This is a genomic window from Microvirga sp. 2TAF3 (assembly GCF_052114965.1).
In the GTDB taxonomy this organism is placed as follows: Bacteria; Pseudomonadota; Alphaproteobacteria; order Rhizobiales; family Beijerinckiaceae; genus Microvirga.
In genome coordinates this window covers 1-57,671 of the sequence record NZ_JBFRFT010000023.1, presented here as the reverse complement: position 1 = coordinate 57,671, position 57,671 = coordinate 1, and the positions used below count along the sequence as shown (strand labels likewise).

Genomic DNA, 57,671 nt, shown 5'->3' with positions numbered 1-57,671 from the left:
GACGTTTCGCGCGCCATTGAGCTAATCCAGGCAGGGCGAGGCAAGGATGTCGTTCAGGCGGAGACCCGCTGCAACATCGGAGTCAACAACGCCAGCTTCAGCATTCGAGAGGGTGAGATCTTTGTTGTCATGGGACTCTCGGGCTCCGGCAAGTCCACCTTGTTGCGCCTGCTCAACCGGCTGATTGAATCAACGCTCGGATCCATCTCGATTGACGGTCAGGACGTGACGCGCATGAGCAAGCGCGAGCTGATCGAACTTCGCCGGCGCGACATGAGCATGGTATTCCAGAACTTCGCGCTCCTGCCCAACCGAACCGTTCTCGATAATACCGCCTTTGGCTTGGAGGTTGCAGGGATTCCCGAGGCGGAGCGCAACCGGAAAGCGCTGCGGGCGCTCGAAGCCGTCGGGCTCGAGCGTTATGCGACAAGCCGCCCGGACGAGCTTTCTGGAGGCATGAAGCAGCGTGTCGGTCTCGCCCGTGCGCTTGCCAACCAGCCGACAATCCTCCTCATGGACGAAGCCTTCTCGGCTCTCGATCCGCTGATCCGCACCGAAATGCAGGACGAACTTATACGTCTGCAAGCCGAACAAAGCCGCACGATTGTCTTCGTCAGCCACGATCTTGATGAGGCCATGCGCATCGGCGACCGGATCGCCATTATGCAGGACGGAGTCGTAGTGCAGGTGGGCACGCCGGAAGAAATCGTGATGAACCCGGCAAACGAGTACGTCCGTTCCTTCTTCCGGAATGTGGATGTCACCCATGTCTTCCGTGCGGGCGATATCGCCCGCCTCAGCCAAATCACCCTGATCGACCGGGCGGGGCTCAGCATCAATGCCGCACTCGAACGTATGCAGGCCCACGACCGCGATATTGCCATCGTAGTGGCCCGCGACAAGCGCTACCAGGGCATGGTCAGCGCAGAGTCGCTCAAGGAGGCCGTCCGTGCCGGCGGCCAGGATCCTTATCGGCAGGCTTTTCTGGCCGATATGACGCCCATCGAGGCTGAAGCGCCGTTGGCACAGGTCATGGGCCGCGTCGCCGAAAGCCGGTGGCCTGTACCGGTCGTGGATACGCGGGGCCACTATGTCGGCACTATTTCCAAATCGTCCCTCCTCATGACGCTCGACCGCGCCGCCTGAACATTATCAGCGCCGGAAGGATACACTCATGAACTTCGATTTCAGCATCGGCGCTGGTGCCAGCGCCGTTGTCGAGTACATGCTCGACAACTTCTCCCCTGCCCTCGATGCCCTTGCGGACGTCATTGGTTTCTTCGCCAACGGCATCGAGAATACGCTGCTCTGGCTTCCGTCGTGGGCCTTCATCGGCATGGTCGCACTCTTCGCCCTTTGGCGCGTTGGGTGGACCTTCGCCTTTCTCTGCGTGGCGGCACTTCTTCTCATCGTCAGCATGGGATTGTGGAAGGAGACCATCGAGACGCTTTCTCTTGTCATCGCGGCGACGGCAATTGCCATCACAATTGGCGTCCCTCTCGGCATTCTCATGGCACGCAGCCCAATGACGGCTGCAGGCACGCGGCCCTTGCTCGATCTGATGCAGACGATGCCTGCCTTCGTCTACCTCATCCCGGCTGCCATGTTCTTCGGCCTCGGCGCCGTGCCCGGCATCATCGCGACGGTCATCTTCTCGATGCCGCCCGTCGTGAGGCTTACGGCACTCGGTCTGACGCAGGTCAACCGTGAGTTCGTCGAGGCCGGGCTCGCCTTCGGCTGCACCGACCGTCAACTCCTGTTCAAGGTACAGTTCCCGCTGGCCCTGCCGTCTATCATGGCCGGCGTGAACCAGACGATCATGCTCGGTCTCTCGATGGTGGTGATCGCCTCGATGATCGGCGCGGGAGGCCTGGGCAATACGGTGCTGACCGGCATTCAGCGCCTTGATGTCGGCCTCGGATTCGAGGGTGGTCTCGCCGTGGTCATCCTCGCCGTCATCCTTGATCGCCTGACGCAAAGCCTCACACGACCGGCAGCCCTGCGGCTCCCGCGCCTGGCGCCCCGGCGTGCCGGAGCGAGCCATCGTGCTGCCGAGATGGAGATTGCGCCCGCCAAGGCGGGCGCCTGACGCCGGGACTGAGCCAGAATTCTGGCTCGGCCCCGACACCCTAGAGCTGAAAGGAGAACCCTATGCTCAAGACCTTTGCCCGGATCGCCCTTGCGGCAGCCCTGACCACAGGCCTTGCGGGCACGCTGCAGGCACAGGAGGAAAAGAAACCGGTCAAGATCGGCTGGACCGCCTGGGCCGACGCCGAGTTCGTCACCAAGCTCGCGAAGAAGCTCATTGAGGATCACTATGCCCAGAAGGTCGAGCTTCTGCAGACCGATATCGCACCACAATATCAGGGCGTCGCCAAGGGCGACATCGACGCCATGATGATGGCTTGGCTGCCCCAAACCCATAAAGACTACTGGAAGCGTATGGGCGACAAGGCCGTCACCCTCGGCGTCCTCTACACAGACGCCAAACTCGGATGGGTCGTCCCGAGTTACGTCCCGGAAGATCAGGTCGCATCCATTGCCGACCTCGCCAAGCCGGAGGTCAAGGAGAAGCTGAACGGCAAGGTGCAGGGAATCGATCCCGGCGCTGGGCTGACGCGCCTGTCGAAGGAAGCGATCAAGGCCTACGACCTGAGCGGCTATGGCCTCACCACGGCCAGCGATGCCGCCATGATGTCCGCTCTCGATCGGGCGATCCGCCGGAAGGAGTGGATCGTGGTAACGGGCTGGAGCCCGCACTGGATGTTCGGTAAGTACGAGTTGCGCTACCTAAATGACCCGAAGAAGGCGCTCGGTGGCGTCGAGCGGGTTTATGCAATCGCCCGCCAAGGCTTCCAGGGCGACTATCCGGAAGTCGCCCAGTTCCTGATGCGCATGCACCTCCCGCTGAATGAACTCGAAGCCGCAATGTCCGACGCGAACGAGACTTCTGTCGCCAAGGCGGTCGAGAATTACATCAGCGAGCATCCGGCCCGGGTGAAGTACTGGCTGACTGGTCAGATGACTTCTGCATCCTGACGGCACTGTAATCCGCAGCAGACCCTCTTGGGGTTCTGAATTCGATGACAAGCCGCCGAGACCTCCCGGCGGCTTGTCATCTCTAAATGGTCGCCCCCAGAATTGGCGTGGAGCCACTGGCTGCGCAGCGAGAAGGCCAGCATCGATGAGGCTTATATCAAAAAGTACGCCTGCAATTCTCACTCGTCCCTCGCTGAGCAGTTCGAGCCGCTCGTCGCATAGGCTTTGCGAGCCGCCCCTGAATTTTTCTGCCCATAGCCATAATTTGCGACGAACCCCAATCAGAAGCGCCAGATGAAGTTGCCCTTCAGCGCGTGCTCCTGAGCGAGCGATCCGATCCGGCCGAAATAGGACACTCCCAGCGTCGCGTCATTGTTAATCTGCCAGTCGAGACCAGCCTCAGCGACGAGGGTATTGTTGTCGATCGGCGTGCCGGAAACAGTGAAGGCCGACGCACCGCCTGAGAATGCCAGCAAGGCGGTCGGATTCACGTCACCGAAAGCGTGCTGCCATCCGACCATGCCGCGTAGGGTGAGCGGAAAATCGACGCTCAAGCGAGCCTCAGTTCGAATACCCAGCGTGGTGGTTCCGAGATCGTAGGTGCGGCTATAGCCGGTCAGGGCAGCGGGACCGCCCTCCTCCTGGAAACCGTTCGTGTGCAGACGCATCACGGAAGCCCCGACGAACGGCTCCGCCTTGAACCGGTCGAGATCGAATTCGTAGCCGACCTCGCCGAAGATCATCAGGGTCGAGCCATCGTAAGATGCACGCGCTCGGTCACTGAAGCCTGGGAAGCTGATGGTGCGGCTCATGTCCACGTCATGGGAAGCGAAGACCGTCCCGAGGCGGATATGGAGCGCATCCCACTTGGCCGCGCCGTAGATGCTGCCGAAGACCGTCCCGGTCGTGCTCTCCGATAAACGCCCGTTCACGTCGAAGCTGGCGCTGACGAAGCCGCCGGCCACGCCGAAGCGGTAATTACTGTCGACCTTCGCCTCGGCTCCGAGGATGAAGCCGCCCGTAGAAGCCTCCAGGCCTGCCGCATTGCCGTTGCCGCCGACCCTGCCCCAGGAGCCGAAACCCTCTCCCCAGAGCGCGAAGCGGTGCGGATCGAAGCTGCGCACCGGAACCGCCTCCAGTTGCGGTGCGCCCGGCCTGTCGGCGGCATAGGCCGCCGTATAGGTGCCCTGGCCCAGCGTGAAGGAAGGCGAGGAGGGCGAGGTGCGCAGGCGACTGATGAGGGTGTTCTGCACCATCCCCGCTCCTGCATAAGCCGTCGCGACAGAGGAGGCATGCGCCTCGCCCGACAGTGCATTGAAGGCTTGGCGGGCTCCATTCACACTCTGGCCGATCACAGCATCGAAGACCGGATTGCCGTTGCCCAGTGCCTCGACTGCATCGGCCACTTGGGTCTGATTGGAAGTCGCCGAGACCGAGTTGAACGCCACAGGAGTGGGTTTTGTCGGTTCCGGCTTTCGCTCCAAGATCAGGTTGACTCTGTTAGCGTCATAGCTGAGCGACGGCATGAGGAAGGCGAAGTTCGATGTCACCCTCTCGAACTTGCCCGTTACGCCGCCGTTGGCACCAAGAATGAGATAATCGGTCGAGGGCCTGTAGCTGCCGTTCTCCGCCAGCACCTGCACCGTGCCGCCCTCCAACGTCGCCTTACCTGACAGCTCGATGCGGTCCGATCGTCCCGCCGCGTCGACCTCGACTTGGTACACCGATCCCACCGCGAAGGTGACGTTGCCGTCGACCGAAAGAATGCCAATGGAATTGCCTGGCGCCACGGTGGCGCCGGCCTGCGCCATGAGCCTGTCGATCTTGCCTGCACCACCGAGGACCGCACCGGAGGCGACCGTCACCGAGGACTCGAGCGACCCGTTGACGGTGAGCTTACCCGCCCGGACGACGGTCGGCCCTGTGTAGGTGCTGTCACCCGTCAGCGTGAGCGTCCCCGTTCCAACCTTTGTCAGCGAACCGCCGCCCCCGCCGGCATGGCCGCCGTCGTAGAACCCACCCGAGACAGTGCTGTTCTTGCCGCTGCCGCCCAGGAGCAGATCGTTGCCTCCGAGGAACACATCGCCACCCCCCTCCAACATGCCGATGGTAAGTGGGATGGAACGGTCACTTAGGTCGATAGACGCGCCAGCCTTGTTGTCGATGGTCGCGCCATCGGCTGTCGAGACATCGCTGAAGTAGATCGCCCCGCCCGCGTTGTTGGTGAAGCGTGCGGTTCCCGCCGAACTGTTTTCGGTGAAGGTCACGCTGCCAAAGGCATGGTTGACGAGGCTCCCCTGCCCGGCACTGCTCTGCCCGCGGAAGGTCACGGAGGACCGCGAGGATGCGTCGTTGCCCGCCGTATCAAACGTGGCCTTGCCCGCGGTGGCGCGGTTGTCGAACAGGATGGAGCCGCCATTGCGGGTCGTGAGACGGGCGCTGCCCGCCGTCGCGCCGTCCAGGAAGAAGATCCGGCCTTCGTTCTGAATGCCGGCGGAGTCGGCAGAGGAATTCGGCAGGAACCACAGCGTACCGCCGTCGTTCGCGATCTGGAGTGAGCCTGCGCCTATGCCGGAGGCGAAATCCAGCTCCGCCGTCGCGCCGTCGACGAGCACCGGACCCGTGCCGAGGGCGTTGTTGGCACCCACGATCAGGGTGCCGTCGCTGACCTGCGTGCCGCCCTTGTAGCTGTTGACCTGTATCAGCCGCAGCGTGCCGGCCCCCTTCTTCTCGACCCCCCCGTTGCCGGAGACCGCCCCGTTCAGAGTGAGCGTGGTGCCATCCTTCACGTCGATGACGCCGTTGCCGGCATTGAGAGTGACGTCGCGGGATGTAACGAAGCTGCCGGTGGTGTGCAGGGTGCCGCCGTCGAAAGTCAGCCTGCCCGTGCTCATGCCGAGGTTTTCGTCGCGTGAGACGGACAGCATGCCGCCCCTGATCGTCGTTCCGCCCGTATAGCTGTTCGCGCCTGTAAGCGCGAGCGCAGCCGCGCCAGTTTTGATCAAGGTGGCACTACCCGAGATGTCCCCAGCCAAGGTCGAGTCGGCCTGCGTATCAATCTCGAACTGCCCGCTGCCGACGGCGATGTCACCGACGATCAACGATCCGGACTTCAGAACAAGCGTATGGTTACCGTTGCCCAGATCGATAGCCTTGGCGTCCGTGCCGGTCGCGTTGATGGTGCCCGAATTCTCGATGGCCGTGTTGCCGGTGAGGCTGCGGATGCCGATCGGCCCGTTGATCGTGCCGGAATTGACGATGGCGGTGGCGCCGCTCGCCGTCTCCGCCAAAATTCCGACGCCGTTTGCAGTCACCGTTCCCGCATTGACGATTCCGATATCTCCAGCCGATCCCGCACTTCCAAAAATGCCAATGGAGTTGGCCGGATCGACATTCGTCTCGTTGACCTGAGCATCAGCATCGATAGTGATCCTGATATCGCCATTCTCTCCCGTCACTGAGACAGCGCGTCCATTGGAAGAAGTAATGGTCGACGCGCCCTTTACCAAGAGAACCTTGTCGATCGTACTCGTGTCGGAGCCCGCGCTGAAAGCCACACCGCCATTCAATACGGCAACTGAATCAATCGTGAGACTCGAGAGGGATGGCGATCCATTCGGGGTTGCACCGATTGAGCTCACAGAAGTGGAGGTGGTGTAACAATTACTAATGATAACATTTCCACCCGTGCATCCCGCCTGGGCAGATGTGGAAGCCCCAAAGAGACTCACGAGCGTAATGAGCGCAGGAAGCGCGGTTGTCGATGTTAAATAAACTTTATAACATCTGCAACGATCAGTCGCTTCACTAGCGTACAATGCCGCCCCCCTGGACTTCCGAAGTTTTCCTTACGTATCACCCTTCCACGAAGCAAGGCGCAGCACGGTTTTTCTTAGGAAGAAAATGGGATGTCGCGCCCGCGCCACATGCGACTTGGCCGCAACTCGAACGGCCCGGACAAGAACGGTTCAGATATCATTGGAGAAAAGGGGCGCTTTCCGTGCCGCGTCAAAGTTCATTATTCAGACAATCATTCAATCCCGATGGGATGATGAACACCGGCTCGTGACCGATGAAACCGGCACGCGGAGTCGGGTCGTCTTGCACGACGTCGTTTTCTGTGGAGGACCTATGTCCCGAAGCTCGATCCCTCTGCCGGGCTTGCCGATACCGTCAGTTGTCGTAGGAGCTTATTGACTTCACCCGCCATTTCCATCGCCGCGGCCAGCGGAGCCTTGCGGCGATGTCTCTGTTCGGCACGGAATTGCCGGCATCGTTTCACGGCCTGCGCTCGTCCTTTCACCGGATCGCTTGCGAGAGGAAGCGAGAAGCCCGCGAGACAGGAGGCAAGGGCCTGGAAAATGCCCTCATCCATCGGCTGCTCAGAGAGCACGGTCTCGCTGGGCCTGAAGACTTCCGCGACCGTCAGCATGGACATGTAGCTCGATGGCTCGAGCCGTAAGGAATCGCCGGGAATGGCTGTGAACACCGGAAAATATGGCGCCAGGGACGGTAAAATATGGTTGGGAAAGATTCGTGCGTTCCAGTATCTCGACGCGATGCGGGCGAAATGGTGATAATCCCCGACCGGGAAGAAGCGCGCCTCCGCGTAGGGCAGGATTTCGACCGGCGGCTTGGTCGCAAGGACGGTGTCGTTTGCGCCATCGACGTAAAGAGTGCCGATCAGAAAGGCGTTCTGGAAGTATTCACCGCGCAGATCGCCCCAGACGAGCCGTGCGCTGCCCCCATGCGCCAGGAACGCACTCAGCGCAGCATATCCCTCCGCGGCTGCCGGTGCGAGGGTTGTGGAATCGAGCTGCCGAAGTTCGGTCTGCAGGGCCAGCGCGATTTCCATGCACTGGCCGATAGGATAGAGCTTTCCCAGCTTGACCGGCTGCGTCACTCGCAGAACAGGATCGAGGCGACGCCGTATCGACAGGAACAACGCCATCAGGCCACCCTGTGCCGGCAGGAGGAAACGCTCGGTCAGAGCCTGCTCCCGCTCTACATCGATTATGCGTGGCTCGAACGGAAGCAGCGGCCGGGCGCCGGACGCGCGCTTTCCCTCCTTCGCGCCCCCAGACTGCTGGCGCGCGGAAACGATTGTCTCCATTGGTTGCGTCAATCCGGGCCTCTTCTCTGCAGGCTGGCCCCGCCAGCGGGCGGGGTATTACGGACAAGCCTATGCCACTGATATCCGTGCTCCTCAAGCCACGGCACGAGGCTACGCGCCGTATACAACATGACCTCTCTTCTTACCCGGCGGAGCCCGGTATGATCTCAGGCAAGATATCACCGACGATTGATGCTCAAGCTCCTCTTATTGCCGATCCGCCTTGATTTCACTTGTGAGTAAGATTGAGGGATCATAAACGGCACGCATTCCGAACCAAAGGGAAATGCCTTTGCTAGCACGATTTTACCCCAGGCTTGCCGCTACTGTTCTCACCTACGTCCTGAGCAACCTGTCCAACGCATTTAGCGCGGGCCCCGACCAGGGCGCCAAGGTGCGGCAGGTTGTCGATGAAGCGATGAAGCCGCTCATCGAACAATACGAAATCCCCGACTGGCCGTCGCCGTGACGATCAATGGAACGCGCCACTTTATCGAATATGGCCTGGCCTCGAAGGACCCTCAGGTTTCCGTCACGCGCGATACGCTCTTTGAACTGGGATCGATCAGCAAAACGTTTACCGCGACCCTGGTGACCTACGCCGAGGTCGAAGGCAAGCTGTCGCTGAACGACAAGGTCAGCAAGCACATGCCCGAGTTGAAGGGGAGCGCCCTGGACAATGTGCGACTGCTGGATCTCGGTACGCATACGGCAGGCGGTTTCCCACTTCAGGTGCCCAGTCACGTGAAGAATCAGAAGCAGCTCATCGTCTATTATCGCACATGGAAGCCCCAATTCACTCCCGGCACGTATCGCAGCTACGCCAATCCAAGTATTGGGCTTCTCGGTATGATCACTGCAAAGGCCATGGGAGTGAGTTTCGAGACACTAACGGAACGTCTGTTCCGCGAACTCAGGCTGCGGCGGACCTATATCAACGTTCCTGCAGCAGAGATGAAGTCATACGCCTGGGGATACAATCGCAACGATAAATCCACCCGGGTCGCCCCAGGCATGCTCGCGACCGAAGCGTATGGCATAAAATCGAACGCCGTCGACATGATCCGCTTCCTGGAAGTCAACATGGGTATTGGCACGGTATCGGGGAAGGTCGCTCGCGCCGTTAATGCGACGCATACCGGGTATTTCCAATCGGGCGAGCTGATCCAGGATCTCATCTGGGAGCAATATCCCTATCCGGTTACGCTGGAAAGAATTGTCGCGGGCAACTCGGCCAAAATGGCCCTGAACGCGATTCCCGCAACCCCAATTAATCCGCCTATGGCGCCGCGCGGGAACGTGATCCTCAACAAGACCGGATCGACCAATGGTTTCGGCGCCTATGTCGCCTACGCTCCCGAAAAGGAGGTCGGAATCGTCATGCTAGCTAACAAGAACTATCCAAATGATGCACGGGTAAAGGCTGCCTACAAGGTGCTTTCGCTTCTCGCGGAATAACTTGGCTCCGGCCAGCGGAGAAACCATGGCTCGAACGGTCGTCGCATCGTTCGATGAACTTGAGTAAAAACCTTTTGCAGAACACGACCCCTCGCATGGTGTAAGTCATGCGCTCGCAATGTCGGCATCCTTCCCAAAATCGAGATAAGTCATCGGGTGCTGAGGGCGGCGCAAGCGGAACTTCATACGGCCGCGCTGTATTCCTTATTTTGAGCCGGAGCAGACATTCAATAGAATAAGATCGTAATCTCACGCCCTCCCGCAACCCATCGCAGGCACTCTCGATCATGATAGGACGGGCCATCAACTCCGACCGAGCATGTAGAATTCCTCATTCGGGCGCATATTGGTGACATTTGCGAGGCGGTTTGACATGCCGAAAAAGGCCGCAATCGCACAGATGTCCCAGATGTCCTCTTCATTGAAGCCGTGGGCGTTCAAAGTCTCAATGTCCGCATCGTCAACGGTATAGGCCTCGAGGGCCACCTTCATGGCGAAATCCAGCATTGCCTTCTGCCTGTCCGTGACATCAGCTTTTCGATAGTTGATGGCGATCTGGTCGGCGATCAGGGAGTTCTTGGCGCGGATGCGCAGGATCGCCCCATGCGCGATGACGCAATACTGGCATTGATTTGCACTGCTCGTCGCAACCACGATCATCTCACGCTCTGCCTTGGTGAGATTCCCGGGCTTGTCCATGAGCGCATCGTGATAGGCAAAGAAGGCCCGGAATTCGTCCGGCCGCCGGGCGAGCACCAGAAACACGTTTGGAACGAAGCCCGACTTTTCCTGTACCTTGAGAATGCGAGTGCGGATATCGTCCGGCATGTCGGCGATATCGGGAACCGTGAAACGACTGATGGGTTGCTGGCTCACAATGGTACCTCAGCTTGGAACGTCCTGACGATGGACCTAGCGTCCGTTGGGGGCGACCATCGCCGAGATTATCACATTCGGTTTGGGCCTTGCGAAAAACGTGCTTTGGATTTGCCCATCGGAAAACGCCGATGTCTGCAATACGCTGCTTTCGACGAGAATATTATGTTGCGTGAGGACCTGGACGGGGTGGTCACCCTGACACTTAATCGGCCATTCCATTTCAATACGCTCTTGCAAGAGGTGCATGCAGCGCTGCAAGCGGCCTCCGATGACATTGCCGATGACGAGGATATCCGCTGCAGGTTTGGAATATCGCCGTTGTTCAGCCCCGCGAGCGAGCGATTTTGATCCTGCTCTTGACCCGAGCTTCGGCGTCATCAGGCTCTAATACCATGGCCGTCGAATCGCGAATGATGAGACGACAGGCGAGTTCCGTTCGGCGAATGAGCCGCTGCCCTTGCATCGCCAGCTCGACAAGCGTTTCCACGGCGGCTTCGCCCAGCTCGCGAGCAGGAATATGGATCGTCGTGAGGCGCGGCTTGAGCAGATCCGAGATCGGGAGATCGTCGATGCCGAGAACCGACATGCCCTGCGGGCACGCGATGTTGCGTGCCGACAAGGCTGAAAGGGCTCCGAGAGCGAGGCTATCGGCAGCGCAAAGCAGGGCCGTCACATCCAGCGCTCCGCGATCAAGGCGTTCGCCGACCGCCCGTTCAGCGCAATCTGGCGTCCAATCCTCCACCCTGATCACGTGGTCGGGTAAGGGAGCAAGGCCGTGCTCCTGGAGCGCATCGGCCCAGCCCTCAAGACGCCGTTGAATGGTCACGCGTCCAGGCTTCATGACGAAGGCGATGCGCCGATGCCCCAACCCGATGAGGTAGTCGCAGGCGAGTCGTGCGGCCGAGCGATTGCATGGGCTGACGCTTGAAATGCGCATCGACGGATCGTCGCTATTGATGAGAACAGCGGGCTTTCCACTGGCCCGCACACGCTCAAGGATCTGCGTGTCATCGACCGTCAGAAGAAGCACACCACGGATGTTCTTATCCGTCAGGACCTCATCCAAGGATGAATATTGGTCGTCACCCTCCTGAAGAGGAATCAGCGATATCTCGCTTTCATGCGCTGCGGCAGCCGATTTCAACCCTTCCAGCACATGCCAGGTGAATTGCGACCGGCTGTAATCGGTCATCGCGGCAGGACTGGCGAAGACGGCAATGCGACTGCCCGAAAACGAAGTCGGCATTGGATAGCGCGCCATCTTGGCCGCATCGACGATGCGCTGCCGGACATCGTCTCGAACTCCCTTCTGCCCCGAGAGAGCACGGGAAACGGTACTGATCGAGACATCGCAAGCGCGCGCAATGTCATGCAGCCGGCTTCGTCCCAGGGAGGATCTTCGTGTCTTCGGCGAATTCGAACTCATACCCCAACATGCAAAAAATTTTCATGTTGCGCAAGTTTTGCAGATCGGGAAAATATTACGCAAGAAGAAAAATTCTGCCGGGGAGGCAACGCGTATGCTCGAGCGGGGAAGTCTCGTCCGCCAACTCGACCGGCTGGTCGAGGGAATGGTCGCTTTGCGCCATGACGGGACCTTTCATGAGCCCAATCTGGATGGCAGCCCGGGCGACTATATCAGCTTCGCCGGGTGGGAATGGCCGCAGGGCGTTGGGCTCTATGGCCTTGTTCGGTATTGGGAATTTACCGGCGCCGATCATCATCGGGCCCTCGTCGAGGCGTGGTACGAACGCCAGCTCGCGCGTAAACCGCCTTCGCCGAATGTGAATACGACAGCCCCCATGCTGGCCTTGTCGATCCTTTGGGCACGCACCCGCGACGAGCGCTGGCGGCAGCCCCTGGAGGGTTGGGCCGATCTCGTGTTGAATGGCCTGCCGCGCACGGACGAGCAGGGCTTTCAGCACATCGTTTCCGACAGCATCAATCCGGGCGAGCTGTGGGACGACACTCTGTTCATGGTCGCCTTGTTTCTCGCGAATTACGGACGCGCAGCCGGCAGGCCCGAACTCGTCGAGGAATCGATCAGGCAGTTCCTGCTACATGCCCATTACCTGACGGACACCGAAACCGGCCTTTGGTTCCATGGTTGGACCTTCGAGGGACGACACAACTTCGCGCGGGCCCGCTGGGCACGCGGCAATGCCTGGATCACTGCGGGTTTGCTCGATTTCATCGAGCTCGGCGGCATCGAAGGCGGAGTCAAGGATTTCCTGCTCGGATGTCTGTGCAGTCAGGTAAGCGCGCTTCTGCGCTATCAGCATGAGAGCGGCGGCTGGCATACGCTGGTCGACGATCCTACATCCTATCTCGAGACGTCTGCTACGGCGGGCTTCGGCTATGGTCTTTTGAAGGGCGCGAGGCTCGGTATCCTGGGTGATGATGCTCGCGTGGCGGGCCTGAAGGCATTGAGCTTCGTGCTCTCGAATATCGACGAGCGCGGCACCGTACAGAATGTCTCCTACGGCACGCGCATGGGCCGCGACCTTCAATTCTACCGCGATATCCCCATCCAACCGACGGCTTATGGCCAAGCGCTCGCGATTCTCCTCCTGGCGGAGGCCGTGCGCCATACGGATGAAATTCAAGTGGAGGCAGCTCAATGATCGAAGTTCTTTACGGCGCTGGACCGGAAAAGATTTCCGGGATGTCGACGGAGGAGCTTCGTTCGACGTTCCTGATCGAGAAGATCTTCATGGAAGATGACGTGCGCCTCGTCTACACCCATGTCGACCGCATGATTCTCGGCGGCTGCTGCCCCGTGAAGAAGGCCGTTTCCTTCGGAGACGGTGCGGCGATCGGAACACCTTACCTTCTATCCTACCGCGAAATGGGCATCGCCAATCTCGGCGGCCCTGGACATGTGGAGGTGGACGGCCAATTCTTCAATCTGGCAAACCGCGACGTTCTCTATGCGGGACGCGGTGCGCAGAGGTTGAAACTGTCGAGTGCGGACGCGGCGAACCCGGCGCGTTTCTACATGAACTCGGTTCCGTCGCAGGTCGACTATCCACACCGGCTGATCACGCGCGCGGAGTCGAAACTGCTCGAGCTCGGAGCTGAGAAGAACTCGAACAAGCGCTCCCTACGCATGTATATCCATCCTGAGGTCGCGCCCTCCGCGCTCCTCCTGATGGGCATCACGGACCTCGCCCATGGCAGCGCCTGGAACACCATGCCACCCCATCTCCATGAGCGCCGCATGGAAGCCTATGTCTATTTCGATCTGTCCCCTGAGGATCGTGTGATCCATCTCATGGGGCGGCCGGATGAGACCCGTCATCTTGTCGTTGCAGACGGCGATGCAGTTCTTTCCCCTGCATGGTCGATCCATATGGGCGCAGGCACCGGCCCCTATGCCTTTGTCTGGGGCATGACCGGCGAAAACCAGGAATACACGGACGTGGATCCCGTTCCCGTCAAGACTTTGCGCTAACGAGGGCCGATTCATCATGGGCACGGATATGTATCTGACAGTCCCTCTAAAGCCCGGTGACGCTGTCGGTCACTGGCAGCTCGGCGATGTGCATGAGGAGCGTTATGACGTTCCCGACCGCACGATGGAAGGGAAGATGGACGCCTTCTTCTTCCTCACGAAAGATCGGAACTTCATTCCTCACCAATATCCCTGCCGCACCGATTTCATTGCGGCTTATCGCGGAAAGACGCCCAAGCCCGTCACCACGTTCGAAGCAACGCGCGTGTGGTTTCCCTTCGGCAGCCCGCGCGTCGATCTCTCCGGGTTCTGGTTTCGCGCAACCCGGGTCGAGAGCTGGGCGCGAACCACCCTTGAAAGCGTGCAGGAACGGGTTGCCCGCTTTCGCTTCTCCACGTGCGGCGGCGCGTTTATCGAAGTAAACGGCAAACGCATTGCCGAACTGACGCGGTATCAGCGCAATTTCGAAGAAACCGCGATCATTGACGTTCCCCTGCAGGCCGGCCGCAATGAAGTACGTGTCTGGTTCGCCGATCTGTGCGAGCGGGATGCCCGCTATTACTTCGGCCTCGAACTGGTGGAAGGCAACAATCTCTCCGTCGCGCTGCCGACGCCCATCGAGGGTGCTCGTGCCGCAGCCGTCGAGCGAATGCTGGAAGGCATGCGTTTCGAGAAGCCGTTCTACGGCGGCGGTGAAGTCGCCATCATATTTGACGAGCCTGCAAGTCATGCCCTCGATGTGCATGTGGAGGTGCGTGGAGACTTCATGTCGACCGAGGGCAACGTGGAGCTGGTCAAGCACTTGCCGCCTGGGAAGACGCGCATCTCGCTCGCAGATACCAAGGATTTACCTGCGGACTTCCGGCACTTCGATATGGCACTGAGCGACGGCCCGTTTGTAGCGACGCGTGTTCTCGGCGTCGAGATCTGCCAACTAAACGAAGCTCCCGAACGGACATCCGATCTGAAAACCCGCGCACGCATCGTTCTGGACCATGTAGCCGAGAAGGGTGAGCGCGATATGGTCGCCGCCTTGGCGCGGCTCGCCGTCGGCCGTGGCGGACCGGAGACGGACCACATCATCGATTCCTGTCTGCCGATCGTCGGCGATTGTCACGATTGCGCCGATTTTTTGCTGGTCCCGCTTCTCTGGTGCCGCATGGCTTGGCCCGATGGCATCTCCGCCGAGACGCGGGCAAGCATGGATGATGTCATCCTGCGCTTTCGCTACTGGATGGACGAGCCCGGTAACGACGTGATGTGGTATTTCAGCGAAAACCACGCGCTGCTTTTCCATACCGCGTGCCACCTTGCCGGCACGTTGTTTCCCGACGCGACTTTCAAGCGCTCCGGCCGCAAGGGCCGTGAACAGGCCGAGATTGGCCGTCAACGTCTGCTTGAATGGCTGACACATTTCGAAGCCTGCGAAATGGCCGAGTGGAACTCGGCTCCCTATTTCCCCATCGACCTGAAAGGTCTGTGCGCGCTCTATGCGCTCTCGCCGGATGCTGAGATCCGCGAGCGTTCTGCAGCTGCCATCCGTCGTCTTCTCGAGATCATGGCCCTGTCGAGCCATCATGGAATGATGACGGCCTCGCAGGGACGCAGCTACGAGCATACCTTGCGCCCTGGACGCACGCTTGAATTGTCCGGCTTCTCATATCTCGCATTCGGCAAGGGTTGGCTCGGCCGCCGCTTCCATGCGCTGCCACAGCTCGCTTTGTGCTTCGGCGAAAAGGGGCTTGAAATAGATCCGCGTCTTTCCGCCCTCGCCGATCACAAGGGCGATGAGGCTTATGAATGGCGCTACAAGCAGGGTGAGAACGGAATCGCTTCGCTCTATCATTTCAAGACGAAGGACTACGCTCTCGGCACCATTGCCGCCTACCGCTCCGGCGAGTGGGGTTATCAAGAGACTATGATCCACCTGCGTCTCGGAGAGAAACCCGAATCGCAAATCTGGATCAATCATCCGGGTGAGGTGATCCATAGCGGTTACGGCCGCCCGTCCTACTGGGGCGGCTGCGGTACCGTTCCGCGCGTTCAGCAATATCGCTCGCTGGCAGTGGTCGATTTCGAGGCTCATCCGTCGCAGCCGAATTTCACCCATGCCTGGCTGCCGGAGGTCGAAATGGATGAGGTCGTCTATGACGGAAACCGGATTCTCGTCCGCTCCGGCAATGGCCTTTGCCTGCTGGTTGCCAGCGGTCCTGTCGAGCGTGTCACGACGGGCCCTACAGCCGGATGTGAAGTGCGCCTTGCTGGGCATCGTGGCCGGTGGGTCGTGCGCCTCTCCGACATGGCGACCGAGGGAGACTTGAAGGCATTCGGCAAGCGCTTTTCCGGCCTGTCGATTGCCGAAGGCGATGGCGGAATGCTCACTCTGGACGATCCCGATTTCGGCACCGTCATTTGCAATGCCGATGCGACGATTCGGGTCGGCAGCGAGACGCTCGACCCGAAGCGCTGGACCTTGTCCGGCGAGCTGCGTTCTTTCCCGGAGGGAGTGCCTGTGACACTCCCCTCCCAAAACCAACGGCGGCAACAATAATTTAAAACCGCCTGAAACCAGAGTTCATCATGGGAGGAAAATGATGAAAGGCTTCAAGTCACTCACACTCGGCGCCCTGGCCTTGACGCTCAGCGCCTCGGCATCCTTCGCCGCTACCGAAGTCCGAATCATGTGGTACTCGGACGGCAACGAAGGCGAGGTCCTGCAGGATATCGTGAAACGCTTCGAGGCGCAGAACCCCGACATCAAGGTCGTCGTCGACAATGTGGCCTTCGGTGTCATCAAGGATCAACTGCCCGTGCAGCTGGAGGCCGGCCGTGGTCCGGATATCGTGCGTGTCGTCGAACTGAAATCTCAGGCAAAGCACTGGCTCGATCTGCGCGCGCATTTTAAGGATGCCGGAACCTTCGAAAAAAACTTCAGCAGCACGCTCGATTGGATGCGTGACGATGGCAGCAACGCGCTTCCGGGCTTCATGACTCAGCTCACAATCACAGGTCCGCTCGTCAATACGACCCTGTTCGAGCAAGCCGGCGTGCCGGTTCCCGGCGAAAAGGCGACCTGGGACGAGTGGGCGGCTGCAGCCCGCAAAGTGGCGCAGAACCAGAAGGTTCCGATCGCGCTCGCCTTCGACCGCTCCGGCCACCGCTTCATGGGCCCAGCCATCTCGATGGGCGCCAAGGTCATCGCCGCGGACGGTAAGCCGGCTGTAGTCGATGATGGCTTCAAAGCCATGGCGCAGCGCATCGCCGACTGGCATAAGGACGGCACCATGCCCCGCGAGATCTGGGGCGGCGTTGCGGGCACCACCTACAAGGGCGCGAACGACGAGTTCGTGAACGGCCAGGTCGCGGTCTACTTCTCGGGCTCCTGGCAGGTGGCGCAGTTCTCCCAGAAGATCGGCGACAAGTTCGATTGGTCGGCAGGATCCGAGCCCTGCGGCCCGGCTGCCTGCACCGGCATGCCCGGCGGCGCGGGATTGGTCGCCGTGAAGTATACGCAGCATCCAAAGGAGGTTGCGCGCGTTGTTGAGTATCTGGCAAGCGAGCCGGTGGTGCGCGAATTCTCCGAGCGCACGCTCTTCCTGCCGGCGCATCAGGGCGTAGCCGCCAAGGGGGTCGACTTCAAGTCGAAGGACCCGAACGTCAAGAGGTCGCTCGACATCTTCCTGAAGGCCACGCAGACCGCCTCGCCCTTGGCACTCAAGATGCAGAGCTACAAATGGTCGGGTGCGATCTATGCTTCCGTCATCAGCCGCCTCGGACAGGTTGTGGCTGGCGAAGCACAGCTCAACGATGCCTATGCCCGCATCGAAGACGACATCAAGCAGAAGGTCGCCGAGGCCTCCCGCTAGAGAATCCGCCGGCAGCCGGAAACGGGTTGCCGGCACGATCATGCGCTCCAATGAGGGTGCCGAAAGATGAGCATTGTGAATGAAACGCGGGGACAGGCGCCAAGCCTGTCCGCCGCCATTGCTGTTCCCTTGCATCTCGTGATGACGGCGCTGAACGCGCCGATGAGCTTCATTCAGAAGCGGTTCGGCCTTGGCGGCATGGGCGCCGTTTTTCTTGCTCCCAACATGCTGATCTTCGGCATCTTCGTTCTCATTCCCGTAGCGATCAATCTGGCTTACTCCTTCACCGGCGGCACGGCGATCTTCTTCGGAGAACGTCATATGGCCGGCTTCGATCAATATCGGGCCCTGCTCAGCTGCGGCGACTATACACAACCCGCGACATGCCGTGAGGATGCCTTCTGGCAGAGTATTCACAACACCGTCTTCTTCGTCTTGGTTCAGGTCACGGTTCTAGTACTGGTGGCGCTCGGTACCGCGCTCGTCCTGAACCGGGAAATGCGCAGCCGCGGATTCTGGCGCGCCGTCTTCTTCTTTCCCGTTCTACTGTCACCGGTTGTCGTCGGCCTGATCTGGAAATGGATCCTGCAACGTGACGGGCTCCTGAACGCCGTTCTTGTCGAGTACGGGTATGAACGGACTCTGTGGCTGGCCGATCGGAGCTGGGCAATGTTCTGGGCCATTTTCGTATCGGTATGGGCCCATCTCGGCTTCTACGCATTGATCCTCCTGGCCGGCTTGCAGGCCATCCCGCGCGATCTCTATGAAGCGGCGATGATGGATGGTACACGCCCGCTCCGCACCTTCTGGCGGATCACGTTGCCGTTGCTATGGCCGAATCTTTTGGTCGTCATCACCCTGGCGCTGATCCGCGCCGTTCAAATTTTTGACGAGGCTTATGTGCTGACGGGCGGCGGCCCGGGTACGAGCACGCTTTTCATCACGCAATATATCTACGAAACGGGGTTCGCTCACGTCTTGCGCAATCTCGGCCTTGCCTCCGCAGCCTCCATCCTTATGGGGCTGGTTCTGATCGGTCTTACGGTTCTGCAGCTGATGGCGTCCAACCGTCGCAATCGAGGGGCACGTGCATGAGTGGGATCGCGACCTTTCTTCTCCGACGCCGCGGCGGCAAAGGTTGGCACTGGACCGACATTCTGTCCTACATCTGGCTTGGCATCGGTCTTTTTCTGATGTTCGGGCCCATCGTCTGGCTCGCCCTTTCATCGTTCAAGACGCCGGCGAATCTGGTGGAGTTCCCACCGACGCTGCTGCCGCTCGACACCCGCACGGCGAACGTGCAGGGCTACGACAAGCCGCTGCCGCTCTACCGGGTAAAACAGGATGACGGCACCGAGCGCGTTCTCGCCCAGGTGCGTCGTATAGGCCTCATGGCTCAGATGGTCGACCCGGCCGATCCACAACAGATCATTCGCGTGCCCATCGACAAGCGGATTCCAGAACGGGAGGTGAAACTGGCAACCTCCAACTATACGGAGCCGCTGGAACAATTCAATTTCCTTCGTTACTTTCAGAATTCGATTTTCGTCACTCTCACGGCGACGGCCATCACGTTGATCGTGAACTCCATGGCGGCCTTCGCACTGTCGAAATATGAGTTCAAGGGCCGTGCCGCGGTTCTGGGCATTATCCTTGCGACCTTGATGGTGCCTCTCTCGGTAATCGTGGTGCCGCTCTATCTTGTCGTGAACGGACTACGCCTGTTCGACACACTCTGGGGCGTCATCCTTCCCACCGTGGCGACGCCGACAGGTGTCTTCCTGTTGCGCCAATATATGCTGACCATTCCCGATGAGCTGATCGACGCCGCGCGAATGGACAAGGCCTCGGAGTGGCAAATCTATTGGCGAATCATACTGCCTCTCGCAGCACCCGCCCTTGCGGTGCTGGCGATCTTCTCCATCATGTGGCGCTGGAACGACTTCCTGTGGCCTCTCATCGTGCTCTCGCGCAAGGAGCAGTATACCCTACAGGTGGGGCTGAATGCGTTCTCAGGGGAATTGAATGTGCAATGGCATTATGTGTTGGCGATGACGGTTCTATCGATCCTGCCCGTCGCGGCCATATTCTTATTCCTTCAGCGCTATATTACCAGTGGCATCGCCAATACAGGCCTGAAGTGATGTCGATTCCAACCGGAGAGAATTCGCCGTGAGCAATCTCGCCTTACATCAGATTACCAAACGGTTCGGCGCCGTAAACGTCTTGCACGGCATCGACCTTGAAGTGCGCGACGGCGAGTTCGTCGTGTTCGTAGGTCCCTCCGGCTGCGGGAAGTCGACGCTCCTCCGGATCATCGCGGGATTGGAGGCGGCAAGTTCAGGCGAGATCCGCCTTGATGATCGTCTCGTCAACAGCGTTTCCGCCGCTGATCGAGGCTTGGCGATGGTGTTTCAGTCCTATGCCCTCTACCCGCATATGAGTGTACGCCAGAATCTGGCCTTTGGTCTTGAGAATATCCGGATGCCGAAGGCGGAAATCGAAGCCCGCGTCATGGAGGCGGCGCGAATGCTTCTGATTGAGCCCCTGCTGAACCGCAGGCCCGGTCAGCTTTCCGGTGGTCAACGCCAACGCGTCGCCATCGGCCGCGCCATCGTGCGGCGCCCTGGAATTTTCCTTCTCGACGAACCTCTGTCGAACCTCGATGCGGAGCTGCGGGTTGTGATGCGGGCCGAGCTTGCGGCACTTCACGAGCGCCTCGACGCCACGATGATCTACGTGACGCACGATCAAACCGAGGCCATGACGCTCGCTGACCGCATCGTCGTTCTACGCGATGGCCGCGTGGAACAGGTCGGCACCCCGCTCGAGCTGTACAACAAGCCGGCAAATCGCTTCGTCGCCGGTTTCATCGGCTCGCCGCGTATGAATTTCATCGAGGCGTTGGTCGACCGGGCTAGTCTCGATGTGGGCGGGAGGCGTCACGGCATGACGGGAATCGAACTTGCGCCAGGGACCCCGGTCACGCTTGGTGTCCGACCGCATGAGGTCGATATTACTGATGTCGAAGATGGAACGCTGGCACTCGAAATTACGCTCGTGGAGCAACTTGGCGCGGAGACTGTTCTCCATGGCAAGACCCACCTTGGAGGCAACTTCACCCTGACTTCCCCCGGTCAGGGGCGCTTTGCCGCTGGCGACCGGGTCGGTCTCGCGCTTCCGTCGGAACTTCATGTCTTTGACGCTCAAGGAATCGCTATTACCCCACGCTGAGCCATCAAGTGCGAGTGCGAATTTCCCCCTAACGTTCGACCCACTGATGGCGTTCGGCACCTGATCCAACGAGCAAGCCAGCCTCCATCGACTGGAAGGACAATGCCGTGAATGTAATTCGCGGCTTGAGGCGATAGAAAACGGCAGCGCCTCCGATATTCCCGGCATGCCCCAGCGTCCGGCTGGGCTACGGCCCGCCTAGCTGGCCTCCATGTGCCGAAATTCGACGACGTTGAAAAGAGCTTCGCCGACTTGCAGCAGCGGCTTGCCCTGGTGACTGAGTTCGTAAAAAGCGTCGATCCGACCCGGATCGACGGCTCGGAAGGACGGGAGATCATGCTCCAGATCGGCGGACAGCCCATGACGTTCAAAGGGCAGACTTACCTTCTCCATTTCGCATTGCCGGATTTTTATTTCCATCTCACGACGGCGTACGCCATCCTACGGCACAACGGCATCGCTACCGCCAAACACGATTTTATCGGCACCATATCGTAATTTTATAAAAATAACCGAAATGGAGAGTCCATCTAAGACTGCCTGTGCGATTGCTGAGGTGAAGAAAATGTCGCATCGCTGAAGCGGTCGTGATGGATCGGATTATCTCTACCCTGATCTATATCATCTCTGCACCGGCGAAGACCGGCAATAATATCGCCTCGGTTTGAGCGTCTCAAGGAAGCTTGAGCATGCACCACATTTCCGCAGCCTTGGTCATAGGTGTCATTCTATCCTTCATACAATCCTCCCTCGCCCAGGCGAGTTGCGCTGAGGATCTGACCCGCATCCAATTGGCACTTCCCAAGGCCCCGCCTGATGTTCAACCCCGCGCTGGTACACTCGTGACCGAGGCTGAGCGTAAAGCCAAGGCGAGAGACGCGGCAGGATGCGAGGCGGCGACGAAACAGGCTCTCCAGCTGCTCCAGCTTCCTGTTCTGGCACCTCTGCAACTCTCGACTCCGATGGTAGCTTCTCAAGAGCCAGCCTCATCTCCGGCCTTGCCCGGCTCGACGGGTGGCGCTGGGTCGAGCAGTACAGGGCATCCATCGTCATCCCCCAGCCAAACCGCACAACCACCGCCTCCTGGGCAGCCTCCGGCCGCGGCTCCCGGCGAGGGGCAAGCGGGAGCCACGAAATGAGCACCTCTTCCGACAACGAACCCACACCTCCATCGCGGCGCCATTTCCTGATAGCTCTTTCAGCCGCAACGGCACTCGTGGCCGATAAGGCTGGTGCCCAAACACCTCCTCCAGCTGCAAATCCGCAACCCGAACCAGCCGTGCCTCAAAGCGCAGCTCCGCATCCCGAATTGGTTCCGCCCACTGGCCCTCAGGGCTACCGGTTCCTCTCCAGCACCGAAGTCGAGACTCTCACCGCCATGGTCGATCGCCTCATTCCGGCAGACGACGTCGGGCCCGGGGGCGTAGAAGCGGGCGTCGTAACCTTCATCGACCAGGAGCTTAGCGGTCAATTCGGAATCGCCGCGCGCTGGTATATGCAAGGACCCTGGGCCGACGGCACACCTTCGCAAGGGTGGCAGGTCGCGCTCACACCGGCGCAAATTTATCGCATCGGCTTCCTTGCGCTCGACCGATGGTGCCAGGGAAGCAAGGGCAAGCGCTTTGCTGAGCTTGAACCGGCCGACCAGGATGACGTTCTGGCACAGATGGAAGGGGGCAAGATCGATTTTGATGGGATCTCGTCGGCCGTCTTCTTTCAGATTCTCTGGCAGAACACAGCCGAAGGCTATCTTAGCGACCCGCTTTATGGCGGCAACCGCAACATGGCCGCTTGGCGCATGATAAATTTCCCTGGCGCCAATCCTGTCCTGACCGATGCAGTCGGGCTCAACGGCGAGGTTTACAAAATCGACCCAATCGCGATCGCCGGTTAGCGCGGGAGGCCGTCATGCCAAGGATGATGCCACACGTCGATGTCGTCATTGTCGGAATGGGATGGACCGGCAGCATTGCCGCACGCGAACTTGCTGATACGGGTCTGCGGATCGTGGGCCTGGAACGCGGGCGCTTTCGCGATACCACTCCCGACTTCACGGCTCCCAACGCACTGGATGAGTTGCGTTGGAATTCCCGTGGCGAGATGTTCCAGGACCTGTCGCTCGATACGATCACCTTCCGCAATGAGCCAAGCGAGACGGCCCTTCCCATGCGCCGGCTGGGCGCTTTTCTGCTCGGCGAGGGTCTCGGTGGCGCAGGCGTCCATTGGAATGGGCAGCATTGGCGCTTTATGCCGTCCGACTTCCAGATGAGGAGCCATAACGAAGCGCGTTACGGCAAGGCTTTCATCGATCCGGAACTCACAATCCAAGATTGGGATATCACCTACGACGAACTCGAGCCCTATTATGACAAGTTCGAGTATGTTTGCGGAACGTCTGGAAAGGCTGGCAATCTGAAAGGTACGATCCAAGAAGGCGGCAATCCTTTCGAAGGTCCGCGCACTCGCGAATATCCACTGCCACCTTTACGTCAGGGCTACGGCCCAAGACTCTTTGGCGATACGGTCAAGAAGCTGGGCTACAAGCCTTTCCCACAACCCGCCTCCAATGTGAGCCAGGATTCGTATACAACTCCCGACGGCGTTCAGATGGGACCCTGCACCTATTGCGGCTTCTGCGAACGCTACGGCTGCTACAACTGGTCCAAGGCAAGCCCTTTCAATACCGTCCTGCCTGTGGCTCTGAAGAGTCCGAACTTCGAGCTGCGTTGCGACTGCCGCGTGACGCGGGTCGAACTTACTCCCGATCGCAAGGCGGCACGCGGCGTGACCTATTTTGACGTCGCCGGCCGTGAGACGTTCCAACCGGCCGATATCGTCCTGCTCTGTGCGTTCCAGGTACACAACGTCCGTCTCATGCTCATGTCGGGCATCGGTCCCGCTTACGATGCGAGGACGGGACAAGGCACTGTAGGACGAAACTTCGCCTATCAGACCATGGCATACATCTACCCCTTCTTCGCCGACAAGCGGATGAACGCCTATGCCGGTGCCGGTGCCATGGGGATGACCATCGACGATTTTAACGGTGACAATTTCGACCACCGGCCACATGGGTTTATTGGTGGTGGATACATCCTGGGACAAACCACAGGCGCACGCCCGATCCAGCAGACAGTCTTACCGGACGATGCTCCGCGATGGGGCGCCGGCTGGAAGAAAGCACTCCACGACTGGTATGATCGCTCCTTCACCATCCAAACGCATGGCGCCAGCATGGCGCGGCGTACGAACTACATCGATCTCGATCCGACCTATCGGGACGTATACGGAATGCCGCTCGCACGCGTTACGTTCGATTTTCCACAGAACGACCTCAAGATGCGTCGGTTCCTGGCAGACAAGGCAACGGAAATCGCCCGCGCGATGAATCCAACCTATGTAAAAGTGTCTTTGCCGCCGGTACCGTTCAGCATCGTCCCGTATCAGACGACACATACGACCGGAGGAGCCGTTCTCGGCGCAAATCGCAGGAGCTCAGCCGTTACGACCTATCTCCAGAGCTGGGATGTGCTCAACGTATTCGTCCATGGATCGTGCAGCTTTCCCCAGAATGCAGGCTACAACCCGACAAACACGGTCGCGGCGCTGAGCTATCGCTCCCTGGATGCCATGAAGTCGAAATATCTCAACAATCCAGGGCGCCTTATATGACCGCAAAGGTCGGCTTTCGGAATAGGTATGCCTCACGCAATAGGCTTCTCAGTCCGAGCAACAGCGTTCACTTGGCATTAAATTTTCATAGATCTTGGCTTGAAGAATGAGCTGCCTCAAAGAGGAAATATTCTTCCGTGCATGATTTTAAGGAAGGCCGCCTCAGCAGGGCCGAGCCTCAAGCCGGCGGGAACATCGACCTCAATCGTCTCTCCTGTTGACGCGACCCTGATTTCCGCTCGATGCCCCAAGGCCGAGCGTCTCATTGCGGTGATCGATCCAGCAAGGGCTGCAGGATCACCTCCATCGACGAAACGGATGTCCCACGGACGAATGTAAAGGTCGGCTAGACCATCGGGTCTGTCTTCAGGGGCGATGGGTAAGCAAATCTCTCCGTGCCAGACCGCCTGCTGCCTCACCTCTACGCGCAGGCTTGATGTGTCGCCGATGAAGCTCATGACGAAGGGCGTGGCAGGCTCCTCATGGACCTCATCAGGGGTCCCGACCTGCTCGATGCGGCCATCCTTCAGGATCGCGACCCGGTCCGCCAATTCCAGAGCTTCATCCTGATCATGAGTGACGAAAACGGTCGTTTGCCCCGTATGGCGGTGAATTTCTCGCAGCCATCGGCGCAAGTCTTTCCGCACCTTGGCATCAAGCGCCCCGAAAGGTTCGTCGAGCAAGAGCACGCGAGGCTCGACGGCCAAGGCGCGCGCCAGAGCCACGCGCTGGCGTTGACCACCCGAGAGCTGCGCAGGATAGCGGTTTTCCAACCCCTCCAGCTGAACAAGCGCGAGGAGCCTGCGGACCCGCGCCTGTATTTCTGTCTTTGGCGGACGAATTGTCCGGGGCCGGACACGAAGGCCATAAGCTATGTTTTCCATCACCGTCATATGCCGGAACAAGGCATAATGCTGGAAGACGAAGCCAACGCCTCTTTTCTGCACGGGAACATGCGTCGCATCTTCCTGCCCGAAAAAAATGCGCCCCTCATTCGGCATCTCAAGTCCCGCGATGACGCGCAGCAATGTCGTCTTGCCGGAACCGGAGGGACCAAGCAAGGCCATCAGTTCTCCCGTATGGACTGTCAGGTTGACGTCTCGTAGAGCCGACGTCTCGGCGAACTCCTTGGACAGGTGATCAACCCGGATCTCCATCGGCCCTCCTAATGCGCCCCTCGCGCAGCGATCGATTCACCATAGCGCCATTCTAGGAAAGACTTAGCCGCGAGCGTCACGAGAGCCAGAAGCGCTAGAAGCGAGGCAACGGCAAAAGCAGCAACGAAATTATACTCGTTGTAGAGAATTTCCACATGCAGCGGCATGGTATTGGTTTCTCCACGAATATGCCCTGAAACAACCGCTACGGCACCAAATTCACCCATCGCACGGGCATTGCAAAGCAACACGCCATAGAGGAGCGCCCAGCGCACATTCGGAAGCGTTACGGTCAGAAAGGTCATAAACCCACTGGCACCAAGCGTGAGCGCGGCCTCCTCGTCCGTCGTTCCCTGATCCTGCATGAGAGGAATGAGTTCGCGCGCCACGAAAGGAAAAGTAACGAAGACAGTAGCCAGGACAATTCCAGGCAGCGCGAAGATGACCTGAACACCATACATCTTGAGCCATGATCCAAAATACCCCTGCGCACCGAACAGGAGCACGAACACAAGACCTGACACGACCGGCGAGACGGAAAACGGCAGGTCAATGAACGTGATCAAGAGACTCTTGCCACGGAACTCAAACTTCGCCACGGCCCAGGAAGCCGCGATGCCGAAGACCAGATTGAGCGGAACAGCGATGGCCGCGACAGTCAATGTTAGCCTGATGGCTGCCTGCGCGTCAGGCTCCTGAAAAGAGGTAAAATAGGCCCCCGCTCCATTGCGGAAAGCTTCTACGAAGACAACGACCAGGGGCAGAACCAAGAACAGTCCGAGAAATACTAGGGCCGCGAGGGTCAGCAGGAATCGCGTTGAGAAGGCTTCCGTCGTTGCCCGCCGGCGGCTGGATCTGTCAAGCATAACCGAACCTCTTGCGGCTCCATGCCTGGATAAGATTGACGGTGAGGAGTGTCACGAAGGATATCGCGAGCATGATTACCGCAATGCCTGTCGCCCCTGCATAATTGAATTCCTCGAGCCGGATGACGATCAGGATGGGCGCAATTTCTGAGACATAGGGAATATTCCCTGCGATAAAGATGACCGAACCATACTCGCCGACGGCACGAGCGAAAGCGAGCGTGAAGCCAGTAAGGACAGCTGGAAGCAAAGGCGGGAGGATGACGCGCCATATTGTCTGGGTGCGTGTCGCACCGAGCGTGGCCGAGGCCTCTTCGACCTCGCGGTCCAGCTCTTCGATCAGCGGCTCGACTGTTCGGACTGCAAAGGGCAACCCTACGAAGACAAGCGCAATGAAAATGCCCAGCGGAGTATATGCTACCTTGATCCCCAATTCGGCGAGCGGCTCGCCGAGCCATCCATTGGGCGCGTAAAGCGCGGCAAGAGATATGCCGGCAACGGCTGTCGGCAATGCGAAGGGCAAATCGACGGCGGCATGAATGAGCTTGCGACCTGGAAAAGAATAACGCACGAGCACCCAGGCTATGAGCGCCCCGAAGACGGCGTCAAGGACAGCGGCCGCGAATGAGAGGCCGAAGCTGATCCGCAGGGCCGACAAGACGCGCTCGTCGGACAAGATCTGCCACAATCCCTCGATGCCAAGCGAGGACGCTCGCACGATTAGTGCCGCAAGCGGGATGAGGACGATCAAACCGAGATAGGTCAGTGTATAGCCGAATGCGAGCTGAAAACCGGGGATCGCACTCGGCTGACGGAATCTGCGATGCGAGGAGAGACTCGCAGATCGAGGCATGATGACAGCCCCGGTCATGTTCAGCGGTTAGCCTTCAAAATGGCGTCGAAGATACCGCCATCAGAGAAGTGCTTCTTCTGTACGCCTGCCCAACCACCAAAGACTTGATCGACAGTGACCAGTTTTACGTTCGGAAAGCGGGCTATATCCTCCTTTGCGGCAAATTCGGGCTTGGCCGGCCGGTAGTAACGCCTTGCAATCGTCGCCTGAGCTTCCGGGGTATAGAGAAATTCAAGATAAGCCTGCGCCGCTTTACGCGTGCCTTTTCTATCGACATTGCCGTCGACGAGCGATACTGGCGGCTCCGCGAGGATCGACATGGACGGGACGACAATATCGAATTTGTCGGCCCCGAGTTCATCCTTGGCGAGGAATGCCTCGTTTTCCCAGGCTAGCAGCACATCGCCGATGCCCCGGCGCGCAAAGGTATTAGTCGCCCCCCTCGCACCCGTGTCGAGAACCGGCGTGTTCTTGAAAATTTGAGCAAGAAATTCCTGAGCCTTCTGATCATTGCCGAATTTTTCCAGCGCATAGGCATATGCCGCGAGATAATTCCAGCGCGCACCACCGGATGTTTTCGGATTCGGCGTTACGATCTGAATACCGGGCTTCACCAGATCATCCCAGTCCTTGACGCTTTTCGGGTTCCCCTTCCGCACGAGGAAAACGATGGTCGAGGTATAGGGAGATGAATTACTCGGCAGGCGCTTTTGCCAATCGGCCGGGATCTTCTTCGTGCGCTGGGCGATCTCGTCGATATCGGCTGCAAGCGCCAACGTAACCACGTCGGCATCCAAACCATCAATCACGGCGCGGGCCTGACTGCCCGATCCGCCATGAGACATGCGGATATTGACCGTCTCCCCAGTCTTTGCCTTCCAGTCTGCAGAAAACAATCGGTTGATATCGCGATACAGCTCGCGGGTTGGATCATAGGAGACATTCAGAAGCGCTTGGGCATAGGCAGGCCCGCCAAGCAACAGGCTTGGCAACAGCGCGAGGAAAACCGCTTTCCATCGTGGGAGCTTGCCAAAGTTACCTCTGCACATACTCGCCTCCTTCATGAGGAAATCCGCAAGATGGCCCAGGATAATCGAGTCAATTACTGGAGAAGAATAGCGCCGAGGCTAGATCATTTCGTTATGTGAACCTGAAACCTGACCGTATCCCTTTCCACGACAAAGCCGATGCGGCAGAGAAAGGAGCCCATTTCGCATTGACGTAAGACCGTCGCTAATTAGAATAAAATTTCTCTGGCGAGACAAGTCGGAATTACAAAGAAAATATTTCTCTAAATTTGCCAATTTTAGGGAATTATAATCTATATTCTCTGGAATATCCAACATGGATGCCATTGACGTTAAGATTCTCGCTCTTTTGCAGGAGGATACCAGCATCTCTATTGCCGAGCTTGCTCAAAGGGTCGGGCTATCGCAAACGCCGTGCTGGAAGAGAATTCAACGCCTGGAAACAAGTGGCGTCATCGAAAAGCGCGTTGCTCTAGTCAACCCCGAGAAAATCGGATTGAGCCTGACGGTTTTCGTCTCGATTGAAACATCCGACCATTCTGGAACATGGCTTCAGCGCTTTGCAGAATTCGTTTCAGATATGCCCGAGGTGATGGAATTTTACCGCATGGCCGGCGATGTCGATTACATGCTTCGTGTCGTCGTTGCGGATATGGCAGCCTATGATCGCTTCTATAAGCGGTTGATCGAGGCAATTCCCCTCAAGAACGTGACGTCCCGCTTCGCGATGCAGCGCATCAAATCGACGACTGCCTATGCCCTCAACTCAATCGAGTGATGGCGCATCATTTCCGGCATGCGCCATCCCAGCAGATTTTTTTGGATCACCCTTAAGCTGGAGACGACATGACCCAATAGTATTCATGTTGTCATCAAGAGCAGTCTAGATTTTTACTATTCCGGGTCTGCTTTCGTTGGCCCGTTTACACAAATATGTTTACGAACCATTGTCTTTTGACAAACTTGCCCTGGCAGCAAAGAGCCGCCCGAAAAGCGCTGCGGGTCAATGGGTTCGAATAAACCCAAAACCTCCGGTGTTCTCCATGGTCCCTCAACCCTGCTGGAAGCTGCGATGCACAGCCGAAGCGAAGCAGTTCACAAAACAGGTCCGATAGCGAAAGCCGTCATTCTCTCCTTTGGCGCAGCGTTGGCCATCGCATCGGCTTTTGCCTTTAAGGCATGTAGCAGCGGAAGTGCCGGCAGGAACGTGGGCGGCAACTGCAGTGGAAATGCGCGCCCCATAGACATGACTACCAGCACGAGCGGAGGAACCTATGACTGGCGCGTGCATCGATACGGGAAGACGCGCAGCAAAATCCTACCGGGTGAGGCCTTGACCCAAGTTGTCGCTTTTACCTTGGCAGGTTTCTGCCTTCTGGCTGCCTTCCTCTTTCATAAGGATTTCACGGGTGCGGAGCAGCTCACCCATATCTACAAGAATATTGCCATTGTGGGAGGTTCCCTGGCCTTTGTTGCCTTCGGCCCCGGGGCTTGGTCCCTTGATGTCCTAATAGGTTGGCGAGCCACATCTCATGCATTTGCTCCCCATACACCGGAATACTCAAGATGACCGGAGCCTTTCATGCCGAGAGAAGTACGTCGCATTGTGCGGAACCTGCATTCCTGTTACCCAGAAGCCGGTTCTCATACAGCCCATCTCCGCAAAGCATGATCAGGAACGGTCAGGAAGAGGTGAGAGCAGCTCTGGCCGGCCAGCTGATACGGCTGTGGCGATACGGCCTCGTCCTGGCCGGGCGCCGCGACGTGGCGGAGGACCTGGTGCAGGCCACCTGCCTACGTGCTCTTGAGCGTGCTCATCAGTTCGAGCCGGGAACGCGCGTCGACCGATGGCTTTTCTCGATTCTGCATTCGATCTGGCTCAACGAACTACGCTCACGCCGCGTTCGGCAGGGAGAGGGGCTCGTCGACGCGGAAACCGCCCTCATCTTTAATGGTGCGGAACAGGTCGAATCGAACGTTCTGAAAACCCAAGTTCTAAAGGAGGTTCAGGCCCTACCCGAGCCGCAACGCGCTGCCGTTTTCCTCGTTTATGTGGAAGGTCTAGCCTATCGTGAAGCTGCAGAGATTCTCGACGTGCCCATTGGAACGGTCATGAGCCGCTTGGCGGCTGCACGCGCAGCCCTTGGAAAACTCGGCGCGGAAAGGCGGGACGAAAGCGCACCGGAAGCGAGGTTTCCATGACAGACGCCGATCACATGGACCATCCTGCAGATGCGGAGCTCGTTTCATATCTCGATGGCGAACTCACATCGACCGAACGCAGCAATCTTGCACACCGCCTCGCCTCTAGTCAGGACCTGCAACGGCGATTGCTGATCCTGGCCGGCGGGAACCGACCTTTCCAAAAAGCATTCGACTCTCTTCTTGCCCAAGCCCCGAAGGAACGGCTGGAAGCGATGTTGAGCAATCTTCTTTCAACTCCGGAAACTTCGCTAAGCCGTCCTGCGCGCCTGCATCGGTGGATGGGCATGGGTGCATTGGCCGCCGGGATATTGCTATTCTTCGCAGGAGTCGGCGCTGATCGAGTATTGCCTATCTTGAGCAGGGACGTTCACGACCTGATTTCGATTGAGAGCCAATCCAGCGATGACGACTGGCGACAGGCGGTGGCGGAGTATCTGACTCTCTATACGTCGGAAACTCTCGCCAGCATTCCGGACGATGCAAGCATGCGAGAACGGGAACTTGCAGCGATCGGGAGTAAGCTGAAACTACCCCTTTCATCGCAAAAGGTCATGCTGTCCGGCCTATCGTTCAAACGCGCTCAACTCCTCGAATACGACGGCAAGCCGCTCGGCCAGATTTCCTACCTTGATCCTGATAGCGGTCCCATGGCCCTGTGCATCTATCCGGACAATGGCAGAGATGCCACTCATCATGTGGAGCAGCGCTTTGGCTTCAATGTCGTCTACTGGTCGAAGGACGGCCGGCACTTCATGTTGATCGGCCGGGCGCCGGCAAACCGTCTTCAGGAACTCGCAGACGATCTTTCAAATCGGCTCGCCGGATAGCGAGCGCCTTGCGGCTGACAAGGCGATATTCTCGGCCCGAATGCGGATGGTAAGAATAAGCCCGTTCAGAAACGTGAAGATCAGCGCATACCATGCCAGCCCGAAGACAAGAGGAAGAACGGCGATTTCCCCGATGACGACCGCATAATTAGGGTGCGACATCAGGCGGTAGGGTCCTTTGCGCACGAGCGCCTCGCCGGGCATGACAATGATGCGCGTGGTCCACCGGCGCCCGAGGGTCAGAAGTATCCAAACTCTTAAGATCTGCAGAATGACAAATACGGCCAGCCACACGGGACTGACAGGCCGATCCCAGGCAAGGAACCACAAGCCGCCAAGCCATGCCGCATGGAGCGTAACGATCAAAGGATAATGCCCCGGCGCAGTCTCGAGGGCACCGTACTTGAGAAGACGTTTTGTATTGCGATGGGCAAACCAAAGCTCCGACAACCGCTCCATCGTGACGAAAGCCAGGATGAGAAACGCCAACATCACGCAGCCTTTTTCAGGGAGACGCAACTCGCAGTAAATCCGGGACCGAGGGCACTGATTACAGAACGATGAGGCAAACCGGCCTGGACCACTCTCTCCAGCACGAACAAAACCGTCGGCGCCGACATGTTGCCATAATCTGAGAGGACCGCCCGTTCATGATCGAGCGAGCCCTGATCAAGAGAAAGTGCCCGCTCGAGCGCGGTGATGACTTTCTTACCACCCGGATGGCAGACGAAACGATCGACATCGGACATGCCCAGGCCAGCCCGCTCCAGAATGCCTGAGACTGCTGGCCCGATATGAGCCTCAGCGAAGGGCGGGATGGCCCGAGCGAAGATCACTCCAAACCCTTGCGGATCCACACTCCAGCCCATGATATCGAGCGTGTTCGGCCAAGTATGTTCACCAGAGGCTTCAACCTCGGCGATTCCCTTCTCACCGGCGCGGAGAATGCAGGCTGCTGCCCCGTCTCCAAACAATGCTGTGGCGACGATATTCGCTTTGGTCAACTCATCGAGGCGGAACGCCAGGGAGCAAAGTTCAACCGCGACGAAGAGAACGTTGGTTCCAGGTCGTGCCTGCGCAAGCTTGGCCGCAACGGACAGCCCTGTCGCGCCACCGGCACATCCCAGGCCAAAAACTGGGACCCGATGAACGTCTTCACGAAAGCCCATCGGTCCATGTGCATGCGCTTCCAGGCTGGGGGTCGCGATTCCCGTTGATGAAACAGTGACGATCGTGTCGATCTCGCGCGCATTGAGCCCAGCTTTTTCAAGCGCCACAGTCGCCGCCCTGATGAACAATTGAAGAGCGCCATCGAGATAAGCCGCTGTTCTCTCTGGCCAACCATGCGGCTCGAAGAACCATTCCAACGGGCGGACCACATGACGTTTGTGAATACCTGCCGTTTGAAAAACGCGAGATACACGCTCGTAATCACTGTACCGTTCGGAAAACAAGGTTCCGGCAGCGGCAGCGGCCTCCGTCTGCAGGAGAACATGCTCCGGAACCGCCGTCGCGATGGAGATGAGGCTAGGGAATTGAATCACAGGGTTTCCTTCCCGCAAACTAGAGGCCGCTATTTCGCAAACCTGTTGCCTTGCGAAATGGACCGCTGGAGAAAACACTCCAGCCACCCGCGCCAATGATGTGATCACAAATTGTTGATAACGGCGAGGAACATGCCGGATGGTGTGTCTCGACCAAGCAAGAGGCGACAAAGCCCAACCGGAAGCGTATAATTATAGAAGTATCGGTCGCGATTGTGCGTGGTCCGTTGTTTATGCAAGGCGCCATTGCGGCCTGAATCTTGTCGAACCGGTTCAGGAGGAACGGTTATGGCGAATTTTCACGTAATTGCCGGAGCAGAGGCAACTCCCGCCCACCCGGTTGTGCGTAAAATCGGACTCGCCGATATCAAAGATGCTTTGGTTAAAGGCCTCGACGACTTTCTTGCGATGCCGTCTCATCTCGCCTTTCTCGGACTGATCTACCCGATTTTCGGTATCTGCCTAGCGGCACTCAGCTTCAGCAATAACGCCCTGCCCCTGCTTTACCCCCTCGTGACGGGTTTCGCCCTCGTCGGTCCGTTCGCAGCGATAGGTCTCTATGAAATCAGCCGTCGACGGGAACTCGGTCTCGACACCTCCTGGCATCATGCCTTCGATGTGCTGCGCTCGCCCTCGATTCCATCCATCGTCGCTCTGGGCATCCTTCTCCTGATAATCTTTCTCGCGTGGCTAGCCGTAGCGAGATCGCTTTACGAGGCGCTCTTTGGTCCAATAGCGCCTACGTCCTATTCAAGCTTCTTCCATCAGGTACTGACCTCCTCCGAAGGCTGGACATTGATCATCCTCGGCAACGCCATAGGCTTCATCTTCGCGGCAGTGGTCTTAAGCATCAGCGTCATTTCCTTTCCGCTGCTGCTTGACCGTGATGTGGGTGCGGCCGTCGCGCTCCAAACGTCTATCAGGGCTGCGCTGACGAATCCCTTCATGATAGCTTTATGGGGTTTGATCGTTGCCACTGCCCTTGTGATAGGCTCCATACCGCTTCTCGTCGGTCTCGCCATCGTGATGCCGGTTCTGGGCCATGCGACTTGGCACCTCTACCGCAAGCTCGTCGAGCCATCGTCAGCAGCGGTCGCCGCGTGACGTAAGTACCCGCTACAGCACTAGGAGCCCGCCCGGAAGAACGCAATACGTGTAAGAAACGTGTAATTGGATTCGAAAACCATGATGGCGACGAAGACAAGCACAGCCGAAAGCGGAACCAGAATAGCGTAGATCAGCGTCAACCTCTCCCAAGCCAAGTGCATGAAAATCGCGACAATCAAGCCTGCCTTCAGCACCATGAACAACAGGATCAGGGAATATCTGAGTGAACCTTGCAAGTCGAAGTAGTCGACGAGATAAGAGAACGTGCTCAGAACGAACAGCCATGCCCAGACCACCAGATAGAGCTTGATCGGGTGATGCTGTCCTTCAACCTGCGCCATTGCTCGTGCCATATCCGTCACTCCTACCAGAGATAGAAAAGAGCAAAGATGAAGACCCATACCAAGTCGACGAAGTGCCAGTAGAGGCCCATGATCTCGACATTCTCATAATGCCCCCTTCGACTGGTGAAGAACCCTCGTCTCTCGTTGTCGAAATCTCCACGCCAGACCTTGCGCGCAGTGATGATTAGAAAGATCACACCAATGGTGACATGCGTGCCATGGAAGCCCGTGATCATGAAGAAATTTGAGCCGAACTGGGCGGCGCCCCAGGGATTTCCCCACGGCCGAACGCCTTCACCGATCAGCTTGGTCCACTCAAAAGCCTGCATCCCAACGAAGGTGGCGCCGAACGCCGCCGTCACAAGCATCAGAAGAGCCGTTCTGACCCGGTCGCGGCGGTAACCGTAATTGACTGCCATCGCCATCGTCCCGCTGCTGCTGATCAGCACGAAGGTCATGATGGCAATCAGAATGAGAGGCAGCGCCCTTCCGCCGATGGTCAGCGCGAAGACCTCGCTTGGATTGGGCCAAGGCACGGTCGTGGACATGCGCGTTGTCATATAAGAAATCAGAAAGCAGCTGAAAATGAAGGTGTCGCTAAGGAGAAAGATCCACATCATGGCCTTTCCCCAGGAAACGTTTTTGAACGCCCGCCGGTCCGAGGATAAGTCGGCAGTCACGCTTTGCCAGCCGGTAGGCTGCGTAAGAGACTGCCCGATATTCGGCGCTGCAGTTTCTACCATCGAACTTATCCTCTCTAAGAAAGGAAACCGCGACAGACAGCGATAAAGTCACCCGCCCAACCTGTAAGCAAGCTCAGCAGGATGAGCCAAATGAACAACAGGAAGTGCCAGTAGACGGCGCACAACTCCACACTCAGGCGAATCCGTCGGATATCGGTGCCTCGCCACACCTTGTCAGCCGTTCGTCCCAAAGCTGCCAAACCGCCTAACACGTGCAAACCGTGCAAGCCGGTGATCAGGTAGAAGAAGGTGTTGGCGGGATTGGTGGAGAGGAAATAGCCGCCGACGACCAATTGACGCCATGCCGCAATCTGGCCAATCAAGAAAATAACCGTGAAAAAGCCACCGGCTAGAAGGCTCACCTTTACGCCGTCCATCTCCTGCCGGCGTACGGAAACCTGCGCCCAAAGCAATGCGCAACTGCCGAGAACCAGCGCTCCTGTGTTGAACCATAACAGCCGCGGCAGCGGCAAAGCTCGCCAGTCCTCCATACCCATCCGAATGGAGTAGGCGCTGATCAGCAGGGCAAATAGGGAGCCGACGACAGCAAGAAAGACGCCTAACCCAACTGTCGTTGGAGACAGAGCCAAGGCATCAGTGCCAGGAAAAGCACTGGTATCCCCTTCCTCAAGCCAGGGCTTGGCCGTCAGTCTCTGACGAGAGAGCCACCATCCGCTAATTGAAGCGATCACTGCCAGAAATATGACAATGCTGCTCATCGCAAAATTTCCTAAGTAGAGCGTGGAATGACGGGATGATTTTGCGGAACGAAATCCTGCGCAGCGCCCGGCACACTGTAATCATAAGCCCAGCGATAGACCACCGGCAGCTCCCGCCCCCAATTGCCATGAGGCGGAGGTGTTTCAGGCGTCTGCCACTCAAGCGTCGTCGCCTTCCAAGGATTACCTCCGGCTATCCTCCCCTTGAACAAACTCCAGAACAGATTGAAGAAGAAAGCAAATTGGGCAATGCCTACGACTAACGCCGCAATGCTGATGAACGCGTTCAACGTATGCGCGGATGGTGGGATAAAAGCTATCTCTCCCAGTTCGTAGTATCGGCGTGGCACGCCCATCAACCCGAGATAATGCATTGGGAAGAAGATCGCATAAGCTCCAAGAAATGTAACCCAGAAGTGAAACTTGCCAAGCGCCTCGCTCATCATGCGCCCAGTCACTTTGGGATACCAATGATAAATCCCGCCGAAAATCACGAGGATGGGCGCCACACCCATCACCATGTGGAAATGGGCGACCACGAACATGGTATCCGAGAGCGGAACATCCACAACGACGTTGCCGAGGAACAAGCCTGTGAGCCCCCCATTCACGAAGGCCACGATAAAGCCAAGAGCGAACAGCATCGGGGTTGTGAAATGGATGTTGCCCTGCCACAGAGTTAGCACCCAGTTATAGACCTTGATCGCTGTCGGTACAGCGATGATGAGTGTGGTCGTGGCAAAAAAGAACCCGAAGTAAGGGTTCATGCCGCTGACATACATGTGGTGCGCCCAGACCACGAAGCTGAGCGCGCCAATCGCGACGATGGCCCACACCATCATGCGATAGCCGAAGATGTTCTTCCTCGCATGGGTGCTGATGAGATCCGAGACGATGCCGAAGGCCGGCAGAGCGACGATGTAAACCTCAGGGTGGCCAAAGAACCAGAAAAGGTGCTGGAACAGGAGTGGGCTTCCACCGGTATGATTCAGCTGTTGCCCCATCTCGACAAGGGAAGGCATGAAGAAGCTCGTTCCCAAGAGCCTATCGAACAGCATCATCACCGCCCCAACGAACAGGGCCGGAAACGCAAGCAGAGCCATGATACTGGCGGTGAAAATTCCCCAGACCGTCAAGGGCAGACGCATCAGCGTCATGCCGCGCGCACGAGCCTGCAGCACGGTCACAACGTAGTTCAAGCCGCCCATGGTGAAGCCAATGATGAAAATGATCAGCGAAACCAGCATCAGGATGATGCCCCAGTCCTGCCCTGGCGTTCCGGATAGGACGGCTTGTGGCGGATAGAGTGTCCAACCAGCACCCGTCGGTCCGCCGGGCATGAAGAAACTCGCCATCAACACGAATACCGCGAGCAGGTAGAGCCAATAGCTCAACATATTCGCATAAGGAAAAACCATGTCCCTGGCACCGACCATGAGCGGGATGAGGTAATTGCCGAACCCACCCAGGAACAGAGCAGTGAGCACATAGACTACCATCATCATGCCGTGCATGGTGATGAACTGGTAGTAACTATTTACATCAATGAAGGAAAAGGTCCCGGGAAAGCCGAGCTGCAGCCGCATCAGCCAGGATAGAACGAGTGCGACAAGGCCCACAGCCATCGCCGTCATCGAGTATTGAATGGCGATAACTTTGGCATCCTGGCTGAAGACGTACTTCGTCACCCAGCTCCTTGGATGGTAAAGCTCGACATCTTCGACGGCGTCCGCAGGCATAACTCCAGCTGCACCAAGGGGAACATCGACCATCAGAGCGTCCTCCTCGCTTTCTTACCGTCAGGCTCGATGCGTCTCGGTTGCATGCTGCCATTCCTCTCCTGCCAAAGCGGCCAGCTTAAATCCCTATTGAAAATGCCCTTTACTTTGTCGGATTCGACAGACGCGCAAATGTGCGCTGCGACTGCTCCTGAAGCCAAGCTTGGTATTCGCTCTCTGGCTCCACCACGACGGTACCCCGCATCTGCGGATGCCCGACCCCGCACAACTCCGCACAGAGAATCTCGAACGTCCCCGCTCTCGTTGGAATAATCCAGAAGTAGCTGACCTGTCCCGGCACCAGATCCATTTTGGCGCGAAACTCAGGCACATAGAAATCATGCACGACATCGATGGAGCGAAGCAGTGCCTTCACCGGTTTGCCGAGTGGGAGATGCAACTCCCCTCCCTCGATCACCACATCGTCTTGACCGTTGGGGTCGTTCCGGTTCAAGCCCAGAGGATTATCGGGACTGACATTGCGCGTATCGGAGGTTCCCAGCCGGCCGTCTTTCCCCGGAAGACGGAAGCTCCATTGCCATTGCTGGCCTACGACTTCAACATCGGAGGCTTCCGCTGGAACCGTCACGAACTGTTTCCAAACGAACAAACCGGGTGTCAGCATCGCTGCGACACCCACCGCTGTCACGATGGTAAGCCAGCCCTCAAGCTTTTTATTCTCAGGTTCATAGGCCGCCTGCTGTCCCTCTCGATGCCGAAATCGGAACGTGCAGTAGGCCATGAACAGAACGACGGCAACGAAGACGGCCCCGGTGATCCAGAATGTGACAATGATCGTGTCATCGATATAACGCCAGTTCGAGGCAATCGGCGTCCACCACCACGGGCTCAGGAAGTGGAATAAAACCGAGCCTACGACGATCACAACGAGTACGAGCGCTATAGCCATCTCTACTCATCCCTGCCTCTTGAGGCGGATATGAACTGTTAGGCAACTCTCGTTCCGGCAATGTCCCTAAGAATGACGAACATAACCCAGATTCAGACCCTTTTAGGTCCAAGTACTTCAAGTTCGTAAATAGTCTTCTGCAACTCGATGTCGACTGTCAGCCCAAATTTTTTCCAAACTACGGATCAATCCCGCCAATAGCAACACGACCTGATCGTGCTAACAGCAGACCTTGGTTGCTCTCGCCATGTCGTACTCTGCTGTCTTGCGGGAATGGCAATAAAACCGGATCCCGCAGAGGTACTACTCATTATTAAATCATTGTACTTGCCGAACCAGCTGTCAATTGGCAACAAAGTCTTGCTCAACTTAAGCAATCAGACCGTCAGGTCAGGCACAAACAGCAAACCTCAGCCTTGCGCAACCCTGCCCCCGGCTGGCCCAGGAGTTTTTAGAAATCAATCGGCGTCGGACAAATTGTCCGACGCCGATTGAAAGACGCTTTTGGGAAAAAAGGCCTGTCACGTCTATCGCTGTTGCGGTCGCAAGGAGCGTGCGAGTTCGCGGATGACGCTGTCCTCGATATCGAGGTTCAACCCATCCTTCTCGCCGTCCTCGGCGTTACCTGGTGAAACCGACCTTCCCCCCGAGGATATTCCGGCTTGCGAGGCCCCTACTTTTTCAGAAGCAACTGCCGAACGGCGGCGCGGCTCGCGGGGGTCAGGTGGACTTGCAACCACCTGGGCATAGGAAAACGATCTGGAAGAGCCGAAACGGTTCTCAAGAGTGTCGAGCAGGCTGTTCAGAGCCATATTCGAGAGTGGTACGTCAGTCTCTGACGGCAGGCCGTCGAGGGCGATAGATCGATTGTAATAGGCAGTCTCTGTCGTCACTTCAGGCCCGAACCACGGCAGAGGACGGAATTCCTTCGCCTCCTCCTCTGTCTCGAAATCGACTGTGATCAGGTCAAGGGGGCCTGGCGTCACGAAGCGGCTGATGCGAACCTCGCGGGGACCAATGGATAGACTCGTACGAACATAGTCAACTTTGCCCGGCGTCACATCGAGAAGGGCTTCCGCATGCGAGCGCGGAACTGCGGTGCGCTCCTCTGTGGGTGCGCCGTGCCCGGTCGTGATCAGCACAAGGCTGCCTTGGTCGCCTTCGATATGAACATACGAACTGCGATCGGCTTGATTGGGAAAGTGTCCTTCGGTGACGCGCGCACCGCCTCGCTCCTTCCGGATCAGCCGCGCCAGAGAAGAAGCCATGAGAAAACGTCGGGTTGTAATCATACGGAGGGTGTTCCTCGGCAATAGCAAAACTCTCCGCCTTACCTAGAGTTCAAATTCTGAATCGGCAAATGGATTAAGCGCTATCTGGAGGTAAAGATCGTCGACAGGTTAACCCTGATGGTCAGGATCCGATCCACGGCTGAAAACCAGCACTGAAACGCGCCTTTAATGGGCGATCATGCCACGTAATACAATGACGCGCAGCATGCGCTTATCTGCGCAGATGGCGACAACGATACATCAGAACCACCACGCAAGATCGCCAGTAGATCCGCTGGTGGCGCGAAGGAGTCATGTTAGATCAGCCACGAGTAAGGATCATCTGGACCGATGAAAGCAGGCGGCCTAACGACGAAAGCGGTCGACGTCATGAGAAGAGCCGTCAGAGCATGAATAACCATAGAACAAAATCGGTTCATTGCGACGCATATCGCTAAGGGGAGATGTCGAGCTCACGAGAGAGGACCTGGCGAATTGAACCAGCATGCGAGGAAGTGAACTTCGAAGCTTCATACGCAGCAAGAATCCGCTGAAGCTGACCAACATGCAAGCACCAGAGATGCTCACCTGATGGAATAAACTCCGTTGAAACTAAGTCTCATCCTCCACACGGATCTGGGATTCGGGAGTGCTTGAATTTTCAGAGACAGCCTCTTCTTTCAGATCTGTCGACTCCTCACGCATCAGCGCTCTCTTCTCCTGCCTCCGCAAGCGCGCCTCAAGCAAAGCTCGCAATCCGATCCGATGGCCTCCCTCAAGAATCCGCTTTTCACTCATTGCCCGTCCTCCTGATCTTCAGGATCACCATAGGATCGTCGGCAAGATAATTTTCCGGCGTTGCTACGACGTCATCTCCATGACCTCGCCAGGTGCAAGTCCGAAATTGAAGACACTCCGTTCGGACAAGGGGCGACAATCCTGGCCATTAAATCATCGCCAGCCCCCATGTGCTTCTCTACAATTCGAACGACATCCGCTGGGTCGGATTCACCAACGGCGAACAACCGGAGTTCCGGCTGACGGTTCGATCTCTGGATCCCAATAGAGCTACTCCTCGACGCTGCGTTTGATGTCATCCGACTCCATGGACCACCTGCACGCCGCACCGTTACTCTATCCTCCCTGGAGCTACCAAGGGAGAATGCGGCAACGCCGCCATAAGGCCCGCGGAGAACAGTCGCACGGGAAGGGTCCGGATCCTTGCTGAGCTTCCGTACGTGCCTCCTGAATCATCAATGCTATGCCCTTAATTCGGGGTGCTAAAAGACCCGTGCTGCGCATTGGGGTTCAACCGCGCGAATTCGACTCCTTTCATATGAACCAACGTTGCGTGGTCACCAGCCTCGAAGTAGAGATCGGAGTGCCGATCGAGACTGTCGTCGATGATGACATTCAACCCATAGCAGGCGCCGACAGGTGGAATCGCTCCCCGATCGCAATCGCGGAAAACTTCCTCGATTTCCTGCTCTGTCGCCAAATGGACCTCATGGCCCAGTTCCGTCCTGAGATCGGATAGCTGAATGTGACGCGAAGCGGGCAGAATGGCTAGCATATAGCCATCATCAGTGCTGAGCACGATGCCTTTGACGAGAGAATTTCCTGAAACATGACCAGCCTCGGCCGTACGCGTCGATGACGTCGTCGGCTCGTGAGTGATGAGATCATATCCTATGCCCTGATCGGCAAGATATCTTTGGAGTGTTGATGCAATAGCCATGATCTACCCTCCCGTCACGTGAGGAAACCGGCACGCCACGAAAGCCAATAATTTGCCAGCTTGGATGCGCGGCTACTTGAGACGATCCCGATAATACACCCCTCGTCCTGCAGCGACAATTAACTGATCACGCCGCGTCAAGACGGCTCACTCGAGGTCCCGGGATTGACAAGCTTAAGCGCCTGATAGGCCCCGACCGGCTCCGCAACTTCCTTTCCAGCTACCTGAACGGTCGGGAACGCGAATTTGATCCCATTATCGTCGAAGCTCTTCTTGATCATGGCAAAAGCCTTGCGGCGGATCATGAATTGCTCGCCGGGCCTCGTCTTCATTTTAAAGCGAAGCTGGATTGCGTAGTCGCCGAATTGCTCGACGCCCTGCATCTTGAGCGGTTCGAGAATGTACGGGGCAAATTCAGGATCCTGTGCCAGCTCCACACCGATCTGCTTAATGATCTTTTTCGCCTTATCGAGATCAGTATCATAGGTCACGCCTATAGACATCTTATCGATGACCCAATCACGGCTCATGTTTTCGACCGCCCCAAGTTGCCCGAATGGGACCGTATAAACCGGGCCGCGATGATGCCGAAGCTTCACGGAGCGAAAACCGAAGGACTCGACCGTTCCCTTATAATTGCCGCTTTGAATATATTCCCCTACTCTGAAAGCATCATCGAGCAGATAAAATATGCCACTGATAATGTCCTTTACGAGAGTCTGCGCGCCGAAGCCGACGGCGATTCCTGCGATGCCAGCGCCTGCAATCAGAGGCCCGATTTCTACTCCCAATGCGGCAAGAGCCATCAATGCCGCAACAACTGTCAAAACGACAAAGACGGCATTTCGAAAGATCGGAAGAAGCGTTCGCATTCGGGCTTGCCGCAAGGCCTCCTCTGAACCTGGCAACGTGGCTTCCTGGGTATGTGATAGGCGTCGGTCAATAAGGGTTTTCACAACTTGCCAGATCAAGTCGGCAACAAGCAGGATCACGATGCCGCTCAATACTCCCCTCAGAATCCGAGTGAGGAGCGTGTCTCGATTGGTCAGCTCAATCAGATCGATCTGCCATGCTTCTGCGAGCAAAAGGGCAGCCGCGACGATCATCAGAGCTCGTATGCCCCGGCCTAGGTAGATCGCTGCAAGACCAGGTTCGATGGGACCATCTGGCTGTCCCGAAGAATTGAGAAGATGATGACTGGCCCGCTCGGCAACCATAATTGCTTTCGGCAGCACCAGGACGATCACCGCGAGCCAGAAGAATCCCATCAGGCCTACAACCCAAAGGCACCAGAGTAGAACGCAATAAATGGACAGGAGCCACGACCCGATAATGGGATGATGGGAATTGCCTATTTCTGGATTTCCTTGCATGCCCCACGTGAGCCGCACCCTGGACCAGACAACTTCAAGGGCAGCTACGAGAAGGCCAAGCCCAAGCGTGTATGCGACCAGTTCACGGGCTTCGGACGAGAAGCCCAAGGAACCGAGAAGGTCAACAGTGACCCAGCCGAATGCGAACCAACCGAAAAAGAAGGCCAGTCTCCGATACCAGAACCGCGCTGCCTCGTTAGGCATCGGAATAAGACGAAAGCGCGCAACATCCTGCGACGTCTTGAGTTTGGGCGCGAGAACGAGCCTGCCGATCACCAAGACTAACCGGAGCACAACTGCGGCGAGAAGGTAGGCAATGACAACCTGCTTCAGAAGCGGTGGCCAATCGAAGGCGAGAAACGCCCCCACGCTTCCGAGACAGAAGATTACAACATGAGCGAGGCCATAAGCGAAGCGCATCAGAACAGTGCGCACACGTTCGGAAACGCTTTTTGTCGGCAATGAAAGAAGCCGTTGCCGTGCTTTCATTGTGACCTTCCCGAAAAGCCATTCAATACCCGCACCAAGCCCGATAAATCCAAGGATAAGGACGATGATTCCTATCGGGCGTCGATCCTGTAACTCCTGAACGAGCCGGCCACGAGCGCTTCGAAATTCAGCCGGCAAGCGCGGCACTGCTGCGCCGAGGGATGCAAGGTGCTCCCGTACTGCCGCGGTTTTCAGTGACAACCTTTCGGATGCATTGACCGGAAGCAAGGAACTAGCCGGAGCAGCCGCAGGTTTCTTCTGCTGCTCAATCCATTTCTGAACTGTTGGATCCTCTAATAGATGCAGGAGTTCACGAACCTGAGGCGGTGGTAAAGATGACGAGGGATCGGCTTGCCCCTGCGCTTGGGCGGAAAAACACGGGAGCAAAAAAATAACAGCTAGGAATAACCCGCTTGATCGAGCCATTCTAATGCATTTGACAAGCGCATGTGCCATCAGATGCTTTCGCCTGTGCCATCCATGCTCCAAGGGCCCTTCGAGCTTACATCGAAGCTTATCATCTCGTGCCGCTGAAACGAGCCCTGGAACGACACCATTTACGGTCCCGTCAAACATCTCCGCAGATAAGGACATCATCAGAACCTCAGCTTCGGAGATGAGTATTATAGTCAATATATTGCTACTAGGCCTGAGTATTTCGAATTATATGATACGACATAACGTTTAATTCAAATTATCTGATTAATCCTTCAAGCTATGTCTGGAATGTCGAAAGGCGCTCGGACTCGTTCTCTTAAATGTAAGATATAGTCGCCAAATGAGCTCGCCACGTCTCGAAATAATATTTCGAAAATTATCACCCGCAACAGATCTAATGAGATTCAGGTTGCAGTCTATCGCTGGGTGTGGGAATTCCTCTGACGAAATGGCTAGCTTTACAATAGCGCGTCAGCTTGGCTTAAAATTTCATCAGGCCGTTCTTATGCCGAGGAAAACGGGTTGAAGCGCTCATGTGAAGTAGCCATCGGCTGCTCGCCTATTACAATTGTGGCGATTCGAGCCGAGTTCGGCATGGCAGATTGACGTAGTGCCCGGCAGCAGAGACTGCCGAGGGTCTACCAAGGAGAAGATTGTTGCAATGGAAGCCTCTTCGCGTATTGGCCTCATTGCGGACAACGACGGGTACTTCCGGATTGCCCTGGGCGTCATTCTAACACGGCAGCTCGGGTTCTCAGGCGTGATAGAAGTAACTTCTCTTGATGAAGCGCTGGAGTGCCTTGGCGATAACCCCAATATCTGGGCGACGTTACTCGATCTGTCCATGCCAGGAATGAGGACCTCTGCCAATCTAAGGGCTGTCCGAGAGTGCTCTCCACGCTCCCGCATGGTGGTCATCGCGGACTCGACCAGTCGGCGCGACATTCTTCTGGCTCTTGAAGCCGGCGTACACGGCTATGTGCCAAAAAGTTTAGGCGTATCGGAACTTACCAACGCCCTGCGAACCATCTTCGACGGAAATATCTATGTTCCGCCGCTGTTAGCGGAAGTCCCTCCGGCTTCGGAGGAAATGGTTCCCGAATCTGCTCCGCCAGCGCCTCCTGCGAAGGCTGAGACAGCCAGCCCTCTCACCCCACGCCAACAGGATGTTCTCGATCTCCTCGTTCAAGGGAAGACTAATAAGGAAATTGCCTACGCTCTCAAGCTTGGTGAAGGCACAGTCAAGATCCATATGTCCGCACTCTTTCGCTATTTCGGCGTCAACAATCGTGCTGCTGCCGCAGTCGCTGGCGCACGTCCCTACCCCAACCGCCGACGCCCTCCTTCAGGCGCTTAGTTAGATGGATAGCGCGATCCACTTGACGTGCAGAAACCGATTGAATCGACGGAGTGGGATCAAATCGGTAAACGCTGAGAAGCGCCTCCTCGCGGTCGCCGCGACAGCAATCATGCTGACGCTCTCAAATGAATTCTGAACGTCCATCTCGCTGACTATACCGAATATGCTACGTAGTAGCTGAGCCGCAACTTTGCTTACCGCCTCGTCCCTAAAGGTACAGCAACGCAGTGGTCGGGCGGGGGTACTTTGGGAGTGCGTATCCGGACCTTTTCTGATCCATATCAGGGTAAGTTTCGACCATTCGAAGAAATAATTCTGCCGCCCAAGGCTCGCGGGAGGAGGCAAGGATGAAATCCAACGACGACATTAAGCGCGACGTGGAAGAAGGACTCCGATGAGTTCCTCATAGCGGTTCACCCGAGATTGCCCGCGATACGGTTGAACGGCGCTGGTACGGTTACCGATTTCGGGCCAAGCGAAAAACCGTTTCAAGCTTGGCGATAAGGTTTACTCCTACAATTTCGATAATCCGAAAGGTGGCTTCTATGCCGAGCATATGGCAGTCACCACTGAGAAAGTTGCGCCACTGCCTGAGGGGCTTGATCTCAAACGCGCTGGCGCCCGCCCCTACTGTCGGACTGACTGCACTCCACTGACTGCACGCCAGGGCATTGACGATGCGTTACACGCGAAGTGAGGCGAGACGGTCATCGTCCAGGGGGCCTCTGGAGGCGTGGGAACTCTTGCTGTTTAGTTCGCTAGGCTATGTGGGGCACGAATCTTCGCAGAGAATGAGAACGGGCGTTTTCGCCTGACACCGTTGGCAGAACCTCTGCAGACAGGCATTCCAGGCTCCCTTCGAGCCTACCCCACCATGTCGGGTGAGCCGTGGCATTGGCGCCCTTGGGGTGAAATTGCCCACAGCGTCCAGACGGGACAGGCTGCCTTCGACTATGTCTATCGCGTTGCGATACGCTTCCAGTTCTTGAGATGGCCGAACATCCGTTCAATGGCGTTGCGGCGTCGGTATGCTGCGCGATTGAGCGGATAGGCAACGGCACGAGAGACATGGCCCGGAATGACAGCTTCGATGCCTTTGTCCTGGAGCCATGCGCGTAGGCGATCCGCGTCATAGGCTTTGTCAGCGATCAGCCGGCGGCTCGGCGCCAGAGCCTTCAGCATCGGCACGGCCATGGTGATGTCGGCCATGTTGCCCGGCGTCAACGCGACGGCAAGGATCCGGCCACGACCATCGGCCAGGCAATGGATCTTCGAGGTGCGCCCGCCGCGCGAGCGGCCGATGGCTTGTTCCCACTCCCCCCTTTCCGCCAGAGGCCGAGCGTTGCGCCTTCGCGTGCGAGCTGTCGATCAGCAACCCTTGCGGCACGCGGCCGGAGGCGGCCACCTGCTCGAACAGACGCTGCCACAATCCTCGTCGCGACCACCTGTTGTAGCGGTTGTAGACCGTGGTGGCCGGGACCCTATGCTGGCGGCACATCCCGCCAGCGGCAGCCCACTTTCAGTACGTACAGGATGCCGCTGATCACCCGCCGATCATCCACGTGCGGCTTGCCGGGCCGGCCGTGCGGCAGATGCGGCTCCAAGCAAGCCCAGGCTTTGTCGGATAGCCAAAACAGGCGCGCCAGGACACTCCTCCCGGTCAGCCAAACCCAATCAGGAGGATAAAACCTAAATTACGCCAATAATTTGTATGGGGTCTCCACCTAGCTCGGCGTCCGTCAAATCCTTGCAGTTTCCGAGTAAGGGGCCCCTAAAAACCTGATCTGGGTCAGAGCGCGGATTTTTGGAGGGGCAAGATTTTACCCCCGAACAAGAAGCCTCTCGAAATCGTTTCCAGGGATGTACCTTAGGAAACTCCCGAACTGTCAACTTAGGCGGATCAGCAATCCTCCTTTCACCTGTCCCAGGAGGGCGACAATGGCACAGCAACTCTGCGATATCTGTGGGGTCCGCCCCGCAAAGGTTCGCGCCGAAGTCATCAGCAGCAACGGGGAACGCGAAATTCTCAATCTGTGTGAGGTCGACTATCGCCGTCTCGCTCGACAGCAGCGTTCAAGTTCTCCTTTGGAATCCCTGTTCGGTGGACGCCGAAGTCTGTTCGACGATTTCTTTGGTGAAGATTTTTTTGGGGAGCCGGGGCTTAGTGAATCCATCGGACGGTCCGAGCGCTCCATTCCGGTCGAAACCAGCTCCGATCATGGTCCTAGTGCCAATCACGCTCCTAGCGCTAGTCGAGCCTCCAGCCGTAGCCGTCGTTCGCATGAACCAGATGAGCGCTTGAGCGAGAATGCCATGGAACTCTTGCAAAATGCGGCCCGCTGGGCGGTGGAAATGGGCCGCCGCGAGGTCGATACGGAACACCTCCTCCTGGCTCTCACGGAAAGCGACGTGGTTCGTACGATCCTCAATCAATTCAAGGTATCGGTGGACGATCTTCTTCGACAAATCGAGCAGGAGGCCCCCCGGGGCGATAGCAAGCCTGAGGAAGCGGGTGGAGAGATAGGGGTCACACCTCGGGTGAAAAACGCCCTGGGGCGAGCTTTCGCCGCATCCCGAGAACTTAACCATTCCTATGTAGGCCCCGAGCATTTCCTTATCGGCCTCGTCGAGGAGGGTGAAGGCATCGCAGGCGATGTTCTGCGTCGATATGGGCTTACTCCTCAGGCTATCCGCCAGCAGGTCGTGAAGGTCGTAGGCCGCGGAGCCGAGGAAGGTCAGATCGAAGGACCGAGCCATACACCCAATCTGGACAAATATTCCCGTGACCTGACCAAGCTTGCTCGGGAAGGCAAGCTTGACCCCGTCATCGGACGGGCTCGAGAAATCGAAACCACAATCGAAGTGCTGGCACGCCGCAGGAAGAACAATCCTGTCCTCATCGGCGAGCCCGGTGTCGGCAAGACTGCCATCGTCGAAGGGCTGGCTCAACGCATTATCGCCGGAGAAGTCCCGGAGAGCCTACGCGATAAACGTCTGGTCGAGCTCAATATCAACTCCATCGTTGCTGGCTCGAAGTATCGTGGTGAGTTCGAAGAGCGCGTACAGCAGATCCTAAAAGAGGTCACTGACCGACAGGATGAAATGGTCCTTTTCATCGATGAAGTCCACACTATCGTCGGAGCCGGCCAAGGCGGCGGCGAAGGTGGTCTGGATATCGCCAATGTTTTCAAACCGGCGCTATCTCGCGGCGAGCTCAACCTCATCGGCGCAACGACATTGAATGAATACCAAAAACACATTGAGAAGGATGCTGCGCTAGAGCGTCGCTTCCAACCGGTCTTCGTATCAGAGCCGACGGTCGAGCAGACCATCATGATCCTGCGCGGTCTGCGTGATACTCTAGAGGCACACCACAAGGTGACAATTACCGAAGAGGCGATCATCGCGGCAGCGGAACTCTCCGACAGATATATTACGAGTCGCTTCCTGCCCGACAAAGCAATCGATCTCATTGATCAAGCGGCGGCCCGCGTGAAGATATCGGCAACGGCTCGGCCCGTAGAAGTCCAAGAACTGGAGTCGGAAGTGCGCCAGCTCAAGCGCGAGCAGGATTATGCCACATCGCGCAAGCAGTTCGATCGTGCATCAGAGTTGCAGGCTCAGCATGACGCAAAAGCCAAGGAACAAGAGCAGGCCATGGAGCGTTGGCGGCGCAGCCGCGGCACCGGAAGCACCGAAGTCCGTGCCGAGCACATCGCTCAAATTGTGTCCAAACTCACCGGCATCCCTGTGACGGAACTGACGACGGAGGAGCGCGAGCGGCTGTCGAAACTGGAAGAGCGCCTGCACGAGCGCGTGATCGGCCAGGACGAGGCCGTGAAGGCGGTCAGCGATGCTGTACGTCTTGCCCGTGCCGGTCTGCGCGAGGGACGTGGCCCGATAGGCACCTTCCTGTTCCTGGGGCCGACCGGCGTCGGTAAGACCGAACTCGCCAAAGCGCTCGCTGAAGCGGTCTACGGCGACGAAGACGCCATGATCCGCATCGACATGTCCGAATATATGGAACGGCACACCGTTGCTCGGCTTATCGGTGCGCCTCCCGGCTATGTGGGGTACGAGGAAGGCGGGCAGTTGACCGAACGCGTGCGGCGGCGGCCTTACAGCGTCGTTCTTCTTGACGAGATCGAGAAAGCGCACCCGGACGTCTATAATATCCTCCTTCAGGTATTCGATGATGGACGTCTCACGGACGGAAAAGGCCGGGTAGTCGACTTCACCAACACGATCATCATCGCAACAAGTAATCTCGGATCGGATCTGATCCAACGGCAATTGCGTCAAGCAGGGGCAGAGACAGAGGATCCAGGGCGACTTCGCCGGGATCTGATGGATGTATTGCGGAGTCATTTCAGACCTGAATTCCTCAATCGCATTGATGAAATCATCATCTTCCATGCCCTCAAGCGGGAGCAGATCCGCGATATCGTCAACCTTCAACTTGATCGCGTGAAGCGGATTGCACATGGCCAGGGTGTAGAGTTGGAGTTTGAGGAATCTCTCGTCGAACATTTGGCCGAAGAGGGCTACCGGCCGGAATTCGGGGCGCGCGAATTGCGCCGCCTGATCCGCTCAGAGATCGAGACCCAACTAGCCCGGGCAATGCTGGCCAATGAAGTTGAAGAAGGTCAGCGTGTATTGGCGCGGTGGGATGGAACCCAGCACAAGGTTATCATCGAACCTCAACCCAAGGCGCAAGACGAGAAGGGCAGCAAGCGGGCGAAGGCCACGGACAAGACCTCGGTTGAGGTGGCAAGAAAGAAAGGAAAAGAAGCTGAGAAGGCAAGCGCCGCCGAGTAAAGATATGAGCGATGGTGGAGGTTTCTTTTGGGAATTCGAAGGAGATATATTCCTACGGTCAGCATCCGACCAGATTCCCTGCAGCATGGGCCTGCCTTCACGCGGACCATTGAGGATACCCGGGCGACTTAAGCCTGTATGACAAATTCGAGCAGATTGTCTCAAGAATCCTGGCTGTTATCAGCCCGCTCGTCCTCGCGGATGCGCGCGTGTCGGCTCGCGTGTGCCTACTTTCAGTTCGCTAAAACCTCTTCCATTGCCATTGAGCCTAATAGCAGAATGCTGCGGAAAGCTAAAAACACAAGGTCAGAGGATCATTTTTAGAGCTGCTACGGTTTATATGAGACTTTGAGGCAGCCGAGCGGGACTTTCTGCCTTCCGAATTCGCCTGTTACGATAAGTACACCCGACGATACGGTACTGCAGCCTATCGTCCAGGCAGGTGCAAAGCGGATACTGCTCAGGCATTTCGGCCCAGGAGCGGTACTGATTGCGCAAATTCTGCACGCAATCAGGTTCCCTCCAAAGGGATCGAAGACACAATTTCCCATATCAAGCCAAGCTCAGGCCCGAATTGCTGGGCTTTCCAGAGGAGTGAAACCGCTGGATGCGACTTGCATATCACCAAGTGACAAAGCTGCCAGCCTGTCTCAAACGCTATCTGAATGGACGATCTTTCGAGAGATTAGCGACTTATGGTTTTGCATCACTTGCACCGGGAGAACTCGAAGCAATATTAGCTTTCCGCAGCACCGCATCTTCCGGTGCCAAAGAATCTTGGCATCAAGTCTTCAGTGGCGATCTGCTTGGCAAATTCTGGAGTGATTTTTACATCGAGATCCAAACCCAACGCAGCTTCCTCCAATAATTCTTGTATGTCTTGCTTTGTAAAGAGGTCTCTGGAGACAAGTTTCCTGAGACAGGATCGCAAGACGGCGTCGGTCGGATCCACTACCCCGATGTGCTTCTCGACCATATCGTGTCTCCTCGGGTGTCGTTATATTTTTCATTTACGATTATTTTCAAATTGGCAATGATCCTCATGACAGACCTGCTAACAGGCGATCGAAAGGATCTAAGAATCCGGTTTGTCCGCATTGACTTATGTCAGTGCACGCATCGCTATACTCGCCGCAAATAAATCCTTACAAACTCTATGTCGACGCGGGTTCTTCTATCTGAGGAAAAACCTACTGAATTATTAGTCAATTTATTCTTATATTGCACGACGATCGAGGCTTGGTCTCATGTCATCATAATCGCAGGAATTATGTTGGCTTTTGTGGCAGCGCGTCCTCGATCCGTTCACGCGCAACAGACCCCTGCAGATTTTACCGGGATTGTGCGCCAAAGAGCACCGTTAGTGGTGGCGATCACGACTAGGCAGATGGCCGAGGAGCAAACCCCTTCGATCCCAGACGACACTCCCTTTGGTGAGCTTCTCCGGGGCGTGACACGACAGCAACAATTCCGTGAGGCGCTTGGCTCGGGCTTCGTGATTCGCCCTGACAGATATATTGTCACAAACAACCATGTGATCGAGAACGCTACTGAGATCCATGTCATCTTTAACGATCGAACCAATATTGCTGCCAAATTGATTGGCCAAGACCTCTCAACGGATATCGCAGTTCTCAAGATCGATCCCAAATCCTCCATGACTGTATCTTCCTGGGGCAACTCCGACACGATGGAACCAAGAGCCTGGACAATCGCGATCGGTAGTCCTTTTGGTCTCGGTGGGACCGTGACTGTCGGTGTTCTGTCGGCACGCTCCCGTGATCTTCAACTTGGTCCCTAAGACGATTTTCTCCAGACGGATGCCTCGATCAACAGAGGGAATTCGGGCGGCCCGCTCTTCAATGCTCAGGGCGAAGTCATCGGTGTCAACACGGCAATCTTCTCGCCGTCAGGTGGCACTATCGGCATAGGCTTCGCCGTGCCTTCCGCAGTCGCACGGGCCGTCGTGGAACAGTTAATCCAGAACGGTCGAATTGAGCGTGGGTTTCTTGGTGTGCGTGTTCAAGATCCCACCTCGGCAATCGCGAAGGCGCTGGGATTTCAAGATAATAAAGGCGCTCTCGTCGCTTCGGTGGAGCCGGGGGCCAGCCGAGAAGGCTGGGATTAAAGCCGGAGACGTGATTACCCGTTTCAATGGGAAAGCCGTAGAGGGTGCACGGGATCCGACTCGCTCCGTAGCGGCCGCGAAGCCCGGTACGTCGGTCTCTCTCACCGTTTTCAGAGGAAACCACACTCAGGAGCTGACTGCGGTCATCGGCTCGCGTAGTCAAGATCAAGCAAAGCAAGGAGACGGGGCCCCGGGCAGGAGCAGGGCAAAAGACTAGGTGTTTCACTCAGCCCCCTCACGGGCGAGATACGCCGCCAGCTTGGCCTTGAGAGCGGAATATCAGGCGTGCTCATTCAGCAAGCTGAGCCGAACAGCCTGGCGGCGGAAAACGGCCTTAAAGCCGGAGATATCATTGCTGCCGTCAACAATAAGGATATCAGCCAGCCCTCTGAGGTCGCGGAGGAATGGGCAAGAGCGTAGCAACAGAACAAGCCGATTCTTCTGCGGATCAACTGCAATGGACAGTTTCTTTTCGTGGCAGCAGGACCCTGATCGGTTTAAGACCGTTACACGGATGGTAGTGCGGGTTCGATCTCCCCAGAACACTCCGACCGATTGGCGAAATCCTTCAGGCCGCATTCCCACGCTCGACACCTACAATCCTCTATGGGCTGACGAGGGTCATTGTCGACAAGTCAGCACCAGGGCATCCTGGGCCTAATGTTTGATACCGCCTTGACTGACGTATGCCTTGCAAATGAGTGACGCAAGCGGGACATGGAACCGCTTGGTTACGCCATTGGGCGGCCTTTTTTTATCAGTAGGATCAAAGGCATGGAGTGACTCATGAGCATTCGCAAGCTTGGGAAGACCGAATGGCGTAGCTTTTGCGACCTCATGTCGAAGGCTCTTCTAGGAAAGCGCGCCGAGGTTCTGATTGCCTCGCATTCTCTTGGCAATCAGGTTGAAGCAAAATGGTTGCCGTTGCTGGGCATTGTCTATGACGGGAAAGACGACATGATTGAGGTTGCTCTCGACGGTCTCGATCACATGATCCGCCAGCCAAGCGAGTTATACGTAGAGAACGAGGCAACCGGTTTGACGAGTTTGCAAATCATCAGTGCGGATGGCACCCAGCAGATTATCACATTCCGCGATCCTTTGATGCTTCCTTCACCCTCGAGGTAAATTTAAAAAATCTCCTGACGAGGAGCGGCGGAGATGACGAAAAGAATTCGGGCGAGCCATCCTCAGGCGCTTTCGCGAAATGGCTCAGGTACAATTCCCAATATCGACCGCATCGCATTTCAGGAAACGCTGTCAGCGCATTTCGGAGAATTGCTTGCGGCGGCCCAACAAGAACTCCGCTATCGGGTTGAGTTGGGAGAGCTTGGATCTCATAACCTGACGCCAGAAGAATTGGTGGATGAGGCGCTGTTGCACGCATGGCGCGACCGGAGCAATCGGTTCTCTCTCATCGGCGTCAGAGCATGGCTTCTTGCCATGCTATTCCGCACTGCTGAGGATGCCGTCAGACGGGAAGCCAAGCTCGACAATTCCACTTTTTTATTTCTCCAGGATCCAGAACCGGTTGGGCTTTCCTACGATGATGACGAGACTTTTTGGGAGTGGTATCAGCCCGAAGAAACCATGCGTCACCGGCTGGGAATAAGAGGCCTAACCGCGATGTCGCGACGATTAACAGCTGCCGCGATCGAAGAAATGGCCCGCACTCTTGGCCTTGACGCCTATCAAGTATTTCTGCTGCATGAGGTGTATCGTTTGCCGCTGCGCGCTGTAACCTTGGCACTTCGTATACCGTCCAGTGAGGCAGAACGTCTGCTCGCCAAAGCACGCCATTACGCCCACGCCGCAACAGGACAAGAAGCTTCATAAGCAGAAGGAATCGGATTCCTAACGAACTGACAGACTCACTCAGATCGCTGGCTGTGCATCCCGAAAAGGCGCAAGAATGACGGAGAATCCAAAACGTTGGATGTGGTCAGAGGCGATCGATATGCTGGCGCGAGCGGAGCGCCTCCATCAACAGTTCTTCCAACCACCGAGCACTGTTAAGGAATCTGCAACCTGGGAACCACCTGTTGATGTGCTTGAGACAGAGCATGAAGTTCTCGTTCTCGCCGCGCTTCCAGGCGTTGACCCCGATCAAGTCGAGGCAGTCATCGACCGTGGCACACTTGCTATATCGGGACAGCGTATTCTTCCGGCCGCCTTGCGCAATGCGTTCATTCACCGGCTGGAGCTACCTCAAGGTCGCTTCCAGCGCCACGTTCCGCTTCCATCAGGCAGGTATCACTCCGTCAAGCACTCGATGATCAACGGCTGCCTCTTTATTAGCCTTCGCAAAGCGTGACCGATGGAGCGATGAGATGACTCCTCCGACCGATGTGCCATTCACGGCCAACGCCAAGGCCCGGGAAGATGATAACACAACAAGCGTATCGGAAAGTCTGTCACCAGATGTGATGATCATTTTGCCGGTGCGTAATGTTGTTCTCTTTCCTGGCGTTATCATGCCATTTACAATTGGCCGGCCTCGTTCTATCGCAGCGGCACAGCACGCGATGCGCCAACAGCGCCCTGTCGGCATTCTCATGCAACGCGACGCAACTGCAGACGACCCTGCGGCAGTCGACCTCCATCGTGTTGGAACGATCGCCAATATCCTTCGCTTCGTTACGGCTCCGGACAGTACCCACAACCTCGTCTGTGAGGGAGTGCAGCGATTTCGGGTCGTCGACTTCGTCAAGGAGCAACCGTTCTTTGCCGCGCGTGTCATTCAGATCCCCGAACCTGAAGCGATTTCTCTCGAGATCGAGGCACGCTTCATTGAGCTGCGAAGTCAGGCTATCGAGGCAGTGGAACTTCTGCCTCAGGCTCCGCAGCAGTTAATTGCAGCTCTGCAAGCTGCTGCATCGCCCGGGGCGCTTGTAGATCTCGTAGCCGCCTACATGGATATTACGCCCAAAGAGAAGCAGGACATTCTGGAGACCATCGATCTCATTCCGCGGTTGGACAAGGTTCTTCGTCTGCTCGCACAACGGATTGAAGTGCTGCGACTGACTAAGGAGATCAGCCAGCAAACAAGGGCTTCTCTCAATGAGCGCCAACGTGAAGCCCTTCTGCGTGAGCAAATGGCTACGATTCAGCGCCAGCTCGGTGAGGAAGACAGCAAAGCCCAGGAAATTTCCGAGCTCAAAGAAGCTATCGCCAAGGTACACATGCCCCCAGAGGTCGAAGAACAGGCGCTTAAAGAACTACACCGTTTGGAGCGAATGCCAGAAGCCTCGCTGGAATATGGCATGATCCGAACATATCTGGATTGGTTGATCGAGCTGCCATGGGTACTACCTGAAGAACCGCCGATCATTTTAGCCGAAGCTCGCCATATCCTCGAAGAGGATCATTACGGCCTTAAAAAAATTAAGCAGAGGATTATCGAATACCTTGCCGTCCGCAAACTTGCACCGGATAGCAAAGCACCCATTCTATGTTTCGTCGGGCCGCCTGGCGTTGGCAAGACCTCGCTCGGTCAATCGATCGCTCGCGCCATGAAACGCAAATTTGTGCGGGTTAGCCTTGGTGGGGTGCATGACGAGGCAGAAATTCGTGGGCATCGCCGCACTTATATCGGTGCGATGCCTGGCATCATCATTCAGGCAATTCGTAAGGCCGAGGCAAGTAATTGTGTCATGATGCTGGATGAAATCGATAAGATGGGTTCGGGCATTCAAGGAGATCCTTCAGCTGCTCTTTTAGAAGTGCTGGATCCCGAACAGAACTCAACCTTTCGGGATAACTATCTGGGCATTCCGTTTGATCTCAGTCGAGTCGTTTTCATTGCGACGGCCAATATGCTCGATACGGTTCCCGGTCCCTTACGCGACCGCATGGAAGTCATATCTCTCGCCGGTTATACGGAAGAGGAAAAGGCTGAAATTGCTCGCCGCTATCTCGTACGCCGCCAGCTTGAAGCCAATGGCTTGACACCAGAGCGAGTTGAGATCGACGATGCCGCGCTACATGTCATTATTCGATCTTACACGCGCGAAGCTGGAGTACGGAATCTTGAGCGAGAAATCGGGAAAGCGTTGCGTCATGCAGTAGTCATCATTGCTGAAGGCAAGGCTGAGCATATGCGTATCTCTTCCCATGATCTCCCCTCTATCCTGGGTCCACCACGTTTCGAGAATGAGGTAGCGATGCGGGTCAGTGTACCTGGCGTCGCCACTGGTCTCGCTTGGACACCTGTTGGTGGTGACATTCTCTTCATTGAGGCAACCCGTCCCCCTGGCAAGGGTAACCTCATTCTCACAGGCCAGCTCGGCGATGTTATGCGCGAGAGTGCTCAAGCGGCGCTTAGTCTTGTTAAGACCCAGGTAACCTCTCTTGGCATTGATCCCGCCCTATTTGACAAGAGCGACATCCACATCCACGTCCCGGCTGGCGCAACACCTAAAGATGGGCCGAGTGCGGGCGTAGCCATGTACATCGCTTTGGTATCCCTTCTGACCGGTAGGACGGTGCGAAGCGACACTGCCATGACAGGTGAGATTAGCTTACGTGGTCTTGTGCTTCCCGTGGGCGGGATCAAGGAAAAGGTTGTCGCTGCAGCTCGGGCCGAACTCAAGCGCGTTATGCTGCCAGCGCGCAACCGCAACGATTATGAGGATATCCCGGAGAGCGCCCGCACATTGCTCGAATTCATATGGCTCGAGCGTGTCGATGAGGCCGTCCTGGCCAGCCTCGATGATCTACCTCAGCCGCAGGATGGGCGCTATCTATGGTGCCCTATTACGCCACCTGCAGGTCCGCATGATCGTCCTGCTCTTGTCAATCCAGATTCGGCGCCGGGCACGGGTGCCCTTCCCTCACCTTGCTCAGGAGGAGATACGGACCCTTCTATCGAGTAAGCAAAAATCGCTTACGAACAAGTTAGCCACTCCATCTCATTATCACTCGTCGTAATGTCATTCAATTCAAGTTTTGGGCTTGGTAGCTACCGAAGTGTTTGCGCGTGCATCCGAGCTGTAATGGCGGCCGCAAGATGCCGAAAATCATAGGGCGCGTCATGCCGCAGGCCGTTGATAAAGAATGTCGGAGTTCCGTTGACTCCACCGCGGACACGGCCAATGAAATCACTTTGAACTTAGAGCATCGGACGGTTAAACGGACGCATATCCGGCAGCCCTGAGGAAGTTCCAACACTCGTGCGACTCAAACAAATCGCAGATGTCGCCGAGGGCGCGCCAGAGCGCGTCGAACGTTCGGGCCTCGGCCTTGCGCAGGCGCGCTTTGA

Annotated in this window: 44 protein-coding genes and 5 pseudogenes (1 of these 49 running past the window's edge); 28 read left to right on the top strand and 21 right to left on the bottom strand. The window is 57.1% G+C overall.

Features of this window, described 5'->3' with window-relative positions; genetic code table 11:
• From proV to AB4Y97_RS18925, 3 genes are all read left to right on the top strand, one after another.
• Positions 1-1,146, top strand: the 3' portion of a protein-coding gene (gene proV, locus AB4Y97_RS18935; protein ID WP_442000599.1) for a glycine betaine/L-proline ABC transporter ATP-binding protein ProV. It extends 96 nt beyond the left edge of the window; the window shows 1,146 of its 1,242 coding nt (coding positions 97-1,242); its start codon lies off the left edge, out of view; its stop codon occupies positions 1,144-1,146.
• Between the two features lie 28 nt (positions 1,147-1,174).
• Positions 1,175-2,089 (top strand): ABC transporter permease, encoded by a 915-nt coding sequence (locus AB4Y97_RS18930; RefSeq protein WP_442000598.1) that lies wholly within the window; start codon positions 1,175-1,177, stop codon positions 2,087-2,089.
• A 62-nt stretch (positions 2,090-2,151) separates the two neighbouring features.
• Positions 2,152-3,039: a glycine betaine ABC transporter substrate-binding protein gene (locus AB4Y97_RS18925; RefSeq protein ID WP_442000597.1), complete on the top strand. Its 888-nt coding sequence runs from the start codon at positions 2,152-2,154 to the stop codon at positions 3,037-3,039.
• A gap of 281 nt (positions 3,040-3,320) precedes the next feature.
• Here AB4Y97_RS18925 and AB4Y97_RS18920 read toward each other — a convergent pair whose 3' ends face one another.
• On the bottom strand, positions 3,321-6,596 hold the full coding sequence (locus tag AB4Y97_RS18920) for an autotransporter domain-containing protein (protein WP_442000596.1): 3,276 nt from the start codon (positions 6,594-6,596) through the stop codon (positions 3,321-3,323).
• A gap of 572 nt (positions 6,597-7,168) precedes the next feature.
• Positions 7,169-8,152 (bottom strand): hypothetical protein, encoded by a 984-nt coding sequence (locus AB4Y97_RS18915; protein WP_442000595.1) that lies wholly within the window; start codon positions 8,150-8,152, stop codon positions 7,169-7,171.
• A 286-nt stretch (positions 8,153-8,438) separates the two neighbouring features.
• On the opposite strand from AB4Y97_RS18915, the pseudogene ampC reads away from it, so the two are divergent.
• Positions 8,439-9,610 (top strand): annotated as a pseudogene (gene ampC / locus AB4Y97_RS18910) (class C beta-lactamase).
• A 303-nt stretch (positions 9,611-9,913) separates the two neighbouring features.
• On the opposite strand, the gene AB4Y97_RS18905 reads toward ampC, so the two are convergent.
• Positions 9,914-10,486, bottom strand: coding sequence for a peroxidase-related enzyme (locus AB4Y97_RS18905; protein ID WP_442000594.1), 573 nt, complete (start codon positions 10,484-10,486; stop codon positions 9,914-9,916).
• A gap of 325 nt (positions 10,487-10,811) precedes the next feature.
• Positions 10,812-11,915 carry a LacI family DNA-binding transcriptional regulator gene (locus tag AB4Y97_RS18900; RefSeq protein WP_442000593.1) on the bottom strand — a complete coding sequence of 368 codons (1,104 nt, stop codon included), beginning with the start codon at positions 11,913-11,915 and terminating at the stop codon, positions 10,812-10,814.
• Between the two features lie 94 nt (positions 11,916-12,009).
• Here AB4Y97_RS18900 and bglB point away from each other — a divergent pair, with 94 nt between their 5' ends.
• The 7 genes from bglB (at position 12,010) to AB4Y97_RS18865 (ending at position 21,043) form a co-directional block, all read left to right on the top strand.
• On the top strand, positions 12,010-13,113 hold the full coding sequence (gene bglB / locus AB4Y97_RS18895; RefSeq protein WP_442000592.1) for a beta-galactosidase BglB: 1,104 nt from the start codon (positions 12,010-12,012) through the stop codon (positions 13,111-13,113).
• Complete coding sequence (gene kduI, locus AB4Y97_RS18890) at positions 13,110-13,943, top strand: 5-dehydro-4-deoxy-D-glucuronate isomerase (RefSeq protein WP_442000591.1); 834 nt, start codon at positions 13,110-13,112, stop codon at positions 13,941-13,943. Before bglB ends, kduI begins: the two co-directional genes overlap by 4 nt.
• 16 nt (positions 13,944-13,959) lie before the next feature.
• Entirely contained in the window at positions 13,960-16,494 is a 2,535-nt protein-coding gene (locus AB4Y97_RS18885; RefSeq protein ID WP_442000590.1) for a hypothetical protein, read from the top strand.
• A gap of 43 nt (positions 16,495-16,537) precedes the next feature.
• Positions 16,538-17,809 carry an ABC transporter substrate-binding protein gene (locus AB4Y97_RS18880; protein WP_442000608.1) on the top strand — a complete coding sequence of 424 codons (1,272 nt, stop codon included), beginning with the start codon at positions 16,538-16,540 and terminating at the stop codon, positions 17,807-17,809.
• Positions 17,810-17,875: 66 nt separating this feature from the next.
• Positions 17,876-18,904, top strand: a complete 1,029-nt coding sequence (locus AB4Y97_RS18875; protein ID WP_442000589.1) for a carbohydrate ABC transporter permease — start codon at positions 17,876-17,878, stop codon at positions 18,902-18,904.
• Positions 18,901-19,953, top strand: a complete 1,053-nt coding sequence (locus tag AB4Y97_RS18870; protein WP_442000588.1) for a carbohydrate ABC transporter permease — start codon at positions 18,901-18,903, stop codon at positions 19,951-19,953. The genes AB4Y97_RS18875 and AB4Y97_RS18870 overlap by 4 nt, the downstream gene beginning before the upstream one ends.
• Positions 19,954-19,981: 28 nt before the next feature.
• Positions 19,982-21,043, top strand: coding sequence for an ABC transporter ATP-binding protein (locus AB4Y97_RS18865; RefSeq protein ID WP_442000587.1), 1,062 nt, complete (start codon positions 19,982-19,984; stop codon positions 21,041-21,043).
• Positions 21,044-21,111: 68 nt separating this feature from the next.
• On the opposite strand, the pseudogene AB4Y97_RS18860 reads toward AB4Y97_RS18865, so the two are convergent.
• Positions 21,112-21,235 (bottom strand): annotated as a pseudogene (locus AB4Y97_RS18860) (2-deoxy-D-gluconate 3-dehydrogenase); the annotation flags it as partial.
• A 21-nt stretch (positions 21,236-21,256) separates the two neighbouring features.
• On the opposite strand from AB4Y97_RS18860, the gene AB4Y97_RS18855 reads away from it, so the two are divergent.
• The 3 genes from AB4Y97_RS18855 (at position 21,257) to AB4Y97_RS18845 (ending at position 24,715) form a co-directional block, all read left to right on the top strand.
• The gene (locus AB4Y97_RS18855; protein ID WP_442000586.1) at positions 21,257-21,541 is read left to right on the top strand and encodes a DUF1993 family protein; all 285 of its coding nucleotides are present in this window, start codon (positions 21,257-21,259) and stop codon (positions 21,539-21,541) included.
• Between the two features lie 388 nt (positions 21,542-21,929).
• Complete coding sequence (locus AB4Y97_RS18850; protein ID WP_442000585.1) at positions 21,930-22,937, top strand: gluconate 2-dehydrogenase subunit 3 family protein; 1,008 nt, start codon at positions 21,930-21,932, stop codon at positions 22,935-22,937.
• 14 nt (positions 22,938-22,951) lie between these two features.
• Positions 22,952-24,715 (top strand): GMC family oxidoreductase, encoded by a 1,764-nt coding sequence (locus AB4Y97_RS18845; RefSeq protein WP_442000584.1) that lies wholly within the window; start codon positions 22,952-22,954, stop codon positions 24,713-24,715.
• A gap of 116 nt (positions 24,716-24,831) precedes the next feature.
• Here the strand turns inward: AB4Y97_RS18845 and AB4Y97_RS18840 are convergent, their stop codons facing one another.
• From AB4Y97_RS18840 to AB4Y97_RS18825, 4 genes are read right to left on the bottom strand one after another with little or no spacing between them, the layout of a single operon-like run.
• Positions 24,832-25,872: a sulfate/molybdate ABC transporter ATP-binding protein gene (locus AB4Y97_RS18840; protein ID WP_442000583.1), complete on the bottom strand. Its 1,041-nt coding sequence runs from the start codon at positions 25,870-25,872 to the stop codon at positions 24,832-24,834.
• 8 nt (positions 25,873-25,880) lie between these two features.
• The gene (gene cysW / locus AB4Y97_RS18835; RefSeq protein ID WP_442000582.1) at positions 25,881-26,738 is read right to left on the bottom strand and encodes a sulfate ABC transporter permease subunit CysW; all 858 of its coding nucleotides are present in this window, start codon (positions 26,736-26,738) and stop codon (positions 25,881-25,883) included.
• Complete coding sequence (gene cysT / locus AB4Y97_RS18830; protein WP_442000581.1) at positions 26,731-27,591, bottom strand: sulfate ABC transporter permease subunit CysT; 861 nt, start codon at positions 27,589-27,591, stop codon at positions 26,731-26,733. Before cysT ends, cysW begins: the two co-directional genes overlap by 8 nt.
• 20 nt (positions 27,592-27,611) lie before the next feature.
• On the bottom strand, positions 27,612-28,655 hold the full coding sequence (locus tag AB4Y97_RS18825) for a sulfate ABC transporter substrate-binding protein (RefSeq protein ID WP_442000580.1): 1,044 nt from the start codon (positions 28,653-28,655) through the stop codon (positions 27,612-27,614).
• A 280-nt stretch (positions 28,656-28,935) separates the two neighbouring features.
• Between AB4Y97_RS18825 and AB4Y97_RS18820 the strand changes: the two genes are divergently transcribed.
• The 4 genes from AB4Y97_RS18820 to AB4Y97_RS18805 all read left to right on the top strand — a co-directional run bounded on the left by AB4Y97_RS18820 (position 28,936) and on the right by AB4Y97_RS18805 (position 31,651).
• Positions 28,936-29,397, top strand: coding sequence for an Lrp/AsnC family transcriptional regulator (locus AB4Y97_RS18820; protein ID WP_442000579.1), 462 nt, complete (start codon positions 28,936-28,938; stop codon positions 29,395-29,397).
• A 228-nt stretch (positions 29,398-29,625) separates the two neighbouring features.
• Positions 29,626-30,189 carry a DoxX family protein gene (locus AB4Y97_RS18815; protein ID WP_442000578.1) on the top strand — a complete coding sequence of 188 codons (564 nt, stop codon included), beginning with the start codon at positions 29,626-29,628 and terminating at the stop codon, positions 30,187-30,189.
• 98 nt (positions 30,190-30,287) lie between these two features.
• Positions 30,288-30,821, top strand: a complete 534-nt coding sequence (locus AB4Y97_RS18810) for an RNA polymerase sigma factor (protein ID WP_442000577.1) — start codon at positions 30,288-30,290, stop codon at positions 30,819-30,821.
• Positions 30,818-31,651 (top strand): anti-sigma factor, encoded by an 834-nt coding sequence (locus AB4Y97_RS18805; protein ID WP_442000576.1) that lies wholly within the window; start codon positions 30,818-30,820, stop codon positions 31,649-31,651. Before AB4Y97_RS18810 ends, AB4Y97_RS18805 begins: the two co-directional genes overlap by 4 nt.
• On the opposite strand, the gene AB4Y97_RS18800 is transcribed toward AB4Y97_RS18805, so the two are convergent.
• Positions 31,631-32,143, bottom strand: coding sequence for an isoprenylcysteine carboxyl methyltransferase family protein (locus AB4Y97_RS18800; protein WP_442000575.1), 513 nt, complete (start codon positions 32,141-32,143; stop codon positions 31,631-31,633). The genes AB4Y97_RS18805 and AB4Y97_RS18800 overlap by 21 nt on opposite strands.
• On the bottom strand, positions 32,143-33,192 hold the full coding sequence (locus AB4Y97_RS18795) for a type III polyketide synthase (RefSeq protein WP_442000607.1): 1,050 nt from the start codon (positions 33,190-33,192) through the stop codon (positions 32,143-32,145). The genes AB4Y97_RS18800 and AB4Y97_RS18795 overlap by 1 nt, the downstream gene beginning before the upstream one ends.
• 291 nt (positions 33,193-33,483) lie before the next feature.
• Here AB4Y97_RS18795 and AB4Y97_RS18790 point away from each other — a divergent pair, with 291 nt between their 5' ends.
• Positions 33,484-34,299, top strand: coding sequence for a DUF2189 domain-containing protein (locus tag AB4Y97_RS18790; RefSeq protein WP_442000574.1), 816 nt, complete (start codon positions 33,484-33,486; stop codon positions 34,297-34,299).
• A 20-nt stretch (positions 34,300-34,319) separates the two neighbouring features.
• Here AB4Y97_RS18790 and AB4Y97_RS18785 read toward each other — a convergent pair whose 3' ends face one another.
• The 8 genes from AB4Y97_RS18785 to AB4Y97_RS18750 form a co-directional block, all read right to left on the bottom strand.
• Entirely contained in the window at positions 34,320-34,655 is a 336-nt protein-coding gene (locus tag AB4Y97_RS18785) for a cytochrome C oxidase subunit IV family protein (protein WP_442000573.1), read from the bottom strand.
• Between the two features lie 11 nt (positions 34,656-34,666).
• Entirely contained in the window at positions 34,667-35,389 is a 723-nt protein-coding gene (locus tag AB4Y97_RS18780; protein WP_442000572.1) for a heme-copper oxidase subunit III family protein, read from the bottom strand.
• A gap of 14 nt (positions 35,390-35,403) precedes the next feature.
• Entirely contained in the window at positions 35,404-36,108 is a 705-nt protein-coding gene (locus tag AB4Y97_RS18775; protein ID WP_442000571.1) for a cytochrome c oxidase subunit 3, read from the bottom strand.
• Positions 36,109-36,119: 11 nt separating this feature from the next.
• The gene (ctaD, locus tag AB4Y97_RS18770; protein ID WP_442000570.1) at positions 36,120-37,880 is read right to left on the bottom strand and encodes a cytochrome c oxidase subunit I; all 1,761 of its coding nucleotides are present in this window, start codon (positions 37,878-37,880) and stop codon (positions 36,120-36,122) included.
• A gap of 109 nt (positions 37,881-37,989) precedes the next feature.
• Positions 37,990-38,796: a cytochrome c oxidase subunit II gene (locus AB4Y97_RS18765; RefSeq protein ID WP_442000569.1), complete on the bottom strand. Its 807-nt coding sequence runs from the start codon at positions 38,794-38,796 to the stop codon at positions 37,990-37,992.
• Positions 38,797-39,323: 527 nt separating this feature from the next.
• On the bottom strand, positions 39,324-40,109 hold the full coding sequence (locus AB4Y97_RS18760; protein ID WP_442000568.1) for a hypothetical protein: 786 nt from the start codon (positions 40,107-40,109) through the stop codon (positions 39,324-39,326).
• Positions 40,110-41,334: 1,225 nt separating this feature from the next.
• Complete coding sequence (locus tag AB4Y97_RS18755) at positions 41,335-41,805, bottom strand: aminoacyl-tRNA deacylase (RefSeq protein ID WP_442000567.1); 471 nt, start codon at positions 41,803-41,805, stop codon at positions 41,335-41,337.
• 137 nt (positions 41,806-41,942) lie between these two features.
• Positions 41,943-44,123 (bottom strand): mechanosensitive ion channel family protein, encoded by a 2,181-nt coding sequence (locus tag AB4Y97_RS18750; RefSeq protein ID WP_442000566.1) that lies wholly within the window; start codon positions 44,121-44,123, stop codon positions 41,943-41,945.
• A gap of 643 nt (positions 44,124-44,766) precedes the next feature.
• Between AB4Y97_RS18750 and AB4Y97_RS18745 the strand changes: the two genes are divergently transcribed.
• The gene (locus tag AB4Y97_RS18745) at positions 44,767-45,462 is read left to right on the top strand and encodes a LuxR C-terminal-related transcriptional regulator (RefSeq protein WP_442000565.1); all 696 of its coding nucleotides are present in this window, start codon (positions 44,767-44,769) and stop codon (positions 45,460-45,462) included.
• A 963-nt stretch (positions 45,463-46,425) separates the two neighbouring features.
• Here the strand turns inward: AB4Y97_RS18745 and AB4Y97_RS18740 are convergent.
• Positions 46,426-47,111, bottom strand: a pseudogene (locus AB4Y97_RS18740) (IS5 family transposase); the annotation flags it as partial.
• Positions 47,112-47,778: 667 nt separating this feature from the next.
• Here AB4Y97_RS18740 and AB4Y97_RS18735 point away from each other — a divergent pair.
• Positions 47,779-50,283 (top strand): ATP-dependent Clp protease ATP-binding subunit, encoded by a 2,505-nt coding sequence (locus tag AB4Y97_RS18735; protein ID WP_442000606.1) that lies wholly within the window; start codon positions 47,779-47,781, stop codon positions 50,281-50,283.
• 736 nt (positions 50,284-51,019) lie between these two features.
• Here the strand turns inward: AB4Y97_RS18735 and AB4Y97_RS18730 are convergent.
• Positions 51,020-51,259, bottom strand: coding sequence for a hypothetical protein (locus tag AB4Y97_RS18730; RefSeq protein WP_442000564.1), 240 nt, complete (start codon positions 51,257-51,259; stop codon positions 51,020-51,022).
• Positions 51,260-51,439: 180 nt separating this feature from the next.
• Here AB4Y97_RS18730 and AB4Y97_RS18725 point away from each other — a divergent pair.
• The 7 genes and pseudogenes from AB4Y97_RS18725 to lon all read left to right on the top strand — a co-directional run bounded on the left by AB4Y97_RS18725 (position 51,440) and on the right by lon (position 57,285).
• Positions 51,440-52,411: pseudogene (locus AB4Y97_RS18725) on the top strand (trypsin-like peptidase domain-containing protein).
• On the top strand, positions 52,296-52,628 hold the full coding sequence (locus AB4Y97_RS18720) for a PDZ domain-containing protein (protein ID WP_442000563.1): 333 nt from the start codon (positions 52,296-52,298) through the stop codon (positions 52,626-52,628). Before AB4Y97_RS18725 ends, AB4Y97_RS18720 begins: the two are co-directional and overlap by 116 nt.
• Positions 52,625-52,831 (top strand): annotated as a pseudogene (locus AB4Y97_RS18715) (PDZ domain-containing protein); the annotation flags it as partial. The gene AB4Y97_RS18720 and the pseudogene AB4Y97_RS18715, both read left to right, overlap by 4 nt.
• 366 nt (positions 52,832-53,197) lie before the next feature.
• A complete protein-coding gene (locus tag AB4Y97_RS18710; RefSeq protein WP_442000562.1) occupies positions 53,198-53,539 on the top strand; it encodes a DUF5335 domain-containing protein in 342 nt (113 codons plus the stop codon).
• A 33-nt stretch (positions 53,540-53,572) separates the two neighbouring features.
• Complete coding sequence (locus tag AB4Y97_RS18705) at positions 53,573-54,247, top strand: hypothetical protein (protein WP_442000561.1); 675 nt, start codon at positions 53,573-53,575, stop codon at positions 54,245-54,247.
• Between the two features lie 76 nt (positions 54,248-54,323).
• Positions 54,324-54,725: an Hsp20/alpha crystallin family protein gene (locus AB4Y97_RS18700; RefSeq protein WP_442000560.1), complete on the top strand. Its 402-nt coding sequence runs from the start codon at positions 54,324-54,326 to the stop codon at positions 54,723-54,725.
• Between the two features lie 16 nt (positions 54,726-54,741).
• On the top strand, positions 54,742-57,285 hold the full coding sequence (lon, locus tag AB4Y97_RS18695) for an endopeptidase La (protein ID WP_442000559.1): 2,544 nt from the start codon (positions 54,742-54,744) through the stop codon (positions 57,283-57,285).
• Positions 57,286-57,671: the final 386 nt, after the last annotated feature.

Excerpts from the sequence above, each read along its gene's own strand:
- AB4Y97_RS18930 (WP_442000598.1), top strand. The coding sequence starts at position 1,175 with ATGAACTTCGATTTCAGCATCGGCGCTGGTGCCAGCGCCGTTGTCGAG.
- AB4Y97_RS18925 (WP_442000597.1), top strand. The coding sequence starts at position 2,152 with ATGCTCAAGACCTTTGCCCGGATCGCCCTTGCGGCAGCCCTGACCACA.
- AB4Y97_RS18915 (WP_442000595.1), bottom strand. The coding sequence starts at position 8,152 with ATGGAGACAATCGTTTCCGCGCGCCAGCAGTCTGGGGGCGCGAAGGAG.
- AB4Y97_RS18900 (WP_442000593.1), bottom strand. The coding sequence starts at position 11,915 with ATGAGTTCGAATTCGCCGAAGACACGAAGATCCTCCCTGGGACGAAGC.
- bglB (WP_442000592.1), top strand. The coding sequence starts at position 12,010 with ATGCTCGAGCGGGGAAGTCTCGTCCGCCAACTCGACCGGCTGGTCGAG.
- kduI (WP_442000591.1), top strand. The coding sequence starts at position 13,110 with ATGATCGAAGTTCTTTACGGCGCTGGACCGGAAAAGATTTCCGGGATG.
- AB4Y97_RS18885 (WP_442000590.1), top strand. The coding sequence starts at position 13,960 with ATGGGCACGGATATGTATCTGACAGTCCCTCTAAAGCCCGGTGACGCT.
- AB4Y97_RS18880 (WP_442000608.1), top strand. The coding sequence starts at position 16,538 with ATGAAAGGCTTCAAGTCACTCACACTCGGCGCCCTGGCCTTGACGCTC.
- AB4Y97_RS18875 (WP_442000589.1), top strand. The coding sequence starts at position 17,876 with ATGAGCATTGTGAATGAAACGCGGGGACAGGCGCCAAGCCTGTCCGCC.
- AB4Y97_RS18870 (WP_442000588.1), top strand. The coding sequence starts at position 18,901 with ATGAGTGGGATCGCGACCTTTCTTCTCCGACGCCGCGGCGGCAAAGGT.
- AB4Y97_RS18850 (WP_442000585.1), top strand. The coding sequence starts at position 21,930 with ATGCGAGGCGGCGACGAAACAGGCTCTCCAGCTGCTCCAGCTTCCTGT.
- AB4Y97_RS18845 (WP_442000584.1), top strand. The coding sequence starts at position 22,952 with ATGCCAAGGATGATGCCACACGTCGATGTCGTCATTGTCGGAATGGGA.
- AB4Y97_RS18840 (WP_442000583.1), bottom strand. The coding sequence starts at position 25,872 with ATGGAGATCCGGGTTGATCACCTGTCCAAGGAGTTCGCCGAGACGTCG.
- cysW (WP_442000582.1), bottom strand. The coding sequence starts at position 26,738 with ATGCTTGACAGATCCAGCCGCCGGCGGGCAACGACGGAAGCCTTCTCA.
- cysT (WP_442000581.1), bottom strand. The coding sequence starts at position 27,591 with ATGCCTCGATCTGCGAGTCTCTCCTCGCATCGCAGATTCCGTCAGCCG.
- AB4Y97_RS18825 (WP_442000580.1), bottom strand. The coding sequence starts at position 28,655 with ATGAAGGAGGCGAGTATGTGCAGAGGTAACTTTGGCAAGCTCCCACGA.
- AB4Y97_RS18820 (WP_442000579.1), top strand. The coding sequence starts at position 28,936 with ATGGATGCCATTGACGTTAAGATTCTCGCTCTTTTGCAGGAGGATACC.
- AB4Y97_RS18815 (WP_442000578.1), top strand. The coding sequence starts at position 29,626 with ATGGGTTCGAATAAACCCAAAACCTCCGGTGTTCTCCATGGTCCCTCA.
- AB4Y97_RS18810 (WP_442000577.1), top strand. The coding sequence starts at position 30,288 with ATGATCAGGAACGGTCAGGAAGAGGTGAGAGCAGCTCTGGCCGGCCAG.
- AB4Y97_RS18805 (WP_442000576.1), top strand. The coding sequence starts at position 30,818 with ATGACAGACGCCGATCACATGGACCATCCTGCAGATGCGGAGCTCGTT.
- AB4Y97_RS18800 (WP_442000575.1), bottom strand. The coding sequence starts at position 32,143 with ATGTTGGCGTTTCTCATCCTGGCTTTCGTCACGATGGAGCGGTTGTCG.
- AB4Y97_RS18790 (WP_442000574.1), top strand. The coding sequence starts at position 33,484 with ATGGCGAATTTTCACGTAATTGCCGGAGCAGAGGCAACTCCCGCCCAC.
- AB4Y97_RS18785 (WP_442000573.1), bottom strand. The coding sequence starts at position 34,655 with ATGGCACGAGCAATGGCGCAGGTTGAAGGACAGCATCACCCGATCAAG.
- AB4Y97_RS18780 (WP_442000572.1), bottom strand. The coding sequence starts at position 35,389 with ATGGTAGAAACTGCAGCGCCGAATATCGGGCAGTCTCTTACGCAGCCT.
- AB4Y97_RS18775 (WP_442000571.1), bottom strand. The coding sequence starts at position 36,108 with ATGAGCAGCATTGTCATATTTCTGGCAGTGATCGCTTCAATTAGCGGA.
- ctaD (WP_442000570.1), bottom strand. The coding sequence starts at position 37,880 with ATGGTCGATGTTCCCCTTGGTGCAGCTGGAGTTATGCCTGCGGACGCC.
- AB4Y97_RS18765 (WP_442000569.1), bottom strand. The coding sequence starts at position 38,796 with ATGGCTATAGCGCTCGTACTCGTTGTGATCGTCGTAGGCTCGGTTTTA.
- AB4Y97_RS18755 (WP_442000567.1), bottom strand. The coding sequence starts at position 41,805 with ATGGCTATTGCATCAACACTCCAAAGATATCTTGCCGATCAGGGCATA.
- AB4Y97_RS18750 (WP_442000566.1), bottom strand. The coding sequence starts at position 44,123 with ATGGCACATGCGCTTGTCAAATGCATTAGAATGGCTCGATCAAGCGGG.
- AB4Y97_RS18745 (WP_442000565.1), top strand. The coding sequence starts at position 44,767 with ATGGAAGCCTCTTCGCGTATTGGCCTCATTGCGGACAACGACGGGTAC.
- AB4Y97_RS18735 (WP_442000606.1), top strand. The coding sequence starts at position 47,779 with ATGGAACTCTTGCAAAATGCGGCCCGCTGGGCGGTGGAAATGGGCCGC.
- AB4Y97_RS18730 (WP_442000564.1), bottom strand. The coding sequence starts at position 51,259 with ATGGTCGAGAAGCACATCGGGGTAGTGGATCCGACCGACGCCGTCTTG.
- AB4Y97_RS18710 (WP_442000562.1), top strand. The coding sequence starts at position 53,198 with ATGAGCATTCGCAAGCTTGGGAAGACCGAATGGCGTAGCTTTTGCGAC.
- AB4Y97_RS18705 (WP_442000561.1), top strand. The coding sequence starts at position 53,573 with ATGACGAAAAGAATTCGGGCGAGCCATCCTCAGGCGCTTTCGCGAAAT.
- AB4Y97_RS18700 (WP_442000560.1), top strand. The coding sequence starts at position 54,324 with ATGACGGAGAATCCAAAACGTTGGATGTGGTCAGAGGCGATCGATATG.
- lon (WP_442000559.1), top strand. The coding sequence starts at position 54,742 with ATGACTCCTCCGACCGATGTGCCATTCACGGCCAACGCCAAGGCCCGG.